The following is a 57,671-nucleotide window of genomic DNA, read 5'->3' as shown; positions in this document are numbered from 1 at the left end:
CGCGACCCCCGGCTTGACCAGCGGGAGGGCCACCTTCAGAAACGCCTGCTTGCGGGTGTAGCCGTCCAGCAGCGCCGCCTGCTCCAGCTCGGGGGTGAGATCGGCGAAGTACGACCGCATGATCCACACGATCAGCGGCAGGGTGACGAGCTGGAGCACCCAGACCATGCCGACGTACGTGTCGAAGAGCCCGAGCTTCTGGTACAGCACGAACAGCGGGATGATCACGGTGAGTTCGGGCGCGAACCGGAACGACAGCAGCGTGAACATCAGGTTCTCGGAGCCCTTGAACCGCCAGCGCGCCGAGGCGTACGCGGCCGGCAGCCCCACCAGGAGCGACAGCACGACCGCGCCGACCGACACCACCAGGCTGTTCACGAAGAACCGCACGAACGGGATGCCCTCGCTGTCGCCGAGGACCGTGCGGTAGCCGTCGAGGGTGGGGGAGAAGGAGAAGTAGGTGGAGAAGAGCTGGTTCGTCGGCTTGAGGGACAGGATCACCATCCAGGCGATCGGGAACAGCGCGAAGACGAAGTAGAGAACGAGGGCGGCGTCCGCGAGCCACCCCAACAGCCTTTTCCGCACGGTCATTTCACCTCGGCCGCCTTCCGCTGGATCTTCCCCAGGCGCTTCACCAGCACCATCGCGGCGAGATACACGACGGCCCAGAGCACGATCGTGTAGCTGATGCCGAACGAGTACCGCTGGAAGCGGATCGCCTCCAGATAGGCGCGGATCTGTAGGACGACGGTCGAGTCGCCCGGCCCGCCCTCCGTCAGGGCGTAGATGATGTCGAACACCTTCAGCGAGTCCATGAACCGGAAGATCACCGCGACCAGGACGTACGGCCACAGCATCGGCAGCGTCAGCCGCCGGAAGGTGTACCACCAGCCCGCCCCGTCCACGGCCGCCGCCTCGAAGGGGGAGGTGGGCAGCGACCGCAGACCGGCCAGGGCGAGGATCGCCACGAACGGGGTGTAGACCCAGACGTCCACCGCGATCGACGACAGCAGCGCGCCGGTCGGGGTGTCCGTCCACTGCACCCCGCCCAGCCCGAAGGGTCTCAGCAGATAGTTGATCACCCCCACCGACGGCTGGAGCATCAGCTTCCAGATGATCGCGGCGATCACCGGCGCGATCATCAGCGGCAGGATGAGGATCTTCTCCAGCACCCGTCCGACGATCGTCGACCGGTGCAGCAGCAGGGCCACGGCGACCCCGAGGACCGTCTCGACGGCGGCCGCCCCCACGGCGTACAGCACCGTCACCCACGCCGAGTTCCAGAACGCCTCCTGGGTGAAGACGGTCTCGTAGTTCTCGAACCGCACCATGTCCGGCTGCGGTTTGCTCGCCGAGAAGTCGAACAGCGTGTAGTACAGGCCGAGCCCGAACGGGTAGAGGATCCCGCAGGTCAGCAGCAGGGCGGGCACGATCAGGACGTACGGGCGCAGGGTGAGCCGCCATCCCATCGCGCTAGCCCACCTTGTCGGCGAGGTCGCCCGCGAGCCCGTCGAGGACGCCCTCGGCGCCCTGGCCGCCGTAGATCTCCTGGAGGGCGGCGGCCCAGCTGGTGGTCGCGTCGAAGAACTGGGCCTGCGGGGTGAACTGGATCTTCGTCTGGTCGACGACCGTCTCGAAGGTCTCGATGAAGCCGGGCAGGTGCCGCATCTTGTCCTTGTAGGCGGCGTCGTCGGCGATCGACTTGCGCACCGGGTCGATGTGGTTGTGCGTGATCGCGCTCCGGCGCAGGTGCTCCTTGCCGGTCGCCCACTGGAGGAACAGCCAACTGGCGCTCTTCTTCTTGCTCTTGGCGTTCATGCCGAGCGACCAGATCCACATGTTGGTGGCGAGTGACCCGTCCGGCCCCTTGGGTCCGGGGTGGAAGGCGATCTTCCCGGAGGCGGGACTCGCCCCCTCGACGGCCTGGAAGTACGCGGCCGTATCGGCGTCGAACAGCATCCCGGCCTTCTTCGCGCCGAGGTCGCTGGAGCACTGGTACCAGGTGTACGACGTCCAGGACGGCGGCCCGCCCTGCTTGACCATGCCGGCCCAGTCCTCGGTGAAGGCGACGGCCTCCGGGGTGTTCATGGCGGGTGTGAGCTTCCCGCCCTCGACCGTGAAGTCACGCAGACCGTTGCGCGCGTACATCGTCATGAAGCCGGGGTGGATGGTCGCCCAGCTGCGGGATCCCCGTACGGCGATCCCGTACATGCCGTCGAAACCGGCGCCCGGCGCCTTCCGCTTGATGGTGCCGGCGACTTCGCGCAGCTCGTCGAAGGTCTCGGCGGGTTTGAGCCCGAGCCGCTTGAACACGTCCGTGTTGTAGGCGACGACGTTGGTCTCCCAGCCCCACGGCAGCGCGTACTGCCCGCCCTGCCCGAGCGGTGCGCCGGCCTTCAGTGACCACTGGTCGGCCTGGAGCAGGTTCGGAAAGAAGTCGGCCTGGTCCCATTCGGCGCCGGTGGCCGAGGAGTTGCGCATCCAGGGGCCGAGGTCCTCCAGCCAGCCCGGCGGCCCGTACTGCCAGACCATGTACGCGCCCAGCATGAAGACGTCGTACGAGGCGCGTCCGCTGGACAGGTCGACGGTGAGCTTGTCGAAGTAGTTGTCCTCGGGGAAGACGTCGTACTCGACCTCGATGCCGGTCTGCTCGGTGAAGGACTTGAGATCGGCGACCAGGGCGTCCGTGTACGGGTGCTTGTTGAGCAGCGCCTTGACGGTGGTGCCCTGCTCGCGCTTCCAGTCGAAGGAGCCGGTGACGTCGTCGGCCGCCGAGCCGTCGCTCTTGCTGTCGTCGCCGCCGAATCCGGCACCGCAGGCGGACAGGAGCGGAGTGGCGGCCAGGGCGGCGCCCAGCGCAAGGAAGCGTCGGCGGTCGTGCGCGTGCGTGTCCATCCGTGACCTCCACGTGGGGTTGGGTCATCCGGGTGTTGCTCGGTTAACACGGCGAGTCGACTCGTTAACAGAGGGTGGAACGGCGGAAGTTGGGCGTCAATCCCTCGCGCAGAGGAAAATCTCAGGGCAGAGTGTGAAGTTAACGGATCCAGATGTGCGGGAGGTCCGGATGGCAGCGGATGAGCACGAGGCCTGGCTCGGCGTCGACCTGGGTACCCAGAGCGTCCGGGCCCTGCTGGTCACCGGGGACGGCACCGTCCTCGGCAGCGGCTCGGCCCCGCTCGGCGGGCGGCGCGACGGGGTGCGGCACGAGCAGGAGCCGGGCCAGTGGTGGGAGGCGCTGTGCGCGGCGTCCCGGAACGCGCTCGCCTCCTCGCGGGGCGTGCGCGTCGGCGGCCTCGCGGTGTGCGGGACGTCCGGGACCGTGCTGCTGACGGACGGGGCGGGACGGCCGATGAGCCCCGCACTCATGTACGACGACGGGCGCGCGACCGCGGAGGGGGCGCGGGCGCGGATGGCGGGACTGGGCGTGCAGGACACCTGGGCGCTGCCCAAGGCGCTGTGGCTGACCGCGACGTACGGCCACGGACGGATCACCCACCAACCGGACCTGGTCGTCTCCCTCCTCACCGGCGAACTGCCCCCGGCCGACTCCAGCCACGCCCTCAAGACCGGCTACGACCTGGAGCGGGACGCCTGGCCTGCCATGCTGCCCCGGCTGGGCCTGCCCGACACCGCGATCCCGGACGTCGTACGCCCCGGCACGCTGCTGGGCGAGGTCCGCGCGTCCGCCGCCGACGCCACCGGCATCCCCGCCGGCACCCCCGTCATCGCCGGGATGACCGACGGCTGCGCCGCCCAGATCGCCTCCGCCGCCCTGCGCCCCGGCTCCTGGAACTCGGTGCTCGGCACCACCCTGGTCCTCAAGGGCGCCTCCCCGACGCCGGTCCGGGACCCGACTGGCGTGGTCTACAACCACCGTGCGCCGGACGGGAGCTGGCTGCCCGGCGGCGCGTCCAGTGTCGGCGCCGGCGTGCTCACGGCGGCGTTCTCGGGCGCCGATCCGTCGGCCATGGACGCGCTGGCCGCCGCGTACGAGCCGTCCGGCGCGATCACCTACCCCCTGGTCTCACCCGGCGAGCGCTTCCCCTTCCTCGCGCCGGACGCCGCCGCGCTCGTGCTGGGCGAGCCGGAGTCGGACGCCGATCTGTGGGCCTCGCTGCTCCAGGGCGTCGCCTTCGCGGAACGCCTGTGCCTGGACTATCTGCACCACCTCGGCGCCCCCCTGGACGGCCCCCTCACCTTCACGGGCGGCGGCGCCCGCAGCCCGTACTGGAACCAGCTGCGCGCCGACATCCTGGGCCGCCCGGCCCGGGTGCCCCGGCAGACCGAACCCGCTCTGGGAATGGCCGCGTTGGCGGCGTTCGGCACGGGCGCGACGCGGGGCCTCGCGGAGACCGCGGAGGCCATGGTCAGCGTCCGCACGACCGTCGACCCCCGCCCCGAGCGCACCGCCCGCTTCGCCGAGCCCTACGCCCGCCTGGTCGACGAGCTGGCCGGCCGGGGCTGGCTCCCGCCCCCGGTCGCGGCGCACGCACACGCCCGTCTCGACGGGGATACTGCGGGGTCATGAGCACGAGCACCGGTACGACCCTGCTGCTGGCCCGGCACGGGCAGACGGTCTGGCACGCCGAGAACCGCTACGCCGGGATCAGCGACGTGGCCCTCACCGACACCGGCCGCGCCCAGGCCGAGGCCCTCGGACGCTGGGCCGCCGCCCACCCGCTGGACGCGATCTGGACCTCGCCGCTCTCGCGTGCCGTCGCAACCGCCGACCCCGCCTGCCGGGCGCTCGGACTCACCCCGCGGCGCGAACCCGACCTGCGTGAATGCGACTTCGGGGTGCTGGAGGGCCGTACGCTCGCGGAGTTCGCGGCCGAAAACCCGGCCGCCGCCGAGGCGTTCCGCGCGGATCCGGTGGCCCACCCGTTCCCCGGGGCGGAGGACCCCGCCGGGGCCGCCGAACGCGGTGCGGCCGCCCTGCGCCGGATCGCCGCCGCCCACCCCGGTGAGCGTGTCCTCGTCGTCGCCCACAACACCCTCTTCCGTCTGGTGCTGTGCACGCTGCTGTCGATCCCGGCCCGGGAGTACCGCAGAGTGTTCCCCCGGTTGCGCAACGCGGCGATCAGCGAACTCCTCGTGAAATCAGACGGATCCACCGCACTTCTCTCCCTCAATGTGCCCTGCGGGCCCGACCTGCCGTAGCACCATGGGCGCATGACGGAGATCGACACCTCGGTACCGCACTCGGCCAGGATCTGGAACTACTGGCTGGGCGGCAAGGACAACTACCCCGTGGACGAGGCGGCGGGCGACGCGTACACCGCCGTCTTCCCCGGCATCGTCACCATCGCGCGCAGCAGCCGCGCCTTCCTGGGCCGCAGCATCCGGTACCTGGTGGCGGAGGCGGGCCTGCGCCAGTTCCTCGACGTCGGTACCGGCCTGCCGACCGTCGACAACACCCACGAGGTCGCCCAGCGCCTCGCGCCCGAGTCGAAGATCGTCTACGTCGACAACGACCCGCTGGTCCTGGCCCACGCCCGCGCCCTGCTCACCTCGGCCCCGGAGGGGGTGACGGCGTACGAGGACCTGAGCCTGTACGAGCCGGAGAAGATCCTGGAGGCAGCCTCCCGCACCCTCGACCTCTCCCGCCCCACGGCCTTGATCCTCAGCGGTCTCCTCGGCCATGTCGCCGACTACGACCAGGCCCGCGACCTGGTCCGCCGCCTGCTGGCCGGACTGCCCTCCGGCAGCTACCTCTGCGTCAACGACGGCTCCCGCGGCACCGACCCGGACTACGAGAACGCCCAGGACGGCTACAACGAGACCGGCGCCGTCCCCTACTTCCTGCGCCCGGTCGACCGGATCGAGGCGTTCTTCGAGGGCCTGGAGCTGGTGGAGCCGGGCGTGGTCTCCGTCCCGCTGTGGCGCCCCGAGCCGTCCGGCGAGGAGCCCCGGCCGATCGGCCAGCACGGTGGCGTGGGGCGCAAGCCCTGACGCCGTCCCGGCAAGGGAGAGCCCCCGCGAGTCACGTCCTCACGGGGGCTTCCTTCTTTCCGCCTGCCGTACGTGAAGGTTGAGAAGACGATCACGAGGCAGGACGACTGATACGGCCGTCCGTCAGGGCGCGAGCAGCAGGACGTCCGCACGGGACTTGGCCGCCGTGTGACGCCGGGCCACGTCCTGCCAGTTGACGACCTGCCACATGGCCTCGATGAAGTCGACCTTCTGGTTGCGGTACTGGAGGTAGAAGGCGTGCTCCCACGCGTCGAAGACCAGGATCGGGGTGGCGCCCTGGCCGACGTTGCCCTGGTGGTCGTAGACCTGCTCGACGATCAGCCGGCCGCTCAGCGGCTCGTACGCCAGCACACCCCAGCCCGAACCCTGGGTGGTGGCCGACGCCTTGGACAGCTGCGCCTTGAAGTTGGCGAAGGAGCCGAAGGACTCGGCGATGGCGTCCGCGAGCTCGCCCACGCCGTCCTTCTCCAGCGGCTCGCCGCCGCCCTCACCCGTCATGTTGTGCCAGTAGATGGAGTGCAGGATGTGGCCGGAGAGGTGGAACGCGAGGTTCTTCTCCAGGCCGTTGATCGATCCCCACGACTCCTTGTCCCGGGCCTCCGCGAGCTGCTCCAGGGTGTCGTTCGCGCCCTTGACGTACGCCGCGTGGTGCTTGTCGTGGTGCAGCTCGATGATCTCGGGGCTGATCACCGGCGCGAGTGCGGAGTAGTCGTACGGCAGTTCCGGGAGTGTGTAGACGGGCATGAAGGTCCCCTCAGAGCTCTTGTTGCAAGTAGCTTGCAACAACAAGCTAACAGCAAAAGGCCCCCGTGCGGATCACACGGGGGCCTTCGTGCCGTCGGGGCGCGCGAGTGCTGCCGCGGAGGCGTCAGCTCCTGGCGCGCGTCCGCTGCCAGGCGTAGCCGACCAGCGCCAGGAACACCGTCATCCCGCCCGTCGAGTACAGCTGCACCCGGGTGTCCGGCTCCCGGGCCATCAGCACGAAGATCGCCGCCATCCCGGCCAGCGCCACCCAGGTCAGCACCGGGAACGCCCACATCCGCACGACCAGCTTCTCGGGCGCCTCGCGCTCCAGGCGGCTGCGCAGGCGCAGCTGGGAGACGGCGATGAAGATCCAGACGACGAGGATGACCGCGCCGATCATGTTGAGCAGCCAGGGGAAGACGTCGTCCGGCCGCCAGTAGCTGAGGACGACGCACACGAAGCCGAACACCGACGAGGCGAGTACGCCGACGCGCGGGACGCCGCCCGACACCCGGCCCAGCGCCTTCGGGCCCTGTCCGCGCTGGACCAGGGAGTAGGCGATGCGCGAGGAGCCGTAGATGTTTGCGTTCATGGCGCTCAGGAGGGCGACCAGGACCACCACGTTCATCAGCTGGCCGGCGCCGGGGATGCCCAGCTGGTCGAGGGTGGCGACGTAGGGGCCGACCTCGACGATCTCCTTGGAGTCCCAGGGGACGAGCGTGACGACGACCGCCATCGAGCCGATGTAGAAGAGGGCGATGCGCCACATGGCCGTGCGGACCGCGCTCGCCACGCCGCTGACCGGGTTCTCCGACTCGGCGGCCGCGATCGTGACCGTCTCCATGCCGCCGTAGGCGAAGACGGATGCCAGAAGGCCGATGATCAGGCCGTCGGTGCCGTTGGGGAGGAAACCGCCCTCACCGGTGAGATGCGCGGTGCCCGGCGCGTCCGTGCCCGGCAGCACGCCCGCGATGGCGAGACCGCCCAGGACCAGGAACAGCGCGATGGCGCCGACCTTCAGCGCGGCGAACCAGAACTCGAACTCGCCGAAGTTCTTCACCGCGGCCAGGTTCGCGCCGCAGAAGACGACCATGAAGAGGGCCACCCAGGCCCACTCCGGCGTCCCCGGCAGCCAGCCCGTCACGATCTTCGCGGCGCCGATGCCCTCCAGGCCGACGGCCGTGCACAGCAGCACCCAGAACGACCAGCCGGCCGTGAAGCCCGCCCAGGGGCCGATGGCACGCTCGGCATGCGCGGAGAAGGAACCGGAGGACGGATACGCGGCCGACATCTCGCCGAGCATCCGCATCACCAGCATCACGAGGAGGCCGGAGACGACGTAGGCGATGACGATCGAGGGACCGGCGGCGGCGATACCGGCTCCGGACCCGACGAACAGGCCCGCTCCGATCACACCACCGAGGGCGATCATCGACAGATGGCGCTGCTTGAGGCCGTGGTTCAGGCCGGGGGAGACGTCGTCCGCCCGAGCGGGCGTCTCCGTGGTGCTGTTCTGCATGGGCGCGGCTCGTCCAATGCGTGAGAGGGCAAAAAACGCCCACAGTCTCGTCGGGCTCCCCGCTCACCCGAAGAGCATGTCCACTATCCGGACACCTTCCGTACCCTCCGTGACCGCCGGATGGCACGTGAGTGAGACCTCCCCGTCCCCGTGACGGGCGTCACCCGACGTCAGGTGTAACCCGCGGTCTTTGTACGGAGCACACCAAGCGCGCGATCCCGCCTTTGTCGACCACTGACGGTGAGCGCGCCGCACACGCTGGGATAGCGTCACACCGTCCCGTACCGCCCTCACTCCAGCGGAGTCCCCATGAGCACCGCAGCCGTCGCCCCCGCTCGCACCGGACAGGTCCTCGCCGACCTGCTCCCCGCTTCCCGCGTCCGCGACATCGCGCTCGTCGTCGGCGGTGCCGCGTTCACCGGCCTCGCGGCCCAGATCGCCGTGCCCGTGCCGGGCTCCCCGGTGCCGGTGACCGGCCAGACGCTCGCCGTGCTCCTGGTGGGCACGGCCCTCGGTGCCGGGCGCGGCTTCCTCTCGCTCGCGCTGTACGCGCTGGCGGGTATCGCGGGCGTGCCGTGGTTCGCGGACGGCACCTCCGGCGCCGCGGCCCCCTCCTTCGGCTACATCCTCGGCATGATCCTCGCCTCGACGGTCGTCGGCGCCCTGGCCCGCCGCGGTGCCGACCGCACCGTGCTGCGCACGGCGGGCGCGATGCTGCTCGGCGAGGCGATCATCTACGCCGTCGGCGTCCCCTACCTGGCCCTCGCCACCGGCATGTCCGCGTCCGCCGCCATCGCGGCCGGCCTCACCCCGTTCCTGATCGGCGACGCCCTGAAGGCGGCGCTGGCGATGGGCGCGCTGCCCACCGCGTGGAAGCTGCTCGACCGCTGACGGTTCGGTAACCGTGGAAGAGGCTCGCCGGGTCGCGCTGCGACCTCGCCCCGGCGAGCCTCTTCGCTGTCTCCTCAGCCGGGTGTCGCTCAGCCCTCCTGCGCTCGGCGCGGCCGCAGCTGCGACCACCACAGCCCGGCCCCGCCCAGCGCGATCAGCGCCGCGCCGGCCGCGCCCAGCGGCAGGACGTCACGGCCGAGTCCGGTCTTGGGCAGCTCGTCCGCGCCCGGTGCGACCGGCTTGTTGTCCGTACCGAGCAGCAGCGGGGTGGCCGGGGCGTCGGGCGACGGGTTCGTCGTACCGAACGGCACCGGGCCCTGCTGCCAGTACGTCTTCTTGCCGTCGTCCGTCTGGACGGGGAGGCAGATCTGGCCGGTCTTGCTCAGGTCGTACGTCGCGTCGACGGCGTACGACTTCGACTCACCGGCCGGGAGATTGTCGACGGGACAGGCGAAACCGCTGTTCGAACCCTCCGGCAGATCACCTTCCGGAATGGCCGCGCAGCCTTCGACATTCTTGACGGTCAGGCCGTCGAAACCGACGACCAAAAGCCTGATCTTTCCGCTGTCCTCGGTCCCTTCGTTCTTCACCGTGGCGGTGATGTCCGTTTCCTGCGAACTGTTGTTCACGGAGATTTTCTCGGGCAGCGCAGTGGTCAGCTTCACCCCTGCCGGCGCCTCGTCGATGACCTTTCCCCCCTTGCTGCTGCCAGGGCCCTGGTCATCGGCCCAGGCAGTGCTGGAAAGGATCAGCACTGCCGAGAAAGATGCCGCTACCAGCGATCCCGCGATGTTCGTCGTCCGACGAGAACTCATGTTCGTCCCCCTTGCCTGCGCCTGAATTCGCAGTACTTGAAGAGCTACCACAAGATTTCTCCGCACTATGCTGGTACGGCACGAAGTGTGACCATTGTGTTTCAATGGCGGATGTCCGATGCGGCATCGAGGGGGGTGCAGTGGATTGCCGGGGAATATGGGGAATACGAGGAGCGGCGGGGTTCCAGGTTTACTGGTGACGGGGCGCTACCGATTGGTCGAGAGTATCGGCCAGGGGGGAATGGGGCGGGTGTGGCGAGCGGTCGACGAAATACTCGACCGGCTGGTCGCCGTCAAGGAAATGCGCATAGACGGCCTAGACCCCGAGGACACACGCACACGCCGTGAACGCACCCTGCGCGAGGCGCGGGCGACGGCGCGGATCGACCACCCCAACGTCGTACGGGTCTACGACGTGGTCGACGAAGGTGAACGCCTGTGGATCGTCATGGAGTTGGTGGCCGGCCGCTCCCTGGAACGGATCATGGCGGAGGAGGGCCCGCTGGGGCCGTGCGAGACGGCCCGGATCGGGGTGGGCCTGGTGGCGGCACTGCGGCAGGTCCACGACCGCGGGGTGCTCCACCGGGACATCAAGCCGGGCAACGTGCTGGTGGAGGCGGAAGTGGCGCGCGGGCGCGGGCGCGTGGTCCTCACGGACTTCGGTATCGCCGCGATCCAGGACGCCAAAGCCCTCACCATGGTGGGCATGCTGGTCGGCTCACCCGACTACATGGCCCCCGAGCGGATCTCCGGCCGCCCGCAGGGCCCGCCGTCCGACATCTGGTCCCTGGGCGCGACCCTGAGCGCCGCCCTCGCCGGCCGCTCCCCGTTCTCCCGTGACACGACCCTGGCGACCCTGCACGCGGTCCTCTACGAGGAGCCCGAACTCCCGCCCACGGCAGGCCCGTTGCGGGAGATCCTCGCCGCCCTCCTGGACAAGGACCCGACCCTGCGCCCCGGCCTCGACGAACTGGAGACGGCACTTCAGACGGTCGCGTACCCGGTGCCCACGCCGACGATGCCGGTGGTGGGGGGAGGCGTGCCGGAGGCGGTGCCGCCGCCGGAACCCGAACCGGAATCGGCCCCGGAGGCCATCCCGGACCCGGACCCCGTGAGCGGCCCGGCGCCGGAACCCGACCCGCCGCCCGAGCCGGAACCCGATCCGCCAGGCCCGTCATCGCCCCCCCCGGTCCTGGTGGACGTCGCCCGTGTCCCCGCTCCGCCCGACCCCCGCCGGCCGGAGGAGATACGGGACGCGATCCCGCCACAGCACTCGCCGGCGGCCGATGACCCAGGTACCGAGGAGCCGCGAGCAGAGGACCCGCGAGCAGAGGACCCGCGAGCCGAGGAGCCGCCAACAGCTGCTCCGCGCCCCGGCGTCGAGCCCCACACCCTCGACACCCGCCGCCCCACCTCCCCGACTCCCGCCCCCACCCCTGACCCCTCTCGCCCCCTCAACCTCAACGCCTCCACAGAAGCCACCACCCCGACGTCCCGCCCGGAGGTGCACTCCGCCACCCCGGCCGGCAACTCCACCGGCCCGACGCCCCACCGCCCCGGCGTCTCCCTGTCCCGCGCGCAAGCGGTGACCGAGCGCCGGCCGGCCCCCGCCCCCGCCCCGGGCTCGGGACACGCACCGGGCGCCGGGTCCCGGGAGAGCGGCGGCATGCCGCCCGGCGAACTCCTCGGTCCGGCGGTTCCGGCGCACCCCCGGCCCCGGCGCGGACATCGTCGTACGGCGATCGTCGCCGCCGTCGGGGTCGCGGCAGCCGGGGCGGTCGTGGCGGTGGTGCTGGCGAGCGACTTCGGGGGGCCGAAGGACGAGGGCCGGGCGGGTTCGTCGCCGTCGGCCTCGTCGGCCGTGTCCTCTCCGGGTGCGTCCCCGTCGTCCACGGTCGAGGGCACGTCGAGGCCGCAGAGCCTGCCGCCGGACGCGCGCCGGGAGGCGGGCGGGTTCGCGTGGGCGCCGCCCGAGGGCTGGCGGCGGGACGTCCAGACCGGGTCGGAGGTGCACTACACCTCGCCGGACGCCGCACAGGAACTCGCCGCCAAGTCGTCCCTGGCCCGCGACGACCTGATGGACTCCTGGCAGAAGTCCGAGCAGAACGCCCAGCAGGGCAAGGACTACGTCAAGATCCGCCTGGAGCGCACCACCTTCCGCGGCCACCCGGCAGTGGTGTGGGAGTACACCTTCACCCTGAACGGCGACCCCTGGCACGCCCAGCTGCTCGGCTTCACCGTGGACGGCAGGACGTACCAGATCAACACGTGGTACCGCCCGGCCGTCGAGGCGCAGGCCCTGAAGACCTACGAGAAGGTGAGGGACGGCTTCACGGTGCTGTGACCGGAGAGAAGCCGGGCGACCCCAAGACGAAGGGGTGGTGGGTGCGCACCGCACCCACCACCCCTTGCCGGCTGACCGTTGACGGCAGCCTACGAGTCGACGGCGGCCTCAGCCGGTCTTGACCTCGTCGCGGGCCGGGTCCGAGGCGGCGGCCTCGACGCTCACCGCACGCCCGCGGCCGACCTTCTGCTTCACGAACGCCGTCACCAGGACCAGAGCGGCCACGAGGAGCGACAGCAGCACGGTCTTGCGTCCGTCGTGCTCGGTGTCGGTCAGCATGTAGCCGAGGACGAAGACGATCAGCGCGGCTGTCGCCCAGGTCAGATACGGGTACAGCCACATCTTCACGACCAGCTTCTCCGGCGCCTCGGCCTGGATGATCTTGCGCATGCGCAGCTGCGAGAAGCAGATCACCAGCCAGACGAACAGCGCGACCGCACCGGAGGAGTTGACGAGGAAGAGGAAGACGGAGTCCGGGAACTTGTAGTTGAAGAACACGGCCACGAAGCCGAACGCGACGGACACGAGGATCGCGGTGCGCGGCACGCCGTTGCCGGTCGTGCGGGCGAAGCCCTTGGGCGCGTCCCCACGCTGGCCGAGCGAGAAGGCCATGCGGGAGGCGGTGTAGAGGCCGGAGTTGAGACAGGACAGCACCGAGGTCAGCACGATGAAGTTCATGATCTGACCGGCGTGCGGGATGCCGAGCGAGTCGAGCGCGGCGACGTAGGAACCGTCCTCGGCGATCGACTTGCTGTCCCAGGGGAGCAGGGTGACCACGACGAAGATCGAGCCGAGGTAGAAGACGGCGACGCGCCAGATGATGCTGTTGGTCGCCTTGGTGACGGCGCGCTGCGGGTTCTCGGACTCACCGGCGGCGAGGGTGGCGATCTCGCTTCCCATGAAGGAGAAGACGACCAGCAGCACACCGGTGAGGATCGCGCCCGCTCCGTGCGGAAGGAACCCGCCGTGGTCGGTCAGATTCGCCAGTCCGGCCTGGTCGCTGTCGACGCCCGGCAGCACCCCGAACACGGCCAGCCCGCCGACCACGATGAACGCGGCGATGGCGACGACCTTGATCCCGGCGAACCAGAACTCGAACTCGCCGTACGACCCGACGGACACCAGGTTGGTGGCGGTCAGCACGACCATCACGATCAGGGCCCAGCCCCACTGCGGGACGGCCGGCATCCAGCCCTCCAGGATCACCGCACCGGCGGTCGCCTCGACCGCCAGCACCACCACCCAGAAGAACCAGTACAGCCAGCCGATGGAGAACCCTGCCCAGCTGCCGAGGGCTCGGTCGGCGTGGGCGGAGAACGAACCGGAGGTCGGGTTGGCCGCCGACATCTCACCCAGCATCCGCATCACCAGCACCACGAGCGTGCCGACGAGGGCGTAGGAGAGGAGGATGCCGGGTCCTGCGGTGGCGATACCGGAACTGGACCCGACGAAGAGCCCGGCACCGATGACGCCACCGATGGCGATCATGGACAGATGGCGGTTCTTGAGGCCGGCCTGTAGGCCGTGGCCGCCGGCGGCCGGTTGGGCCGTCTTCTGGGTCGGCTGCGAAGTCATGGAACGGATTTCCTTTGCGCCGTGGGAGCGGTCCTCGTACGAGCGGATTCGTGGGGGGTGTACGAGTCGGACCAGTGAATCGGAGGAGAACGGATTCGGGAACCTTTGATTCGGGATTGTTACTTGAGGTTTTCTTGAGCTTCTATAGTGAACGTCACAATTGACGTGATCGACACCCGACGCTGCTGCCCCGAAACCGCCGTGTCACACTCGTTCCATGCGCGTGTATCTCGGCTCGGACCATGCGGGCTTCGAACTCAAGAACCACCTCGTCGAGTGGCTCAAGGCGGCCGGTCACGACCCGGTCGACTGCGGTCCCCACATCTACGACGCCCAGGACGACTACCCGCCCTTCTGCCTCCGCGCGGCGGAGCGGACGGCCGCGGACGCCGACTCCCTCGGCATCGTGATCGGCGGTTCGGGCAACGGTGAGCAGATCGCCGCGAACAAGGTCAAGGGCGTCCGCGCGGCGCTCGCCTGGAGCGAGGAGACGGCGTCGCTGGGCCGCCAGCACAACGACGCCAACGTCGTCGCGGTGGGTGCGCGCATGCACACCACGGAAGAGGCGACCAAGTTCGTCGAGACCTTCCTTGGCACCCCGTTCTCGGGTGACGAGCGCCATATCCGCCGCATCGACATGCTGGCGTCCTACGAGACGACGGGCGACCTCCCGCCGATCCCGCCGCACCACCCGCAGCAGTAGCGAAGGTCATAGAGCTCAGAAGGACGGGACGGGTAGGGGCGGCGGGGGCGAAATCCCCTGCTCGCCCACACCCGCCCGCGCACGAAGAAGGAGCCACCGTGCCCGAGGGCCACACCATTCACCGGCTGGCCCAGGACTACGCCACCGCCTTCCTCGGCACCACACCCCAGGTCACCAGCCCCCAGGGCAAGTTCTCGGACGCCGCGGCACTCCTCGACGGCTCGGAGCTCACCCACACCGAGGCTCACGGCAAGCACCTCTTCCTCGCCTTCCGGGCCAGCGACTGGGTCCATATCCACCTCGGTCTCTTCGGCAAGGTCAACTTCGGCCCCACGCCCGCACCCCCGCCGACGGACACCGTCCGCCTGCGCCTCGCCGACGCCACCTCGTACGTGGACCTCCGCGGCCCCACCACCTGCGCCCTGATCACCCACGCCGAGAAGCAGGCGATACACGACCGCCTGGGCCCCGACCCCCTCCGCGACGACGCCGACCCCGGTGCCGCGTACCAGAGGGTCCGCCGCAGCCGTACGACCATCGCCGCCCTGCTCATGGACCAGAAGGTCATCGCGGGCGTCGGAAACGTCTACCGCGCCGAGGTCCTCTTCCGGCACCGCATCGACCCGTACCGCGCCGGCCGGGACATCACCCCCGCCGAGTGGGACGCCATCTGGACGGATCTCGTGGAGCTGATGCACGAGGGCGTCCGCAACAACCGCATCGACACCGTCCGCCCCGAGCACACCCCTGAGGCGATGGGCCGCCCGCCCCGCGTCGACGACCACGGCGGCGAGGTCTACGTCTACCGAAGGGCCCCCCTGCCCTGCCACATCTGCGGCAGCGAGATCCGCACCGCCGGCCTCGCCGCCCGCAACCTCTTCTGGTGCCCGAACTGCCAGCAGCCGTGAGCCAGTCGAGCGGCTCCTGTCAGAAGCCGTGCGGCAACCAGGGCGCCACGGTGGACGCGAAACCCACCGACGCCTCCGCCAGCGCCCCCTGCCGCAGCTCCCGCACCCGCCCGGCCCCGCCCAGCGCCGCGAAGGTCACACCGCCGAGGTAGGCCGCGCCCAACTCCCGTACGGACAGGGCGAGATCGGCCGGGTCCGTCGTTTGCTCGCACGACGCGCCCTTGGCGTCCCCGGTCAGCCGCCAACGCCCGGTGTTCCAGGGGCAGAAGTCGTCCGTCACCTCGAACACCACATCCACCGGCGCCTGATACGTACGCGCCTCCAGCGCGGCGCCGACGTCCACCAGCCGTACGTGCAGGGAGTCCTTCACCCGGATCCCGCACCGCCGGATGTCCGAGACCTGGTGCTGCCACGCCTCGTCCACCGGCCGTGACCACACCTTCACCTTGGACGTCAGGTCGATACCGAACAGGAACCGCCACAGCGCCGCCTCCGCCGCCGGGTCCAGGGACTGGACGTCCCGCAGCAGCACGGCACCGCTGGGGCCGTTGCCGTCCCACTCCGGCTTGACACTGAAACGCGCGTATCCGACGACCTCGCCGTCCCGCTCCGCCAGCACGCACTGGAGCGGCGACGCGCCCTCCCGGTCGCTCTCCGGGTCGAGCAGTCCGATCCGCTCCCAGCCGGGCAGCCGGGCGATCATCCCCGGCCGTCCCGGCACCCGGCGCGCGTACACGGCCTCGCAGGCGTCGAGGACGTCGGCCGGCACGGCGTAGCGCAGCCGTACGTCATCGGTGCCGGGCGGCGCGGACAGCGTCACCCGCGCGGTGTCGATCTCGGCGCTCACCTGGTAGCTGCCGACGCCGTAGCCGAACCGGCCGTAGATCGCCGGCTCCGAAGCGGTCAGCACCGCCAGCGGCCGGCCCCACGCGCGCACGTCGTCCAGCTGCCGGCGCATCATCGACGTCAGGACACCGCGCCGGCGGTGTGTGGCGGCGACGCTGACCATCGTGACGCCGGCGGCGGACACGGCCGCTCCGCCGGGCACGGTGAGCCGGAAGCTGAACGTACCGGCCGTCCCCACGCAAGCCGCCCCGTCCCATACCCCGACGGACCGGTCGGCCTCGGTGAGGGCCTTCCACAACTCCCGCTCCTCGGCCGCCTCCGCGACGCCGCCGAAGGCACGGATGAGTGTCTCGTACCAGATGTCCCACTCGTCCTGGCGCAGCGTCCGCAGCTCCAGGCGGTCGGCTTCGCTCACCCTGTCTTTCACCATGAACCATGCCTACCAGCGCGATGCGGGAGGAGCGAGGGAATTTCGCATGGGCGGCGGCGGGACGCCTTTCCGTGAAGTTCACTGTGAAGTCGAACCTCGGACGGGGGACAAGTGGGACCTCCCGTGCCAAGCAGCTGGTCCGATGGATAGGGTCCCGAACTAATGGCAGCAGGACGAGAGCGGCCCACGGCGGCCGAGACGTTCATGGCCCGGTTGAGGATGCACTGGCACCGGGTCCGCGTCGGCCTGCGCAGAAGCGCCGTGGACTACTTCCGCGGCGACGGCTCGGACTGGGTCGCGCTGGCCGGCCTGCTGCTCACCGTGCCGCTGATCTGCGCGCTGACGATGGCCAACCCGGTCTGGTTCTCGCCCGCCGCGCTGGTGCTGCCCATCGTCGCGGGCGGACTGCTGCTGCGTCCGGCCAGCCTGCTGGGCCTGTACGCGGCGGCGGCGACGGCGCTGATCGTGGAGTCGGTCCAGCTGGGCCCGTACACGGAAGGTCCCTCCCGGGTCACCCCCGGCGTGGTCCTGGTCGTGGCGGCCTGCGGATTCTTCGGCCTGCTCATCGCACAGTTCCGCAGCCGCGTCGGCGTGCCCTGGCGGCGCGGCGGCACCATGCTCTTCGACCTGCGCGAACGCATCCGCGTCCAGAGCAAGCTGCCCCAGCTGCCGCACGGTTGGCATCGCGAGATGGCGCTGCGCCCGGCCGGCGGTCAGTCCTTCTCCGGCGACTTCGTGGTGGCGGCCCGCACCAACGGCGGCCGCACCCTGGAGGTCGTCCTGACGGACGTGTCCGGCAAAGGCATGGACGCGGGCTCACGGGCCTTGCTGCTGTCGGGCGCCTTCGGCGGCCTCCTGGGCAGCCTGCCCCCACACGCGTTCCTCCCGGCGGCCAACGGCTACCTCCTCCGCCAGGACTGGGACGAGGGCTTCGCGACCTCGATCCACCTGGTCCTGGACCTGGACTCGGGGGACTACGAGCTGTTCTCCGCGGGTCACCCACCGGGCCTCCAACTCAGCGCGGGCAGCGGCCGCTGGGAGGAGAAGGCCGCCGAGGGCCCCCTCCTCGGCGTGTACGACGGTGCCCAGTTCGACTCCGTCAAGGGCTCACTGCGTCCCGGCGACGTCCTGATGCTGTTCACCGACGGCCTCGTCGAGACATCCGACCGGGACATCGTCGAGGGCATAGACCGCCTCACGGGCGAGGCCGACCGCTATGTGGCCGCCGGCTTCCACGGCGCCGCCTGGCACCTCATCGAAGCGGTCGCGAAGGACGTCAACGACGACAGGGCGCTGCTGCTGATCTGCCGCGAGGGACTCATGGCCCCGGCGGCCCGCTGAGCCGGTCCTGCCGTACCGTCCGGGGTTCGAGGACGAGGCCCTTCCAGCTCCGACGGGGCGAGACACTGGACCGGTGACGAACACACCGCCGCACAGCCACCTCTCCCTCCCCGAAGTAGAGGCCGTCGCCCGCGCGGCCCACGCCCACCAGACCGACAAGGCCGGGCGCCCCTACACCGAACACCTCCTGGCCGTGGCCGAAGGCGTACGTACCCGCGGCGGCACCCCCGACCAGATCGCGGCAGCGTGGCTCCACGACGCCGTCGAGGACGACGCCCTGTCCGAACAGTGGCTGGCGGACGCGGCCCTGAGCCGCCGTACGAAAGACATCGTGCGCGCCCTCACCAAGCGCCCCGGCGAACCCCCCGAGGCCTACGCCGCCCGCATCCTCGCCACCGACGGCGCCCTCCTGGTGAAGCAGTCGGACCTCGCCCACAACTCCGACCCGGAACGCCTCGCGGTCCTCGACGAACCGACCCGGAAACGACTGACCGAGAAGTACGCACGGATGCGCGCACTTCTCGGTCTCGAACCGTCCCGATGACTCACCCGATGAGTCAGGCGTTGACCTTCTCGCGGGCGGCGGCGCCCTCGCGCTTCTGCCGCTCCCGCGCCACCTCGGCGGCGTCCTGCTTGAACGCCCACTCCATCTTCGGCTCCATCGCGAACCGGAAGAGCCGCTGCACGGGCGCGGTGCACAGCAGCGTGACCACGACGGCCGCGGCGACGCTCACGAAGATCTCGCCGAGCGGCCGGTGCAGCCAGGCCGCCTCGAACCAGCCCTGGTAGTCGCCGGCCTTCACCAGGAAGCCGTGCAGCAGGTAGCCGTACAGCGTGCCCGCGCCGAGCGCCGTGAACCACATGTGCCGGCGCGGCACCCAGGCGAAGAAGCAGGCCGTCAGCACCAGCGAGCAGCCGAACATCGCCAGCACCATCACCGGCCCGCTCCACCATGGCGCGCCCAGCTCCTGCGCGGCGTCACGGTGGTAGAACCACGCGGTGTTCATCCGCGGCACCGCCCACCAGGCGAAGGCCAGCGCGACCAGGCCGACCGGCGCGGACAGGAGCCGTACCGTGCGGGTGCGCACCATGTGGAAGTGCTCGGGCTTCATGATCAGGCCGAGTACGAAGTACGGCAGGAACTGGAGGACCCGCTGGAGGTCCAGGTCGTCGCCGATCTCCGGGGTGACCGTCGCCGCCATGGCGAGGCCGAGCGCGATCGGCAGCGGCCAGCGCACCATCTTCCAGATGGGGGTGGTCATCCGCCAGATGAACAGCGCGCACAGGAACCAGGTCAGGTACCACGGGTCCAGGAGGCTGATGTCCTGGCCGGGGTCCTCGTCGATCCACCGCTTGAAGAGCGGATAGGCCGTCTCGAAGACGACGTACGGCACCGCGACACCGGTGATCAGGCGCTTCATCCGGCTGGGGCTCGCGTCGAAACTGCGCGAGAAGAAGCCGGAGATGATGATGAACGCCGGCATGTGGAAGGTGTACACGACGGTGTACACGGCCTCCAGGATGCGGCTGTCGCCCTTGAGCGGCTCCCAGGCGTGGCCTATGGCGACGAGCACGATCGCCAGGTACTTGGCGTTGTCGAAGAACGCGTCGCGCTGCTTGGCACCGCCGGACGCGGCTCTGGCGTCGCCCTGAGCCTTCTTGTTCAGCGGTGAGCGCGGACTGGGCACTCCGTCCGCCGACTGCTGTGTCGGGGGGAGCGGCGCTCTGTTGTTGCCGTGCGGTCGCAGCGAGTCCGTCACAGACCCTCCCGTCGGATGGCGGGGGAGTAGGTCCAGGACCTTGCTGCGTATGCGGGGGACGAGGCAGCGTGGAACATCTGAGGCACCCTAGCGTCGCCTGTGGGATTTCGTAAAACCCCCGAGGTCATTAGTGGTTATTGCACGGGACGCCGTGCGTACAACGAACATGCACCTGGCGGACACCCGTTGGTCACCCTCATTGTCCGGATTCATCCTGACTAAGTACCGCATATGGCAAGGAGGTGACGCCGATGAAATGATCACCGTGCCGTGAATTCGAAATACTGGCGAACATGTTGTGTGGCAACGGCAACGATCTCTTCGAATTCTCCGTACGAGCATCTCCTCGAAATGCCGTACGGGCGCGACCCGGGAGGTCGGTGCGCGCCAGGGGGCCGCACAGATCCGGCACAGGTGTGGCGAACGAAACGTCACGCGCCGCATAGCGGGGCCCGGTTGGTGGCACGATGGTTCTGGCGGGGGTGCGCGGGGTCGCGTCCCCGGGCCGGGAGAGCGGACCGACCGAGGGTGTGATCTGTTGTGGCCATTTCGCTGTCAGTGGTACTGCTGTTGGCGATCATCTTGGTGGTGTTGATCCGTGGCGGATCCCTGAAGGCCGGCCCCGCCGTCGTCGCCGTGCTGTTCGGCTTCTTCCTGGCCTCGACAGGCATGGCCGACGACATCCAGAGGTTCCTCAACTCGATAGCCGAGACCATCAACTCGATCCAGTTCTAGGTCCGCGGGCGGCCCGGAAGAGTACGGATACCCTCGTTCGCGCTCGCCGAACGTCATGGAACGGCGATGCGGACGGGGGAGTACGGGATGCCGTCGCCCCATTCGCGGCACCACCGCGCCTTGGAACTCGACGGCACCCCGTCCGAGTTGCCCCCTTTTACCCAGCTCCGCCTGGAAGGCACCCCAAGCCCCGCCCCGCACCTGACGAGTTGCTGCACCGCCTGCTGCGCGCCGACGAGCCCCCGAGCCGGAGGCCACCCCCGCCTCTTCCTCGCTCCGTCGCACTGACCGCCCGGATCGCCACCGACGTACCCCCTCGGCGCTGCGCGGCCGCCACACCCTGACCTGATCAACGCCGGCGCACCTCGTGACGACCGTACGGCTCCCCGAGGCCTCCCATGGTCGGGACGGTCCCCGGTGCCCCGCACCGCATCCGCTGCGCCCGCACAGCCGAACCACGCCCCCTGGGCTCCGCCGCTCGGCTACCCCCGGAAACGATCAGGGCCAGGTCGAGGGGAAACCCTCTGACCTGGCCCTGAGTCGTACAGAGCGGGCGACGGGAATCGAACCCGCGTAGCTAGTTTGGAAGACTAGGGCTCTACCATTGAGCTACGCCCGCACAGGACGCGCCGCAGGTCAGCTGACCGCGGCACAGGATGCATCGTAGCGGGTCGGCCCCCCTCCCCGCACACCCCGTAAATGCGGCGGCCCCGCTGCCTGCGGGCATGTACTCTACGTGTCGCACCAGCACGGGGTGTGGCGCAGCTTGGTAGCGCGTCCGCTTTGGGAGCGGAAGGCCGTGGGTTCAAATCCCGCCACCCCGACCAGGACCGGTGAGCACCGGCCACATGCGTGGCGACCTCGTGTGATCGCTTCCCGTGATCCCTTTGGGGGCGTGTCGCCGCTGCCGTTACTATGCAAGCTGCACGCCCGTGTGTCTCTCTGTACGAAACGTACGAAGTCACGAAATCCCTCCGGGCGGCGAATCCGCCGGACCAGTCTGGCTCCGGCAGAATCCAAGAAGTCAGCCACAAGGAGACCGAACCGTGAAGAGCGCCGTGGAGACCCTGAACCCGACCCGGGTTCGGCTCACTGTCGAGGTGCCCTTCGAGGAGCTCAAGGACAGCCTCGACGCGGCGTACAAGAAGATCAACCAGCAGGTCACGGTGAAGGGCTTCCGCAAGGGCAAGATCCCGGCCCGCGTCATCGACCAGCGGTTCGGCCGTGGCGCCGTGCTGGAGGAGGCCGTCAACGACGCGCTGCCGAAGTTCTACACCGAGGCGGTCAACGAGGCCGAGCTCAACGTCCTGGGCCAGCCCGAGGTCGACATCACCGAGCTGAAGGACGGCGAGACGCTGAACTTCACCGCCGAGGTCGACATCCGCCCGGCCATCGAGATCCCGGACTACGCCGGCATCGAGGTCGAGGTCGACGCCGTCGAGGTCAGCGACGAGGACGTCGAGAAGGCCGTCTCCGACCTGCGTGAGCGCTTCGCGTCCACCTCCCCGGTCGAGCGTGCCGCCGAGGACGGCGACGTCGTCACCATCGACCTGGAGGCCAAGGTCGAGGGCGAGGTCCTGGAGGACGGCGTCGCGAGCGGCGTCTCCTACACCATCGGCTCCGGCGAGCTGCTGGACGGCATCGACGACGCCGTGAAGGGCCTGGAGGCCGGTGGCGAGGCCACCTTCACCTCCGAGCTCAAGGGCGGCTCGGCGGCCGGCAAGGAGGCCGAGGTCACCGTCAAGGTCACCCAGGTCGCCGCGCGCGAACTGCCCGAGCTGGACGACGAGTTCGCGCAGCTCGCCTCCGAGTTCGACACCCTCGACGAGCTCAAGGCCGACAGCCGCAAGCGCCTCGAGAACATGAAGCAGTACGACCAGGCCACGCAGGCCCAGGAGCGCGTCCTGGAGAAGCTGCTGGAGCTGGTCGAGGTGCCCGTCCCCGAGAAGCTGCTCGAGGACGAGATCAACACCCGTAAGCACAACCTCGAGCACCACCAGCTCGGCCAGATGGGCCTCGACCTCGAGAAGTACCTCGAGATCCAGGGCAAGACGGTCGAGGAGTTCGACGCCGAGACCAAGGAAGCCGCGGTCAAGGGCATCAAGACGCAGTTCGTCCTCGACGAGCTCGTCAAGCAGGAGAAGCTGAACGTCAACCAGGAGGAGCTCACCGAGCACCTCATGCGTCGCGCCGCCTCCTCCGGCATGTCCCCCGACCAGTTCGCCCAGGCGGTCGTCGAGGGCGGCCAGGTTCCGCTCCTGGTCGGCGAGGTCGCCCGCGGCAAGGCCCTGGCCGTCGTGGTCGAGAAGGCCGTGGTCAAGGACACCAACGGCGAGGTCGTCGACCTGGACGACGAGGACGAGACCGAGCAGGCCACGGAGACGGTGGAGGCCGCCGAGGGCACCGCCGACGAGGCCGCCGAGGAGAAGACCGAGGGCTGAGCCCACGGCACCGCACAGCCCGTCGGAAGGGCCCTGGGGACACACAATCCCCGGGGCCCTTCTTCCGTACGGCAGGGCAGCGCCGGTAAGGGGCGCGGGGCGGTATTCGAAACGCGGCTCCGCCGCGTGGGCGCGACCAGCCACGCTCAGACCCGCAGCCGCCATCGATCCGGCGGAGTAACGGTGAGGAGGCATCCGCCCACCGCCGGAGGCTCTACGCCCCCGGCGAACACCCACGGAACCGGGATGGCACCGCCCAGCCTGCGCGTTAGGGTCCATGAATACGGGGCCAGGGAACCCGGCGGAACCGCCGGAGGCCCCCCGCAGGGAAACGTGAGACGGCCCGGCGCCGTCGTAAGACGAGCAGGTGGATACGTGACGAATCTGATGCCCTCCGCCGCCGGCGAGCCCTCCATCGGCGGTGGCCTCGGCGACCATGTCTACAACCGGCTGCTCAACGAGCGGATCATCTTCCTCGGCCAGCCGGTCGACGACGACATCGCAAACCGGATCACCGCACAGCTGCTGCTCCTTGCCGCTGACCCGGACAAGGACATTTACCTCTACATCAACAGCCCGGGCGGCTCGATCACGGCCGGCATGGCGATCTACGACACCATGCAGTACATCAAGAACGACGTGGTCACCATCGCCATGGGCATGGCGGCCTCGATGGGGCAGTTCCTGCTGAGCGCCGGCACCCCGGGCAAGCGCTTCGCGCTGCCCAATGCCGAGATCCTGATCCACCAGCCCTCCGCGGGCCTCGCGGGCTCCGCCTCGGACATCAAGATCCACGCCGAGCGGCTGCTGCACACCAAGAAGCGCATGGCCGAGCTGACCGCCTTCCACACCGGTCAGAACGTCGAGCAGATCACCCGTGACTCGGACCGCGACCGCTGGTTCGACCCGGTCGAGGCCAAGGAGTACGGCCTGATCGACGACATCATGCCCACGGCCGCCGGTATGCCGGGCGGCGGCGGCACCGGGGCCTGAGCCCCGTAGCGCCCCTCAGCCGACCGCCACAGCCCCTAGGAGACAGACAGTGAACGACTTCCCCGGCAGCGGCCTGTACGAGCGTACGCGCGCCGAGTACACGGGCCCGGCCGCCGAGTCCCGGTACGTCATCCCGCGCTTCGTCGAGCGCACCTCGCAGGGCATCCGCGAGTACGACCCGTACGCGAAGCTCTTCGAGGAGCGGGTGATCTTCCTCGGCGTGCAGATCGACGACGCCTCCGCCAACGACGTCATGGCGCAGCTGCTGTGCCTGGAGTCGATGGACCCCGACCGGGACATCTCGGTCTACATCAACAGCCCGGGCGGCTCCTTCACGGCGCTCACGGCCATCTACGACACGATGCAGTTCGTGAAGCCGGACGTCCAGACGGTCTGCATGGGCCAGGCGGCCTCCGCCGCGGCCGTGCTGCTGGCCGCGGGCACGCCCGGCAAGCGCATGGCACTGCCGAACGCCCGTGTGCTGATCCACCAGCCGTACAGCGAGACCGGCCGCGGTCAGGTCTCCGACCTGGAGATCGCCGCGAACGAGATCCTGCGGATGCGCTCGCAGCTGGAGGACATGCTGGCCAAGCACTCCACCACGCCGCTCGAGAAGATCCGCGAGGACATCGAGCGCGACAAGATCCTCACGGCCGAGGACGCGCTGTCGTACGGGCTGATCGACCAGATCATCTCCACCCGGAAGATGAACAACGCCGACGTTCGCTGACGCGGACGCGGTAGTGTCTGCTGCCCCTTGGCACGGTTTGGGACGGTGCACGTCAAAGTGAACCGCGCCAAGGGGGGCCCGAACGGGGGGCCAGGCAAGGTACCGTCGACATAAGGCAGCACCAGGAGCCGCTGGATTCGAAACGTCCAGTCGTCTCCCAGGCGAAGGGGAAGCACACCGTGGCACGCATCGGTGACGGCGGCGATCTGCTCAAGTGCTCGTTCTGCGGCAAGAGCCAGAAGCAGGTCAAGAAGCTCATCGCAGGCCCTGGTGTGTACATCTGCGACGAGTGCATCGATCTCTGCAACGAGATCATCGAGGAAGAGCTCGCGGAGACCAGTGAGGTCCGCTGGGAGGAACTGCCCAAGCCGCGCGAGATCTACGAGTTCCTCGAGGGCTATGTGGTCGGCCAGGAACCAGCCAAGAAGGCGCTCTCTGTCGCCGTCTACAACCACTACAAGCGCGTGCAGGCCGGCGAGAACGGCGGCGGCCAAAGCCGCGAGGACGCCATCGAGTTGGCGAAGTCCAACATCCTGCTGCTGGGCCCCACGGGCTCCGGCAAGACGCTGCTCGCCCAGACCCTGGCCCGCATGCTGAACGTCCCGTTCGCCATCGCCGACGCGACGGCGCTGACGGAGGCGGGCTATGTCGGCGAGGACGTCGAGAACATCCTGCTGAAGCTGATCCAGGCGGCCGACTACGACGTCAAGAAGGCCGAGACCGGGATCATCTACATCGACGAGATCGACAAGGTCGCCCGGAAGAGCGAAAACCCCTCGATCACCCGCGATGTGTCCGGCGAGGGCGTCCAGCAGGCCCTGCTGAAGATCCTGGAGGGCACGACGGCCTCGGTCCCGCCGCAGGGCGGCCGTAAGCACCCGCACCAGGAGTTCATCCAGATCGACACGACGAACGTCCTGTTCATCGTGGGCGGCGCGTTCGCGGGCCTGGAGAAGATCATCGAGTCCCGGGCCGGCGCCAAGGGCATCGGCTTCGGCGCGACGATCCGCTCCAAGCGCGAGCTGGAGGCCAAGGACCAGTTCGAGGACGTCATGCCGGAGGACCTGGTCAAGTTCGGGATGATCCCCGAGTTCATCGGGCGCCTCCCCGTCATCACGAGCGTGCACAACCTCGACCGGGAAGCCCTCCTCCAGATCCTGGTCGAGCCCCGCAACGCCCTGGTCAAGCAGTACCAGCGCCTCTTCGAACTCGACGGCGTGGAGCTGGACTTCGAGCGCGAGGCCCTGGAGGCCATCGCCGACCAGGCCATCCTCCGCCAGACCGGCGCGCGCGGCCTGCGCGCCATCATGGAGGAGGTCCTGATGTCGGTGATGTACGAGGTGCCGTCCCGCAAGGACGTGGCGCGAGTCGTCATCACGGCGGACGTCGTCCACTCGAACGTGAACCCGACGCTGATCCCGCGGGATGCCCGCGGGCGCGGGTCGGGCGAGCAGAAGACGGCGTAACCGCACCGACGGACATACGAAGGGGCCCCGGTCAACCGACCGGGGCCCCTTCGCCGTTGCAGCACAGCGCGTCAGGCCTTGACGCGGATCTCCGCCCGGACCTTCGAGGTGATGTCCACGGCGACATCCTTGGAGATGCCCTGGGTGGCGTCACCCGGCGACACCATCGCCATGGTGCTGTAGTCCGCCCACGCGCAGAACCAGTCCGTCTTCTCCTTCTTGGTGGCCGGGTCGGTGCCCTTGGCGGCCTGGCACTTCATCACCGCGCCGTCGAGGTCGACCTCCTCGGGCTCACCGACCAGCTCCGTCCTGCCCACCTCGGAGGAGCTGGACGAGGAGTTCTTCTCGGCGCCCTTCTTGAAGTCGGTGAAGAACTGCTCCAGAGCCGCCTCGGGGTCGGCGATCTCGCCGTAAGCCCCGAAGTACGTGATGCCCTTGGCCGTCGCGAGCTCGGACAGGTCGGGCGCGGTGGCGCTGGGGTCGCTCGGGTCGTAGTCGCTCAGGTCGGCCGTGGAGTAGACGCCGACCACGCTCTCGCCGTTCTTGACACCGCTCTTCGCGAGGTCCGCGGCGGTGTCGTCGGATTCGCCGATGCTCTCCCCGGCCTTCGTGGCCCGCGTGTACTCGGTGAGCAGCTTCTCCGGCGTCGCCAGCTTGTGCGCCCCGTCGTCCTCCAGGCTGCCCGCGCCGCCGCCCCTGCTGCCGCCCAGCGCGAAGTACGCCCCCACGCCGATCGCCACCACGACCGCCACGGCGCCGATGATCAGGCCGGTCTTCTTGCCGCCGCCTCCCGGCGCCGGCGGCTGCGGCATCCCGTACGGGGCCTGGCCGTAGGGCGGCTGCTGGCCGTAGCCGGGCTGCTGGCCGTAGGGCTGCTGCGGCGGGACGCCCTGCGGGGGCTGCTGCGGATAGCCGTACCCGGGCTGGGGCTGGGCCGGCGGAGTCTGCTGGGGGTAGCCATAGCCGGGCTGGGGTGCCTGCGGCTGCTGGCCGTAGGGACCGGGCTGCTGAGGCTGCCCGCCGTACGGACCGGGCTGCTGGGGCTGCCCGCCGTACGGGCCCGGCTGGTTGTAGCTCATTTCTGGGTTCCCCTCCAGATGCTTATGTGTTCCTGACATCCTGGCGCAGACACAGGCACCGCACGGCATCGGGGTGCCCACCGTTACAGAACAAAGGCGTTTCGGGACACGCCCGGGACACCCCTAAACTGAGCGCGTGACCGAGAACGCTCAGCAGCAGCCACCAGCGCCCGACACCGAACTGCCGACCCAGTACGCGCCGGCCGATGTAGAGGGGCCGCTGTACGAGCGCTGGGTGGAGCGGGGTTACTTCGAGGCGGACGCGAAGAGCGACAAGCCGCCGTACACCGTCGTCATCCCGCCGCCGAACGTCACCGGCAGCCTGCACCTCGGGCACGCCTTCGAGCACACCCTCATCGACGCGCTGACGCGCCGTAAGCGCATGCAGGGCTTCGAGACGCTGTGGCAGCCCGGCATGGACCACGCGGGCATCGCCACTCAGAACGTCGTCGAGCGCGAGCTCGGCAAGGAGGGCAAGTCCCGGCACGACCTGGGCCGTGAGGCGTTCGTCGAGCGGGTCTGGCAGTGGAAGGGCGAGTCCGGCGGGCAGATCTCCGGACAGATGCGGCGCCTCGGTGACGGTGTCGCCTGGTCGCGCGAGCGCTTCACCATGGACGAGGGCCTCTCGCAGGCCGTCCAGACCATTTTCAAGCGGCTCTACGACGACGAGCTGATCTACCGCGCCGAGCGCATCATCAACTGGTGCCCCCGCTGTCTGACGGCCATCTCGGACATCGAGGTCGAGTACCAGGACGACGACGGCGAGCTCGTCTCCATGAAGTACGGCGACGGGGACGACGCCATCGTCGTCGCCACGACCCGCGCCGAGACGATGCTCGGTGACACGGCGGTCGCCGTTCACCCCGGCGACGAGCGCTACAAGCACCTCGTCGGCAAGCTCATCAAGCTGCCGTTGACCGAGCGTTCCATCCCGGTCGTCGCCGACGAGCACGTCGACCCCGAGTTCGGCACGGGTGCCGTCAAGGTCACCCCGGCGCACGACCCGAACGACTTCGAGATCGGCCAGCGGCACGACCTGCCGGCCATCACGATCATGGACGAGCACGCCGTCATCACCGCCCACGGCCCCTTCCAGGGCCTGGACCGGCTGGAGGCCCGCTCCGCCATCGTCGCCGCGCTGCGCGCCGAGGGCCGGATCGTCGCCGAGAAGCGGCCGTACGTCCACTCGGTCGGCCACTGCTCGCGCTGCAAGACCACCATCGAGCCCCGGCTCTCCATGCAGTGGTGGGTCAAGGTCGGCCCGCTCGCCAAGGCCGCCGGTGACGCGGTCCGCGACGGCCGGGTCAAGATCCATCCGCAGGAGATGGAGAAGCGGTACTTCGACTGGGTCGACAACCTCCACGACTGGTGCATCTCGCGGCAGTTGTGGTGGGGCCACCGCATCCCGGTCTGGTACGGGCCGAACGGCGAGGTCGTCTGCGTCGGCCCCGACGACGAGGTCCCGACCGGCGAGGGCTGGCACCAGGACACCGACGTCCTCGACACCTGGTTCTCCTCCGGCCTGTGGCCCTTCTCCACGCTCGGCTGGCCCGAGCAGACCGAGTCGCTCGCGAAGTTCTACCCGAACTCCGTCCTGGTCACCGGCTACGACATCCTCTTCTTCTGGGTCGCCCGGATGATGATGTTCGGCCTGTACGCGATGGACGGCACCCCGCCGTTCCACACCATCGCCCTGCACGGCATGGTCCGTGACCAGTTCGGCAAGAAGATGTCGAAGTCCTTCGGGAATGCCGTCAATCCCCTTGACTGGATGGACAAGTACGGCAGCGATGCCCTCCGGTTCACGCTCGCGCGTGGCGCCAACCCCGGTGTCGACGTCCCGATCGGCGAGGACTGGGTCCAGGGCTCCCGGAACTTCGCCAACAAGATCTGGAACGCCACGCGCTTCGCGCTGATGAACGGCGCGACGGTCGACGGCCCCCTGCCGGACCCGTCGGCGATGTCCTCGACGGACCGCTGGATCCTCTCCCGCCTCAACTCCGTCGTCGCCGAAGTCGACGCGCTCTACGAGGACTTCCAGTTCGCGAAGCTCTCCGACGCGCTCTTCCACTTCGCGTGGGACGAGGTCTTCGACTGGTACGTCGAGCTGTCCAAGACGACGTTCCAGGCGGGCGGCGAGCCGGCCGAGGTCTCCAAGCGCGTCCTCGGCGAGGTCCTCGACGTCACGCTGAAGCTGCTGCACCCGGTGGTCCCGTTCGTCACCGAGACCCTGTGGACCACGCTGACCGGCGGCGAGTCGATCGTGATCGCCGAGTGGCCGGCCGACAGCGGCTTCCGTGACCAGGGCGCCGAGCGGGAGATCGAGTCGCTCCAGTCGGTCATCACCGAGGTCCGCCGCTTCCGCGCCGACCAGGGCCTCCAGCCGGGCCAGCGCGTCCCGGCCCGCCTGAGTCTGGACGGCACGGCGCTGGCGCCCCACGAGGCCGCCATCCGGCAGTTGCTCCGCCTCCAGCCGGAGGGCGACTCCTTCACGGCGACGGCCACCCTCCCGGTCGCCGGTGCCGAGGTCGCCCTCGACCTCTCCGGCACGATCGACGTCGCGGCCGAGCGCAAGCGCCTGGCCAAGGACCTCGCCGCCGCCGAGAAGGAGAAGGCCCAGGCCACGGCCAAGCTCGGCAACGAGGCGTTCCTGGCGAAGGCCCCGGACAACGTCGTGGAGAAGATCCGCGGCCGCCTGGCGAAGGCGGAGGAGGACATCGCGCGGATCGCCGCGCAGCTGGACCGCCTGCCGCAGGCGTAGGCGTCAGTACGGCTGTGAGGGCCCCCGGCGCTGTCAGGCGCCGGGGGCCCTCACGTACGTCAGGGGCGCGGGGCAATATCGATGTGCGGCTCCACCGCGTGGGCGCGACCAGCCACAACGCACCCGCGGCCGCCCGCGGACACACGCCACCCCACTCCCTGGGCGCTCTGTCAGTCCCGCTCCGTAGACTGACCCCGTGAGCGACCAGAACGAGCCCGACCCCCTCGACCCCTTCGAAGAGATCGTCGCGGCGGAGACCGACAGCGACCCCGATCTCGCGGTCATCGAGGCCGGCAGCCGAACCCTGCGCACCCAGGGCGGCCCGCCGGAGGCACACGTGCCCGCGCGCCCCGACGACCCCGAGGTCGACCAGGCCCTGCGCGAGGTCGAGTCGGAGCTGGCCACCCGCTGGGGCGAGACCAAGCTGGAGCCCTCGGTCAGCCGTATCGCCGCGCTCATGGATGTGCTCGGAGACCCGCAGCGGTCGTACCCCTCGATCCACATCACCGGCACCAACGGCAAGACGTCGACCGCCCGCATGATCGAGGCCCTGCTCGGCGCCTTCGAGCTGCGCACCGGCCGCTACACCTCGCCGCACGTGCAGTCGATCACCGAGCGGATCAGCCTGGACGGCGCCCCGATCTCCGCCGAGCGCTTCATCGAGACGTACCGGGACATCAAGCCGTACATCGAGATGGTCGACTCCTCGCAGGAGTTCCGGCTGTCCTTCTTCGAGGTGCTCACGGGCATGGCGTACGCGGCCTTCGCCGACGCGCCCGTCGACGTCGCCGTCGTGGAAGTGGGCATGGGCGGTTCCTGGGACGCCACCAACGTCATCGACGGCGATGTGGCCGTCGTGACGCCCATAGACCTCGACCACACCGACCGGCTCGGCAACACGCCCGGTGAGATCGCCACCGAGAAGGCCGGCATCATCAAGCAGGACGCCACCGTGATCATGGCCCAGCAGCCGGTGGACGCCGCGCAGGTGCTGCTGAAGAAGGCCGTGGAGGTCGACGCCACGGTCGCCCGCGAGGGCCTGGAGTTCGGGGTTGTCGCACGTCAGGTCGCCGTGGGCGGGCAGTTGGTGACCCTGCGCGGACTCGGCGGTGAGTACCCCGAGGTGTATCTGCCGCTGCACGGCGCGCACCAGGCGCACAACGCCGCCGTGGCCCTCGCCGCCGTGGAGGCGTTCTTCGGCGTCGGTGCCGCGCGCGCCGACGCGCTCGACATCGACGCCGTCCGCAAGGCGTTCGCGGCCGTGGCCTCGCCGGGCCGGATGGAGGTCGTACGGCGTTCTCCGACCGTCGTGCTGGACGCCGCCCACAACCCGGCGGGCGCGCGGGCGGCGGCCGAGGGGATCGGGGAGGCCTTCGACTTCAGCCGGCTCATCGGGGTCGTCGGCGCGAGCGGCGACAAGAACGTGCGGGGGCTCCTGGAGGCCTTCGAGCCGATCTTCGCCGAGGTCGTCGTCACCCAGAACTCCTCGCATCGCGCCATGGACGCCGACGAACTGGCCGCCATCGCCGTCGAGGTCTTCGGCGACGAGCGCGTGCAGGTCGAACCGCGGCTGCCGGACGCTCTGGAGGCCGCGATCACGCTGGCCGAGGAGGAGGGCGAGTTCGCGGGCGGCGGCGTGCTGGTCACCGGGTCCGTCATCACGGTCGGCGAAGCCCGGCTGCTGCTGGGAAGGGGCTGAGTCCGAAAGATGCGTACGCTCTGTTCCTCGACCCTGATCGGCGAGTTCTTCGTCATCGGCTTCGCCGGTCTGGTCGCCATGAAGGATCCCGATCTGGCCATGTCCACGGTGTGGACGGTCAGCGGGATCGCGATGTTCCTGTGCCTGCTGCTGTGCGGCCTGGTGACCCGCCCCGGCGGGGTCGCGCTCGGCTGGGCGCTACAGGTCGCGCTCATCGCATCCGGCTTCATTGTTCCCACGATGTTCTTCCTGGGAGTGGTCTTCGCGGCACTCTGGTGGGCTTCGGTGCACTACGGCAGGAAGGTCGACGAGGCGAAGGCGAGATTCGCGGCGCAGGCCGAATCCTCCACCCCTGACGCTGCGTAACAGGCGCCTGGACACGCCCTGTAACCTCGTCCCACCGCACACCGGCAGTAAGAAGGAGCCCTCCCGTGACCCAGCGCACTCTCGTCCTGCTCAAGCCCGACGCAGTCCGCCGCGGCCTGACCGGCGAGATCATCAGCCGTATCGAGCGCAAGGCCGGCTGGCAGATCACCGCGCTGGAGCTGCGCACCCTGGACCAGGAGACCCTGGAGCAGCACTACGGCGAGCACAAGGGCAAGCCCTTCTACGAGCCGCTGGTGGAGTTCATGGCGTCCGGCCCGGTCGTCGCCATGATCGTCGAGGGCGAGCGGGTCATCGAGGGCCTGCGCGCGCTGGCCGGTCCGACCGACCCGATCGCCGCCGCGCCCGGCTCGATCCGCGGTGACTACGGCGTCATCGTCCGCGAGAACCTGATCCACGCCTCCGACTCCGAGGAGTCCGCCGAGCGCGAGGTGAAGATCTTCTTTCCGGGCCGTGCGTAAAGCCCGTAGGAGTTGAACGGAGAGGGTGTGGGGGCTGAATCTCCACACCCGAGTGCATACCAAATGCATATGCGTGCCGATCGAGGGAACGAGTGCCCCCGATGGCCCGTCTCCACAAGCGAGGCGACTCGCCATCTGCTGACAATGGCGAAGACCCTCCCGCAGTGTTCGTGCAGGCGCGTCTACGATGGAAGCCTTCACGTCACAGCACCCACTTCGCCGACCTGACAAGCCATCAAAAGCTCCCAGGAAGGCCAGACGAATCCTGATGGGGAACTCAATGTCGTTCATCGGCCGTGACATGGCTGTCGACCTCGGGACCGCCAACACGCTGGTGTACGTCAGGGGTCGCGGGATCGTACTCAACGAGCCGTCCGTCGTCGCGATCAACACCAATACCGGTGGCATCCTCGCGGTCGGCGCCGAGGCCAAGAAGATGATCGGGCGCACGCCCGGCAACATCGTTGCCGTGCGTCCGCTGAAGGACGGCGTGATCGCCGACTTCGAGATCACCGAGCGGATGCTCCGCTACTTCATCCTGAAGATCCACAAGCGGCGGTATCTTGCTCGTCCGCGGGTCGTCGTCTGTGTGCCGTCCGGCATCACCGGCGTCGAGCGCCGCGCCGTCATCGAGGCGTCGTCCCAGGCCGGCGCCCGCCAGGTGCACATCATCGAGGAGCCCATGGCCGCGGCCATCGGCTCCGGCCTGCCGGTCCACGAGGCCACGGGCAACATGGTGGTCGACATCGGCGGCGGCACCACGGAGGTCGCGGTCATCTCCCTCGGCGGCATCGTCACCGCCCAGTCCATCCGCGTCGCGGGCGACGAGTTGGACAACGCGATCATCCAGCACATCAAGAAGGAGTACTCGCTCCTGCTGGGTGAGCGGACGGCCGAGCAGATCAAGATCACGATCGGTTCGGCGTACGACCTCGACGCCGACGAGCACACCGAGATCCGCGGCCGGGACCTCGTGTCCGGGCTGCCGAAGACCGTCGTCATCTCCGCGGCCGAGGTCCGCAAGGCCATCGAGGAACCGGTCAACGCGATCGTGGACGCCGTGAAGACGACCCTCGACAAGTGCCCGCCGGAGCTGTCCGGCGACATCATGGACCGGGGAATCGTGCTGACCGGCGGCGGCGCCCTGCTGCGTGGCCTCGACGAGCGGCTGCGCCGCGAGACCGGCATGCCGATCCACATCGCCGAGGACCCGCTGGACAGCGTGGCGCTCGGCTCCGGCAAGTGTGTCGAGGAGTTCGAGGCGTTGCAGCAGGTGCTCGACGCCCAGCCGCGCAGATGAGGTAACTCTTCGGTTCCGCCGTACGGGATGATCTCCTCTCGTACGGCGGATCGTTGATATAGAGGCATAAGCTCCCCGAAGAGCCTCGAAACCTCTCATACAAGCTCCACCGACAAATCCCGCATACAGCGCCCTCGGCTTTCCCGGGGGTTTCCCGAATTCCTACTGAGGAAGGGCACGGCCGCCGCACGTGAGGGACACACGAGAGAGCCGGCTGCTCCTGGTGCTGCTGATCGCCATCGCGTTCGCGTTGATCACGGTGGACATCCGCGGTGGTGAGGACTCCCCGGTCGACGGTGCCCGCCAGGCCGCTGCCACGGTCTTCGGCCCCATCGAGGACGGTGTGTCGGCCGCGGTGAACCCGGTCGGCAACGCGGTCGCCGCGATCCGTGACTCCGGAGAGCGCCATGACCGGCTCGCCCGACTGGAGCAGGAGAACGCCGCCCTCAAGGCGAAACTCGGCAGCGACGACCGCGACCGCAGCCGGCTGAACCAGCTGGACAAGATGCTGAAGATCGCGGGCAAGGGCCAGTACGGCATCAAGGGCGCCCAGGTCATCGCCATAGGAGCGGCCCAGGGCTTCTCCTGGACCATCACCATCGACGCCGGTGTCAACGACGGTATCCAGCGCGACATGACGGTCCTGAACGGCGACGGGCTGGTCGGCCGGGTCACCACCGTCGGCCCCAACACCGCGACCGTGCTGCTCGCCAACGACCCCGACTTCACCGTCGGCACGCGCATGGAGTCCACCGACGAACTGGGCTTCGCCTCGGGCCAGGGCGACCGCCCGCTGCGCGTCGAACTCCTCAACGGCAAGGCCGAGGTGAAGAAGGGCGACCGGCTCGTCACCTTCGGCTCGCAGGCCGACAAGCCGTTCGTGCCCGGCGTCCCGGTCGGGTACGTCTCCCGCGTCGACCCCTCCGGGGGCGACCTGACCCGCACCCTGTACGTCACGCCGTACGTCGGCTTCTCCAAGCTCGACATCGTCGGCGTCGTCGTCCAGGCCCCCACCAAGGACCCGCGCGACACGGTCCTGCCCGCCAAGCCCCGGCCGACCCCCACGCCGACCGTGACGGTCACCGTCACGCCGGGCGCGGAGCCTCCGGGCGACGGCCAGGACCAGCCGCAGGCGGACGGCGAGAACCAGCCCCAGGCCGACGGCCAGTACGCACAGCCCCGGGTGGACGGCGAGGATCCGCCACCGGACGACGCACAGAACCAGTACGAGTTCGAGCAAGAGCAGTAGGAGCTGAAGCCCCATGCGCGTCAACCGAATCCTGCTCTCCTCCGCTCTGGTCGTCGTCGCCCTGGTGCTCCAGGTCAGCGTGCTGTCCCGGCTCCACCTCCCGGGCGCCGTCCCCGACCTGCTGCTGCTCACCGTGCTGGGCCTCGCCATGGTCTACGGCCATGTCGGCGGCGCCCTCGTCGGCTTCGGCGCGGGACTGCTCGCCGACCTCGCCCCGCCCGCCGACCACGCCGCCGGCCGCTATGCGCTGGTGCTGTGCGTCATCGGCTACCTCGCCGGGCTCATCAAGCCGGACAACGGGCGGCTGAAGTCCGCCACCGGGCCGATGGTCGTCGTGGTCGTCGCCGCGGTCGGCGCGACCTTGCTGTACGCGAGCGTCGGCGCCCTCGTCGGGGACACCGCCGCACGCCATGTCGGCCTCGGCAGCCTGCTCTTCACGGCCGCTCTGTACGACCTGCTGCTCGCCCCGTTCGTCGTGCCCGGGATCATGGCACTGGCCCGGCGGGCGGAGAACGACCCGCTGGCCGACACCAACTCCCAGGCCAAGAAGGCCGACATCTCCTCCGGCTGGCTCTCCGGCGGCACCGGCCTGCGCATCGGCGGCCAGCGCGGCGGACTGGGCGGCCTGAAGATGAAGGCGCGCACGGCCCGCACGGCGCGCGCCGGGCGCATCAAGGGGGTCAAGCGCCTGTGAGGACAGGGGAGTTCACCCGGACGAGTGAGGCCGGGAGGAACCGGGCCGTGCGTGCCGGTCGTTCCTCACTCGAACACACACCGCCGTATCCGCTCTGGTACTCGTACCGGTCCTGGCACTGAGAGGGGGAGGCAGCGCAGTGACCAACATCCCGGAGACCGGTCGGACGCCACGCGTCCAGATCCGGCTCGTCGTCATCCAGATCCTCGTCCTCTCCCTCCTCGGCACCCTCGGCGGGCGCCTGTGGTACCTCCAGATCCGCGAGGGCGACGCCTACGCCAAGGAGGCGTCCGGCAACCACGTCCAGCAGGTCGTCCAGCCCGCCGTGCGCGGCTCGATCCTGGACGCCCGCGGAGTGCCCCTCGCCGACAACGAGACACGGCTGGTCGTCTCCGCCTCCCGCACCGACCTGCTGAAGATGCCGGACGACGGTGAGGCGGTCCTGACCAAGCTGGCCGGCGTGCTGGGCATGAAGCCCAAGGACGTCAAGGAGAAGGTCCGGCTGTGCGACGCGAAGACGCCCCAGCCCTGCTGGAACGGCTCGCCGTACCAGCCGATCCCCATCACCGACGAGGCCACCGCCAAGCAGGCCCTTCAGATCCGCGAGCGCGCCGAGGACTTCCCCGGCATCACCGCCGAGCCCCAGGCCGTACGCCGCTACCCGGCTCCGGGCGAGTCCAACACCGCCCAGGTGCTCGGCTACCTCTCCCCGGTCACCGACGAGGAGCTCCAGAAGGCCCAGGACACCGACTCGCCCTACCTGCGCTCCGACCAGGTGGGCCGCTCCGGCCTTGAGCGCCAGTACGACAAGGAGCTGCGCGGCAAGGCGGGCGTCACCCGCTACGAGGTCGACAACCTCGGCCGTGTCATCGGGGAGGCCCAGGCCGACGACGCCCAGCCCGGCTCCAACCTCGTCACCAGCATCGACGCCCGCGTACAGCGGGTCGCCGAGTACGAGCTGAACGACGCCATGAAGAAGGCTCGCCAGGAGTGGGACCGCAACACCAACGAGCGGTACAAGGCCGACTCGGGCGCCGTCGTCGTGATGGAGGCCAAGACCGGCCGCATCGTCGCCATGGCGTCCAACCCGACCTACGACCCCAACGCCTGGGTCGGCGGCATCTCCGCCAAGGACTACACGAGGCTGACGGGCAAGGACTCCAACTACCCGCTGCTCAACCGGGCGATCCAGGGCCAGTCGGCGCCCGGCTCGATCTTCAAGGTCGTCCCCACGGCCGCCGCGGTCAACGCCGGCTACTCCTTCGACGGCCCCTACCAGTGCTCCAGCTCGTACTCGATCGGCGGCCAGGTCTTCAAGAACTTCGAGTCCCAGGGGTACGGCCCGATCAGCCTCGGCCGTGCGCTGGAGGTCTCCTGCGACACCGTCTTCTACCGGCTCAGCCACGAGGAGTGGAAGCGGGACGGCGGCACCAAGCCGAAGAAGAACGCCAACGACTGGTTCTACAAGACGGCCCACCAGTTCGGCCTCGGCGCGGAGACCGGCATCGACCTGCCCAACGAGGTCACCGGCCGGATCCCCGACCGCCAGTGGAAGCAGGACTACTGGAAGGCCAACAAGGACGCCTGGTGCAAGTACGGCGAGAAGGACGGCTCCTACGCCGAGAAGATCGCCTACGAGAACTGCCTCGAAGGCAACCGCATGCGCGCCGGTGACTCCGTCAACTACTCCATCGGACAGGGCGACACCCTCGTCACCCCCATCCAGATGGCCACCATCTACTCCGCCATCTCCAACGGCGGCACGCTCTACGACCCGACGGTCGGCAAGGCCATCGTCAGCGCCGACGGCCGGGCCGTGCAGGAGATCGAGCCCAAGTCGCACGGCAAGCTGCCGATAAAGCAGAAGACGCTGGCCGAGATGGACGACGCCCTCGCCGGCGTCGCCACCCGCGGCACCGCCGCCTGGCGGTTCGCGGACGTCGGCTGGCCGCAGGACAAGATCCCGATGCACGCCAAGACCGGTACCGCGGAGGTCTACGGCAAGCAGACCACCTCGTGGTTCGCCACGTACACCAAGGACTACTCGGTCGTCATGACGATCTCCCAGGGTGGTACGGGTTCCGGCGCCTCGGGTCCGGCCGTGCGCAACATCTACGACGCGCTGTACGGCGTCGCCGACGACGGCACGATCAACAAGAAGAACGCGCTGCTGCCCACGCCCCAGAAGAGCCTGCCGAAGGTCCGCACGGACGGCACCATCACCTCGCCGAAGGTCTCCAAGGACCCGGCGAAGGAACAGCGGGCCAACCAGGGCGGCGAGAAGACGCCGGAGGACCAGCAGCTCGCCGGCACGGTGGCCACACCGACCGCCGAGAACCGTGACACGCGGCGCAGGCGACGCGGCGGCCGTAGGCGGGGAAGCCGGAGGATGCTCACATGACCGGCGCCAACAGTTTCCAGGTCTCCGGGTACGGGCCCGAGCGGGCGGGCTGGACCCGGCTGCTCGCCCGCGACTCGCTCGCCCGCCGGCTCGACTGGCCGATGCTGCTGTCGGCGATCGCGCTGTCGCTGTTCGGCGCGCTCCTGGTCTACTCGGCCACCCGTAACCGCACCGAGCTCAACCAGGGCGACCAGTACTACTTCCTGATCCGGCACGTCCTGAACACCGGCATCGGACTGGCGCTGATGATAGGGACCGTGTGGCTGGGCCACCGCAACCTGCGCACGGCCGTGCCGATCCTGTACGGCCTCTCGGTCTTCCTGATCCTGCTGGTGCTCACCCCGCTGGGCTCCACCATCAACGGCGCCCATTCCTGGATCAAGCTGCCCGGCGGTTTCTCGCTCCAGCCCTCGGAGTTCGTGAAGGTCACGATCATCCTGGGCATGGCGATGCTGCTGGCGGCGAGAGTGGACGCGGGTGACAAGCAGTACCCCGACCATCGCACCGTGGTGCAGGCGCTGGGCCTGGCCGCCGTGCCGATGCTGATCGTGCTGCTCATGCCCGACCTCGGCTCGGTCATGGTCATGGTGATGATCGTGCTGGGTGTGCTGCTGGCGTCCGGTGCCTCCAACCGCTGGGTCTTCGGGCTGATCGGCGCCGGCACGACGGGCGCGATCGCGGTCTGGCAGCTGGGCGTCCTGGACGACTACCAGATCGCCCGCTTCGCGGCCTTCGCCAACCCCGAGCTCGACCCGGCGGGCGTCGGCTACAACACCAACCAGGCGCGCATCGCGATCGGCTCCGGAGGGCTCACGGGTGCGGGACTGTTCCACGGCTCCCAGACCACCGGCCAGTTCGTGCCGGAGCAGCAGACCGACTTCGTCTTCACGGTCGCGGGGGAGGAGCTGGGATTCCTCGGCGGCGGGCTGATCATCGTCCTGCTCGGCGTGATCCTGTGGCGTGCGTGCCGGATCGCCCGTGAGACGACCGAGCTGTACGGGACGATCGTCGCGGCGGGCATCGTGGCGTGGTTCGCCTTCCAGACCTTCGAGAACGTCGGGATGACGCTGGGGATCATGCCGGTGACGGGTCTGCCGCTGCCGTTCGTGTCGTACGGCGGATCGTCGATGTTCGCGGTGTGGGTGGCGGTGGGATTGCTTCAGTCGATCCGGGTGCAACGTCCGATGTCGGCGTGAGGGCTGGGCGGGACCGATTCCCGCCCGTAATCGTCCGTTTGCCTCCGGTTCATGGCCGGTAAGCCCTGTCATCCCGTCGTGACTCCGACTAGATTCGGGTCATGGCGGACACGAAGCGTGAAATCGAGCGGAAGTACGAATCCGACGAGAGCGGCCTGCCCGATCTGACCGGCGTCGCCGGGGTCGCTTCCGTGGTCGACAAAGGTGTCGCGCATCTGGACGCCACCTACTACGACACGCAGGACGAACGCCTCGCCGCGTCCTCCGTCACGCTGCGCCGCAGAACGGGCGGCTCCGACGCGGGCTGGCATCTGAAGTTCCCCGTCGCCCAAGGGGTTCGGGACGAGATCCAGGCCCCGCTCTCCGACGAACTGCCCGGTACGCTCGCCGGGCTCGTCCGTTCCCGGGTCCGGGACGCCGAACTGGCGCCGGTCGTCCGGCTGCGTTCCGACCGCGATGTACGCGAACTCATGGACGCCGACGGCCGGCTGCTGGCCGAGGTCAGCGTGGACGCCGTCCAGGCACAGCGGCTCGCCGGCGGCGACGGCAGCGCCCAATGGACCGAGATCGAGGTGGAGTTGGCCGACGGCGTCGACCCGGAGTTCCTCGACAAGGTGGAGAAGCGGCTGCGCAAGGCGGGCGTACGGCCGTCGAAGTCGCCGTCGAAGCTCGCGCGGGCGCTGGAGGAGACCGCTCCGAAGAAGCTCGCTCCCGGGCCCGGCGGGGACCCCGTCACCGCCGGCGACCATGTGCTCGCCTATGTGCGGGCCCAGCGGGACGCGATCGTCGAGCTCGACCCCGCCGTACGCCAGGACGCCGAGGACTCCGTCCACAGCATGCGCGTCGCGACCCGCCGGATGCGCAGCACCTTCAAATCCTTCGGCAAGGTCCTGGACCGGGGGATTACCGACCCCATCGGCGACGAGCTGAAGTGGCTCGCCGGTGAGCTGGGCGTGGACCGGGACCGCGAGGTCCTCAACGAACGCCTCGGCGCCGCCCTCGACGAGGTGCCCCACACCCTGGTCCACGGCCCGGTCGCCGAACGGCTCAGCCACTGGGCCGGTGACCGGCCCGGCGGAGCGAGCGGCCGGCTGATCGGGGTCCTCGACTCCCGCCGCTACCTGGCCCTGCTCAACGCCCTGGACGCGCTGCTCGCCGAGCCGCCGCTGCGCGACGCGGCGGGGGACAAGCCCGGCAAGGTGCTCCCCAAGACCGTGAAGAAGGACTTCGGGAAGGTCGCCGCGCTGGTCGAGCAGGCGCTGGAGCTGGACCCCGGCACCGACCGGGACGTCGCCATCCACGAGGCCCGCAAGAAGACCAAGCGCACCCGCTACGCGGCGGAGGCGTCCGTCCCGGCGCTCGGCAAGCCGGCCAAGGACCTGGTCAAGACCATGAAGTCGCTACAGAACCTGCTCGGCGAACACCAGGACAGCGTCATGGCCCGCGGCACCCTGCGTGAGCTGTCCGCGGTCGCCCACGCGGCCGGGGAGAGCGCCTTCACCTACGGGCTGCTGTACGGGCGTGAGGAGCAGCGCGCGGCGGCCGTGGAGGCCCAGCTGCCGGACACGTGGGACGGCGTGCGGAACGCGACGGACGTCCTCTGAGCCTTCCGGACGTACGGGGGGTGTCCGCGGTCGCGTTAGGCTAGATGGTCACCCCTGTCAGTTCAGTCCAGCTCACGAAGGTTCGCGAGATGCCTGCCGAAGCCGCTGCGGTCACCGAGTCCGTGTTCCCGCAGCTCGAAGCGCTGCTCCCGCATGTGCAGAAGCCGATCCAGTACGTCGGCGGAGAACTCAATTCCACGGTCAAGCCGTGGGAGTCCTGTGACGTCCGCTGGGCGCTCATGTACCCGGACGCCTACGAGGTCGGGCTGCCGAACCAGGGCGTCATGATCCTCTACGAGGTGCTGAACGAGCAGCAGGGCGTCCTCGCCGAACGCACGTACAGCGTGTGGCCGGACCTGGAGGCGCTGATGCGGGAGCACGGCGTCCCGCAGTTCACGGTGGACAGCCACCGGCCGGTTCGCGCTTTTGACGTGTTCGGGCTCAGCTTCTCCACGGAGCTGGGTTACACGAACATGCTCACCGCCCTGGACCTGGCCGGGATCCCCCTGGAGTCCAAGGACCGCACGATCGACGACCCGATCGTCCTGGCCGGTGGCCACGCGGCCTTCAACCCCGAGCCGATCGCGGACTTCATCGACGCGGCGATCATCGGCGACGGCGAGCAGGCCGTGCTGGACATGACGGCGATCATCCGCGCGTGGAAGGCGGAGGGCTGCCCGGGCGGGCGCGAAGAGGTCCTCTTCCGCCTCGCGAGGACGGGCTCGGTGTACATCCCGGCGTTCTACGACGTCGAGTACCTCCCCGACGGCCGAATCGCCCGCGTCGTACCGAACAAGTCGGGTGTCCCGTGGCGTGTGTCCAAGCACACGGTGATGGACCTCGACGAGTGGCCCTACCCCAAGCAGCCGCTGGTCCCGCTCGCCGAGACGGTCCACGAGCGCATGTCGGTGGAGATCTTCCGCGGCTGCACCCGAGGCTGCCGCTTCTGCCAGGCGGGCATGATCACGCGCCCGGTCCGCGAACGCTCCATCACCGGCATCGGCGAGATGGTCGACAAGGGCCTGAAGGCGACGGGCTTCGAGGAGGTCGGCCTTCTCTCCCTCTCCTCCGCGGACCACAGCGAGATCGGCGACATCGCGAAGGGCCTGGCGGACCGCTACGAGGAGGACAAGATCGGTCTGTCCCTCCCCTCCACTCGCGTGGACGCCTTCAACGTCGACCTGGCGAACGAGCTGACCAGGAACGGCCGCCGCTCCGGCCTGACCTTCGCCCCCGAGGGCGGCAGCGAGCGCATGCGCAAGGTCATCAACAAGATGGTCTCGGAAGAGGACCTGATCCGGACCGTCGCTACGGCATACGGCAACGGCTGGCGCCAGGTGAAGCTGTACTTCATGTGCGGCCTGCCGACGGAGACGGACGAGGACGTCCTCCAGATCGCCGACATGGCGATGAACGTGATCGCCAAGGGCCGCGAGGTGTCCCGCTCCAACGACATCCGCTGCACGGTCTCCATCGGCGGCTTCGTCCCCAAGCCCCACACCCCCTTCCAGTGGGCCCCGCAACTGTCGGCCGAGGAGACGGACGCCCGCCTGGAGAAGCTCCGCGACAAGATCCGCGGCGACAAGAAGTACGGCCGCTCCATCGGCTTCCGCTACCACGACGGCAAGCCCGGCATCGTCGAGGGCCTGCTGTCCCGCGGCGACCGCCGCATCGGCGCCGTCATCCGCGCGGTCTACGACGACGGCGGCCGCTTCGACGGCTGGCGCGAGCACTTCTCGTACGACCGCTGGATGAACTGCGCGGACAAGGCGCTGGAGCCGTTCGGCGTGGACGTCGACTGGTACACCACCCGCGAGCGCACCTACGAGGAGGTCCTCCCCTGGGACCACCTCGACTCCGGCCTCGACAAGGACTGGCTCTGGGAGGACTGGCAGGACGCCCTCGACGAGACGGAGGTCGAGGACTGCCGGTGGACGCCTTGCTTTGACTGTGGGGTGTGTCCGCAGATGGATACGTCCATCCAGATCGGGCCGACCGGAAAGAAGCTGCTTCCGCTGACGGTCAAGAACGCGGCGCCGGCGGCGGGCGGTCACTCGCACTGACGTGAGTGAGGCATTGCGGCGCATGGCGGATGCCCTGGAGGGCGGTAGCGAGGAAGAGATGGCTGCTGTCTTCAGGGGCACTCTGTGTGGAGAGTGGGCGGCGGGCGACCGTGCGGGAGACGCCGAGAACGCCTCTCCCGCCTCCTGGTGGATCGGAGGCTGTCCATTCCGAGGTGGAGTGGGTCTGAGGGATTGCGAGAAGGGGAGCGCCTCATACTCGGCGATTGTCGCCTGAGTGGCTGCTCTCGGTTCGCGACGTGCCTCGCCGCTTCCTAGCGTGGCGATATCCGCTACCGAGGAGGCGCCATGTCAGCAAGCGAGCCGCCTGGGGGTGATCCTCGGTGGGGAAGGCAGGGCCCAGCCTCTCCTCCTCCCAGGCAGTGGACATCGCCTCCTGGGCCACCGCAACAGAAGCAGCGAAGCCGTGGCTGCCTCTGGGGATGTGCCAGCGCCGTGGCCGCTGTGCTTGTCATCGTCATCGTTGTGCTGGCGATTGCGCTCGCGGACAGTGAAGAGGGCACCACCTCTGCGCCCAGTACGACCGCAAGTGCGAAGACCCACCGGGCGCAGACACAGGAAGCCACAGGGGAGCGGGCCGACCTCATCAGCTTCCAGCTTGACGACCGTTCGCAGGACGGCATCACGGACGTCTGGCTTGTTTGGACGATCAGGAACAGCAGCAGTGAGAAGTCCGACTACTCGTGGGAGTGGGAGGCGGTCGACGCCGGCGGCACTCGCGTGACGAACGGTTCACTGCTGGATACCGATGTGCAGCCCGGCCAGACTGCCCGAGGTGAGTACCCCACGACGCTCAAGAGCGTGAAGGGGATCAAGCTCAACATCACCAGCTTCAACCGCACGGCCAGCTACTGAGCCGATAGGCCGGTCGTTGCTGTCACACGGTGCGCAAGCAAGAGCCACGGCACCCAGTTGTTGTTGGAGGCCGCCCGCAGATGGACACGGCCATACAAATCGGGCCGACCGGGAAGAAGCTGCTGCCTCTGACGGTCAAGAACGCTGCGCCGGCGCCTAGCGGTCACTCTCACTGAGGTGGGTGAGGTACTCGATCGGGTGATGGAGGCCTTGGCGGGGCGAGCGAGGACGAGGTGTCCGCGGTGCTGGCTTCGGCCGGGGCTTCGGGTCTTCGACGATCAGAGCCGCGACGGGCGCCTGTTACGCGCCTGCCGGACCCCGAAGAGCCGTCGGACGTCCACTCAGAGGTCGAGTGGGCCTGAGCTCAGACCCTGCTGGGGCCTCTGTACGGCGATGTTGAGCCCCCCTCTCGACAGAGGGGGGCTCAACGCGGTCCTACGCCGGCAAGCGTCCTGAACGATTGGCTCAGCTTGCCTTTGGCGAATCGGATGCTCCAGGTACCGCCTGCACCGCCCACCGCAGCAGTCGCTTGTGCGCCGTCTTGAAGGAGCTGAGCTCTGCGGGCAGGTCACGCCAGGGCGAGCAGGTGCGGTACTTCCACGCGATGGCCTCGACCGTGCGGCGGTGATCCGCCCACCGCCGTCCACGAACCGGATCGGCCGGCGTCAACGGCTCGATCCCGTCCCGCATCACTGATCACCAACCGGACAGACACATCCGATCGACTACTCAGCCCATCAAAGAGACACGCCTTAGCCGCAGGTGCCCGCGATGGCCCATGCGTTGTCGATCTCGTCGGTCGAACCGAGATGGGTCTCGCCCGGCGGGACGCACCTCTTGATGTCGGTCGGCCACCAGTCGATGTCGACCTGGATCTTGACCCAGGTGCTGCCGCAGTGTCCGTAGTACGAGTCTGTCTGCGTCTCGTAGTAGCCGCAAGCCTTGACCCCTATCTCTGCGGCGGCCTTCCCCTCGGGCGCGGCGTGGGCACTTCCGGAGAGCGCCGTGCCCGCGAGGAGTACAGCGCTGAACGCCGCCGCGGCGAGGCGGAGCTTGCTTGCGGTTTTCTGCATGGAAGGGTTCCTCTTCTTCTGCAAGGACATGTTGTGCCCTCTCCCTCTCCCCGGACCTTTCGCGGGGCCACACAGGAGGCTCGCAATGGTCCATGACCGCTCCGCGCGGCGAGTGTGACGGGACCATGACCGTTCCTCACCAGTCGCCGTCATGTTGCTCCATAGCGACTGACCTCAGACGTCACATTTCCGTGGACACCTCGGGCTGCACCTGGAACCAACTGCCGCCGGGCTTCGGGCTGTCGGGCGTGACCGCCTTCCGCCGGTTCACCGAACGGAGCCGGGCCCGGGCGTGGGCCAAGCTCCACGGCCTGGTCCTGGACGGACTCGGTTTCCCGCGGCGGGCTGGACTGGTCGCGGTGCGCGATCGACTCCGTCAGCGTCCGGGCCCTCAAAGGGGGCAGGGGTACGGCTACCGGTACCTGCGGCGCTGGCTGTCCTCCCGTGGCATCCGGCACCGCCTCGCCCGCAAGGGCTTCGAGTCGTCCCGACGCCTGGTCCGGCACCGCCGGCCAGTGGAACGAACCGTGTCCTGGCTGTCCGGTTGCCGACGACTCCACCGCCGCTACGAACGCAAGCCGGAACACTTTCTGGCCTTCACCGCCATCGCCGCGACCCTCGTATGCCACTGCCGACTCGCCAACTGAAATGACGTCCAAGTCCGCTTCGGACCATTCGACATCATCAGGTCGGCCAGGCCGGGAAGAAGTTGTTGCAGTTGTCGATGAAGGCGGCCACGTCAGGGCCTAGCTGTCCTCAGGTGAAACACGATCTCCGGCGGCCTCAAAACGGTAGGCTTCTGCCCTTGGGGTGATCCTTTCACTTTGGCCCCAGTCGTGCATTCAACGGCGGTGCCCGGCCTCGGAGTTCTATGCTGAAGCATCATGGAACCGGTGAGCATTGGGGCTCGACTCGCATCGAGCGTCGTTGTCCCGTTGGTGAAGAAGCTGTTCGTGGTGGACGGGCCCGGTGCAGGTCTTGTAGACCGCCCCGTGCGTGTCTCCCAACTAGTTTCATTTCGCGGCGAGAAACGGACTCTCTCAGACTCTGATCTCCATAAGGTCGCAGAGGAGTTGGTGGATCGCGCAGCGCAGTCGACCGGAGTGTCGGAGCGCCTTGCCAGTTACGAGCAACGTGCGGTGGTGAACGCGGTCACACACTCGCTCAGCTCCCTGGGCCATATCGAGATGGACGATGTCCAAGCCGTCCGGCTCGGCTATCTGGAACTGTCTCGACTTCTGCGGTCGAAAAATCAGGCAGCCACACTTGGTCTCTCAAGTGATGCAGTCTTACTGCATGCAAGCGTCGTAGATACGGCCTGCTTGCACATCCTGCACTTCTTCACCACGAGATCTACGTTCGTGCCGCGCACATTAGTTGAGCAAAGTCGCAGGATCGAAGAACTGTCTTCGAAGATCGATGCACTTATACTGCGGAGACCTTCCCCAGCGGACGGCGGTTTTGAGAAAAGGTATGCGCGCTACATATCCCAAAAACACGGCAAGCTAACCATTTTCGGCCTTGATCTGTCTGAATCTTCGGCTTCGTGGCCTCTCGATGCGGCCTATTTGAGCTTAGAAGCGACCGAGACCGTGGTTGGCGAGGTCTCGCTGGTGCTCCCCGCCGAAAAAGTCCTTGCCGGGCGTGACCGCGTGCTGTTGCGAGGAGTGGCAGGTTCAGGAAAAACCACTCTCGTTCAGTGGTTGGCGGTCAGTGCCCTTCGTAACGACCTCGATGAGCGGCTCCTTTATCTGCATGGCTTGGTGCCGTTCGTACTGCCTCTACGGTCCCTGACCCGGAACGGGGCAAGGCTGCCCGCCCCGGACGAGTTCCTTGCCGCCGTAGGATGCCCGATCGCCCATGCCCAGCCCACAGGCTGGTACGACCGTGTTCTCACTGCTGGGCGTGGGTTGATGCTGGTCGACGGAATCGACGAGATGCCCGAGGGGGAACGCGAGGAAGCCCGCAACTGGTTGAAGGATCTCGTCGATTCCTACCCCAGGAATCACTGGCTTGTGACTTCACGTCCCTCGGCTGTGCGAGAACACTGGCTAGCAGAAGAGGGATTCTCGGAACTGGATCTGTCGCCCATGAGTCGCGACGATATCGCTGCGTTCATCGAGCGCTGGCACAAAGCTGCCGGAAGCGCAGATGCGTACGGCAAGGAATTACTCTATGCAATACGGGCTAAGCAGGAACTTGCCCGACTTGCCACCAATCCGCTCATGTGCGCACTGATTTGCGCGCTGCATCGTGACCGTAGAGGCTACCTTCCCGATGGGCGTAAGGAGCTCTATGACGCGGCTCTGTCCATGCTGCTGTCCAGACGAGATCGGGAGCGCGGTGTCTACAAAGTGGGCGACATGCGTATCGGCGAAACCCACCAGGTTCAGCTGATCCAGAAGTTGGCCTATTGGTTGATCCGCAACGGTCGTTCGGAGATGGATAAACGTGATGTGCTGGACTTGCTGTCTCAAGCGCTGACAGCGATGCCACGTGTCGCGGAGCAGGGCACGGTGAAGCAGGTCTACCAACATCTTCTCGTTCGAAGTGGCTTGCTTATAGAGCCCATTGAAGGCACTATGCAGTTCATTCACAGAACATTTCAAGACTACCTCGGAGCGAGAGCGGCCGTAGAGAGTCTCGATTTCGACTTCCTAGGGGGTAACGCCCACCTGGACCAGTGGGAGGATGTCGTCCGAATGGCCGTGGCGCACGCACGCCCGGCAGAACGTACCCGATTGCTCACCAGTCTCGTTGAACGCGGCGACTCTTGCGTTGATATTCGCCACCGACTCCATCTGCTGGCTGCGGCGTGCTTGGATGACGCCACAGAGCTTGATCCTCTCGTGCGAAGCGAAGTTCAGCGGCGTGCCGAGGAGCTTATCCCTCCCCGTAGCATCGCCCAGGCTCGCGGGCTCGCAGATGTCGGTCCGGTCGTACTCGAACTGCTGCAAGGTCCGGAAGGCATCACTTCAGACGAAGCCTACTTCACTGTCCTGGCCGCTGTTCGGGTCGGGACCGACGCAGCTATTTCCGTATTGGCTCGGTTCCGGGCCGTAGATGACTTACGGGTGCGTGCTGAACTAGCCCTAGCCTGGGGTCGATTCGACACTGACCGCTACGCTGAAGAAGTCATCGCCCATTTACAGGAGGATGACTTCTATTTTGTAGTTTCAAGCAGTCGTGAACTCAAGGCCCTACGGAGATTCGGTGGAAGATCGCAGCTGAAGATAGTATCGACCATCAGTCCTGAGGAGATCAAGCGCTATTGTGTGGCTGATCGCCTCGTAGAGCTGTGCATCGCGGCAGATCTACGATGTTCGTGGGAGTGGCTCGGCGACTTTCCCCGTCTTACGCAGTTGACATTGGAAACTTCCCTGCCCGACATCGATGTGACTTCGATGCAGCAAGTCTTTTCCCTCCGTACTCTTCAATTACCCGCCGGAACGAGGGTGGTTGGAGCAGAACGATTGTCTCCAGGCCTGGAGATCATTATCGGTCCTGGTTGAACCGCTCTCACGAGTCGAAGAAAACGGTGCTGACGGCCTGCCATGCTGCCCTTCGACGGCCAGCGCCCCGGCGCGTGTCTTACGCGCTGGCGAGTTTCTCGTACTCGGCGGGTGTGAGCAGACCCTTCAGGTCGGCGGCGTTGGCGACCGTGACTTCGGCGATCCAGCCGTCGCCATAGGGGTCGTCGTTGATCTGATCGGGTCCCCTGGGGTCGCCCAGGCTTTCGTTCACTGCCGTGATCGTGCCGGTCACCGGCATATAGAGCTCGCTCACGGACTTCACGGATTCCACGGTGCCGAAGTTGTCGCCCGCATCCCAGCGGCTACCTACCGCAGGCAGCTCTACGTGGACGAGGTCCCCGAGCTGCTTCTGCGCGTAGTCCGTGATGCCCACGCGGATCCGGTTGTTGCCCAGGGACTGCACCCACTCGTGGTCTTGGGAGTACTTCAGGTCACCCGGAACATTGGTCATCAAAGCCTCCAGGACGTGTCTGAACGGGCTCCGTGGGTTGCTCAGTGCGTCTCAATCTTACTTTGTGTAGTCGTCTTGACGCAGAAAGTGATGAGAAGTTTGGTGGTGGCACCTTGCCCGCAGATGGATCGGATGATGGAGGCCTTGGGCGAGGCGAGCGAGGACGAGGAGTGATCGGCCTGGTTGTCTGGTGCGGTGTGCCTCGTTTTGACAGCGGTATGCGGCTGAAGAAGAGTGAGAATGACCTGCGGGAACTGGGGGGGGCGCACCCGGATCGGAGGTCAGCGATGCCTGTTGCCGACCGTAGCCACGCTTTGGATCATGTGGTCGTGCTGATGTTCGAGAACCGGTCGTTCGACAACCTGCTCGGACGGTTGTACGAACCGGGCGAGGCCGCCGCCTCCTTCGAAGGAGTCCTCGGGAAGGATCTGTCGAACCCGATCCCGGACTGGGCCGAGGAGCGCAACGGCCGGCAGACCGTCTCGTACGGGGTCGCGGAAACGATGGACACGCCGAACCCGGACCCGGGCGAGGAGTACCAGCACGTCAACACCCAGCTCTTCGGCGTGATCAACCCCGTCGGCAATCGGGGCGTGCTGGCCGAGAACATGGCCGCCCCGTTCAACGCACCACCGCCTGGGTGGGCGCCGACGATGGACGGGTTCGTCACCGACTACGTCAGCGCGTTCGCCGCCGAGATGGGCCGCCAGCCGAAGTACCACGAATACGCGCAGATCATGGCCGGCTACACACCGGAGCAGCTCCCTGTCGTGTCCACGCTGGCGCGAGGTTTCGGCACCTTCGACCACTGGTTCGCCGAGGTGCCCTCGCAGACCTTCACCAACCGCTCGTTCTTCCACGCCGCGAGCGCCTCGGGCTTCGTCGTCAACGCCCCGTACCCCACCTTCCCGATGCAGAACACTGCCGAGACGGTCTTCGAGCGGCTGGACGCCGCCGGCCTGACGTGGCGGGTCTACGTGGACGCGCCGAGTCCGCTCCCGTTCACCGGCCTGATCCACGCACCACGGCTGCGCGAGCGGTTCGCCACCCACTTCGTCACCACGGACCGCTTCCTGGAGGACGCCGCCGCCGGCACCCTGCCCACGTACGCGTTCATCGAGCCCAACCTGTGGCACGGACACAACGACATGCACCCGCCGGAATCCGCCCTGCTCCAGGGCGTCCCCTTCGACATGCCCTCCTCCCTCTTGGGCGGCGAGGCGCTGCTGGCCTCGATCTACGACGCCGTCCGTGCGTCGAACTCGCCGGAGGGTTCGAACGCGCTGAACACGCTGCTGATGGTCGTCTTCGACGAGCACGGCGGCACCTACGACCACGTTCCCCCGCCCGCCGCCGTTCCTCCGGACCCTGGTGCACCGCCCGGGCAGATGGGCTTCGCCTTCGACCGGCTCGGCGTCCGCCTGCCCGCCATCGCCGTCTCCGCCTGGATGCCCGCCCGCACCGTCATCAACGGCGTGCACCATCACACCTCGGTCATCCGCACCCTCCGCGAACGCTGGAACCTCGGCCCGCCCCTGACCTCACGCGACGCCGACGCACCCGACCTCGCCCCCCTCCTGAGCCTGGAGCGGCCACGCGACCCGCAGGACTGGCCCGACGTCACCGCCCGGCCCGTCCCCGCCTTCGACCAGGACCTGGTCCCCCCGGACGCACCGCTCAACCCGCTCGCCACCGCCCTCTTTCACGGCTACCTCGCCCTCGTCGGGCAACTGGGCGCCACCGTGCCCGTGATCGACGAGAACGCGCCACTGAAGGGCCGGGAGGCCATGGCGATCGTCCACGAGAGCGCACACACGCTCTTCCCCGGCCTTCGACCGCCGTCCGACTGATCATCGCTCGTGCGGAGACTTCGGGCCGTTCGGCGGGTCAGGCCGCGGCCGGCAGTGGCCCTGTCTAACACGACGGACCAGCAAGCCTCCTCGGCTTCGGTTGCCATCGGTCCAGGCACGCCGCTCATCCCGACCGAGTCCGAGTTACGAAGGCTGCGCAAGGGGCAGCAGCAGACGCGGCCCATGACGTCATCGCTGCCATGGCCGCCACCTTCCTGACACCGCGGTCACCGATGCACGACGCCCATGCGGCGCCGACCATGCTCCACGGCCAGGACCACCGCGATCTCTCGGCACCGCGACTGAAAACTGCCGAGGGGAGACCGGGGTATGGCTCGGCTTGTGGCTGGCTCTAGGAACGCGCCTTGTGATCGTGTTGAACGAACGCGACATCATTCTGGCCGGCCGCCGCCACCGCCTCGTCCGCGGCTCGCACCAGCTCCGCCACTGGCAGAGACCCAGCCGGTCGCCGCTCGCGCGCGAACGTGGTGGCGAGTCGTTGCAGCAGCTCGTTCACGGGGGTCGGGACGCCGTGCAGCCGACCCAGCAAGGCGATCTCGCCATTGAGGTAGTCGGCCTCGATCGTGCCCGTGCCACGGACGAGGGACTGCCAGGAGGAACCACCGCTGCCCGCGGCCCAAGTCACTTTGTCGCCCCGCGCCTCCTGCTGTTCTCGTGCGCTCGCGTATGTACGGTTTCGGTGCCTCCGTTACCGGGGCCGGTGCGATCCTGGTGCCGCAGACGATCGCGATGTTCCTGATCGGGCTTGTTTCGCACCGCCTCGCCGATCGCTTCGGCAGCAAGACGATCCTCGTGGTCGGCACCGTCATCAGTGTCGCGGGGTTCGCGATCCTTACCTTCGCGCACACCCAGGTGTGGGAGATCCTCGTGGCCATGGCCATCGTCGGCATTGGCTTCGGAATGGCATTCGCCACCATGTCCAACGTGATCGTCACGGCCGTGCCGCCACACCAAACCGGTGTAGCGAACGGCATGAACGCCAACATTCGTACGATCGTGGCTCCATAGGCACCGCACTGCTGACGAGCATCGTGGCTGCGCATACGCTGCCGAGCGGTCTGCCGACCGAGCACAGGTACACCCTCGGCTTTGCCGCGCTCGGAATCGCGAGCATCGGCGCCGCGCTGGCGGCACTTCTCGTGCCTCGCCACAGCCGGCACGAATCGGCGACACCGCACGAGACGCCGCCACAGCCGGGTGCACTGGGTTCGGCCGAGCCTGCGTCCTCGCCCGGCACGCGCTAACCATCCACGGCCCGGGGCCGCCTACGTCCCGGGCAGTGTCACGCCACGCACCCTGTGGTCGACCGGCCTCCCCGCACCCGTTCTGGACGCGGAGTACCGGGAGCTGGGGTGCGGGTGCGTTCGTCGGCGCTCTGGTTCGGCAGTCGGCGGCTTTCAGACGCCTGACCCGCACCCCTGGGGTCCCGAATCAGCTAAGCGGCTCGGCCACGGCAGTGGAGTGCCTGAGTGGCCATATTGGGGGGCGTGTTGGTCACTGTGTACGGCTTGACCGCTTGCGGCTGATCACAATGAGCCCTGTTCCCGCGATGAGCATTACGCCGGTGGCGCCGACGCCGACGAGACCGGCGGTGGTGAGTCCTGTTTCTGCGAGAGCCGGCTTTGTGGGATGTGCGCGGGCGGCGTCGCGAATGAGGTCGGTGATGGCGTCGGGGTGGGAAAGCATGACGCTGTGGGAGGAGTCGATCTCGACAGTGTGGGAGCCGGCGCGCTTGGCTTGAAAGCGTTCCAGGTCGGGCGCGATGGCCTTGTCGTTCGTGGCTACAGCTGCCCAGGACGGGATGGTCCTCCACGCGGCGGAAGTGACCTTGTCGGTGAAGGCTGTCGCGGAGATGGGACGTTGGGCTGCGGCCGCCACCGAGGTGGCCTCTTGCGGCAGGTCGGCTGCGGCGACGGCACGGAACTTCTCCGGGGAGAGGTACAGATCTGTGCCTGTGGAGCCGTCCGCGTTCTTGAAGGGCACCTGTACCAGCGCGGGATTGAGCTCACTACCGGGGAATTTGGCGGCGAGCTGGCCGAGGACTTCGCCCTTGTCGGGCATGAAGGCGGAGACATACACGAGCGCCTTGACATGGGGATTGCCGACCGCTGCCTCGGTGATCACTGCGCCGCCGTACGACTGGCCGACCAGGACGATGGGCCCGTGAACGCTCCGTAGGAAGCTTGCGATGTAGGCGGAGTCGGCTGGCAGGCCGCGCAACGGGTTGGCGGGAGCGATGACACGGTAGCCGTCGCTCTGTAGGCGTCCGATGACTGCGTTCCAGCTGGAGGCGTCGACGAAGGCGCCGTGCACCAGGACGATGGTCGGTTTGCCCTTGGTGGCACCGGTGTCGCCGCCGGCCGCAGGCGCTTCGTTGGCGACGGCTGGTGCCGATGCTGACAATGCCGCCGCGGCCGCCAGCGCGACGGCGACTGCGGGTATTCGGCCCTTGTGATGCCCTGGCAGGGGTGACGACGTCATAGCTGCTCACCTTCGGAGGCGGGACGGGTTGTTCGTCACCCTGTGCGGTGTGCGCTGGATGTGCCATTCACGGCGGAGCATTTGCGTGAATGGCCTCACCCATTCAGGTGGCCTCCGCAGTGCATGGTTGACATGCGGCGGCTGGTCGAATGCGGTCGCCGCTTGGCGAAGGTCGGCATGCCTTGCTGCCTGACTCGGAGCTTGACCCGGGCCTTCGCGTTACTGAACTTGAACTCGTGAAGGCGGCGGGTCGCCCGGCCCGTTGGGCGCTGGTCGTCGGGATCAAGAGTGCGGCAGTCACCCGGACACGCCCAGCCATGAGCCGATCACTAGGCGCAGGTCAGGGTGCGCGGTGCTCTCGTACAGTCCCACTTTTGCCCGGCACGCCCGGCTGTCCTTCGCCCGCGTCGCCGAGTACCAGAAGCGGGCGGTCATCCAGGGAGAGTCCATGAGCTGGGTCGGACGAGGTTCAGTCGCAGTGGCACTGACAGTTACGGCGTTCACCGTAGTCGGGTGTGCCTCAGAAGATGATGGTGCGAACGGCGAGAGCCTTTGTACGAGCGACTTCGTCTATGAAGGCCGCAGACCACGGAGAACGCCTACGCTGTGAGTGGCATCTCTCCAGACCTGGCCATGGCGATCGGGTCATCTCCTGAACAGGCAGTCGTCTTCAGGGCCCTCCGCTCTGACAAGCAGATTCCCCCTGAGGTGCAGAAGCTGATCGACGGCTCGTGAGATTTGCCTGAAGTCGAGGGTCTCGCCTACGGCGCCCTTGGCGAAGCGCTTGTGAGGTAGGAGGACGAGCACCGGTCCGAGGTGGTCGATGATGCGGTCCGCCGCCGACTTCGACGCCCCGAAGATCGGCGCGAGCTGGCGCATCGTCAAATCCGTTCGCCAATATGCCGCGACCAGCAGTAGCCAGTCCTCCAGCGGAAGGCTCCACGGCCGACCCTCGCGGACTGCGTCCGCACTCTCACGACGCAGCGCCGGCACAAGCTTGCCAATCTGCTTCGAGCTCAGCCCGGGGAACGGTGCTATCCAGGATGGCTCCGACGCCGTGATCAACACGAGCCACGGCGAGATCCGTCTCCCCCTGATCTCACTCCGGGGCCCGCCGGCTTCCTGCGGGACACATCTCAGTCGCCCGCAGGGATGCGTGAGAGCCTCACGCCCCTGGCTACTGAAACCGAGGTAGGAGAGTTGTTGCACCAGCGCGGCTGGCGGACGGCATTCAGGGTCGCTGAGAGAGTTAACGCATGGGCCGCGCTGGTGAGCGCCATCGAGCGCGGTTACGGCGGCGACATCCACGGATACACCAACGACCTCTACTGCCGAAATTGGCTGCACGAGGCGTGGCTCCTGTTGGACGAACACATCGTCCAGCTCTGGACCCCGCAGATCAAAGTTCTGGACGACCGGTACAAGGCCGCGACCGTCGATGACGACGGCCAAGCACTCAACCGGTTCCACAGGCTGCCCGGTCCCGACCTGTGGTGGTGGCGACGACACCCCCGCATCCTCACCGGAGACCTCGGACGTTCGCTTCACTCGGCCGGTGCCGTCGGCGCCGACCCGGACACCGCATGACCCTCAGCCTCGATGGATTACGGGACAACTCTTAGGTGGCCTCTGAGGCGGATCGGTCGGGGTCTGATGGGCGGGCCATTGTGAGGGGTAGGAGATCTGCGGGGATCTCGGAAGAAGTGTTGCGGGCGGTGGTGAGCAGAGTGTCGAGTCGGTGGGCGATCTCTGGGACGCTTGTTGCCAGGCCGGTCTCGTGCAGCAGTCTGATCGCCTGCCAGTTCGGGGCGGTGGGGTGCCGGCCGAGTTCGTCCAGGAGCCCTTGTGCCGTGGTCCTGGCGATCTGTCGGGTCGGGTCGGTCAGCAGTCGGCGGACCGCCGGGTCGTTTGCCGGGTCCTTGAACAGGTGGGCCAGGTTGCGGGCGACCCGGAATCGGACCCAGTCGTCCCAGGTAGCCAGAAGCCGTCCGAGAATGCGTCCTCGCCATGGCTCGGCTACGGGGGCGATCAGTATCAGTCGCAGCAGGTAGCGTTCGTTCCAAGTTGCCTCGACGTATTCAAGCAGCGGGATCCGCGCGGACGCGGGCACCTTGACGAAGTCGGAGATCAGGCGGTTGCGTGCTGCCTGGCGGATCGCCACGTCGGGAGCGTCCAGGAATTCGCGGAAGACGCGCTGGCCCCAAGGGGCAGTCCACATCAAGTCGGCGTGCCGGAGGAATCCCTGGAGGGCGGCGCTGCGTACTCCGACCTCGCTGCTGTCCGCCATCCGCCGCGCCAGTCTGCGTACCACCTCGGTGAGTTGCGGATCGGCGCGGACGCAGCGGTCGAGCCCTTCCTCGATGCTCGGATGCCGCAGCGCGTGGTAGCCGCCCGTCAGGGTGCCGTGCCACAGGACGTAGTCGCGCAGCGAGTCGAGGGCGAGGTCGAAGGACGTGATGCCCACATGGCCGAAGTCGCCATCTCGCACCGCGGTGTCGAAGAGACGGCGGACCGTGTCCTGATCGATGTGTTCCGAGGACAGGGTCGCGACGAGATAGAGGAAGCCCTGTTCCACGAGAGTCAGAAGCCGGACCTGGCGGCCGAACTCCGAGGAGATGTCCCGATATCCGGGCAGTCGGGTGAGTGCTTCTTCCACGTCCAGGATGTCGCGGGTATTGCGGATGAACAGTTCGACGTTGTGCGGTACGGGCAGGGCGTTGGTGATGCGTGTGATGACGTACGGCGGTACGGGAGTCCATCGTGGGCGGTAGCAGGCGACATACCGCTCCGCGATCTCGTCCAGCTGAGCGGTGGTGTAGGCGGTCTCCACGGTCAGTCGCTGGCTCAGCGTGATCGTGTACTCGGCGAACGAGTCGATGATCACCTTGTCGAAGACGGCGGAGCGTGACGTGACGAGGACCCGGCATCTCCTGGCGGCCACAAGGTCCAGGAACCGCCGTAGGTTCGTGACGAACTCCGGCATGTCCACAGGCACCGTCGCCCCGAATGGGTCCTCCAGATAGATGGCCTGGTCGTTCGGGAAGAGCTTGGCAAGCCTGTCCTCGAACCTGCCCGGCGATGTGCTGAGCGTCAGGCTGAGCTGCTGGGAGTTCACCCAGCTGGGAGTGAATCCGGACCGCGAGTAGAGCTTCCACAGCAGTTCGACGGCGGTGAACGTCTTTCCGACGTGGGGATCTCCGACGATGAACACGACGTGGTGCCGCTCGAGGGTGGCGACGATGTCGTCGTACTGCTGGGGAGGCACGAACACAGAGGTGAGCTGTGTGTACGGGCTGGCCTCCGCGTGGCGATCCAGGCCGAGTTCGTCGAGGAAGTCGTCCAGCGTCCGGTCTTCGGACGTGTCCGATGCGGCGATGGCTGTGATCTCTTGTGCAAGCGCCAGTAGTTCGCCGTCGAGAGGGGAGCCGACGAATTCGAACGCGGCGCGCAGGATCGACACCAGCGGGGGTTCCGTCCCGGGTGCGTGGCGGTGGCGGGCGCAACGGTCTACGACCACGGCACAGAAGTCGATCGTGGAGCCGTCCACGGGGATGCAGTCCAGAAGGTCGGCGTCGAACGCGGCGTCTTGGAGGAGCGCTTGGCGCAGACCAGGTCTGTCGATTCCCGGGACGCGGCGCAGCAGACGCTGGGCCTGCTGGCGTATTCGGCCCGGTAGGGCTCGATGGTGCGGGTCGGTCATCTCAGCGCAGGAATTCCTGAGGGTCGGTCTTCTGCTGTCGGGCGAGGTCGACCAGCCGGCGCTGCTCCGGGTCGTTCCCGGCTTCCGCGATGACGCGGTCGTACCAGCGTGCGGCGGCATCCGACTCGCCGACTCTCCGGTACTGCTCGCCGATCAAGTACTTGATGGTCTGGGCATGTTCGCCGCTGACGCAGTTCTCCTCGATTGCCCTCTCGAAGTGCTCGATCACCTGTCGGCGCAGGTAGTCCTGGCCTTCGGTGCTCTCCACCTCCGGTTCGTCACCCCAGGCCCAAGCGGCCCGTAGATACAGGCTTCCGATCTCGTCGGCGACACTGCCTCGCCACTTGGCGATCCACGCGGCGTACTCGAAGCGGCGGGAGGCCGAGGAACGCTCGTCACGCACCAAGGGCGTGATGCGCTCGGCGATGAGCCGGGACACCTTCATGTCCACTCGGCCGTTGAAGGCGCCACTGTGGCCGGTGAATCCGCAGTTGTCGCAGGTGTGGATGAATCCCCTGTCCGGCTGGGATCCGCCGGCGATCTCCTGGAAGTCGGTGGTGACGCCGCCCATGTTGTTGGTGCTG

At 68.2% G+C, this 57,671-nt stretch carries 46 protein-coding genes, 2 tRNA genes and 4 pseudogenes (2 of these 52 running past the window's edge); 33 read left to right on the top strand and 19 right to left on the bottom strand.

Translation table 11 applies throughout. From position 1 onward, the window contains the following. The 3 genes in view from ACIQWG_RS11380 to ACIQWG_RS11370 are tightly spaced (at most 4 nt apart) and all read right to left on the bottom strand, a layout consistent with a single transcriptional unit that may run on beyond the window. Positions 1-591 carry the 5' portion of a carbohydrate ABC transporter permease gene (locus tag ACIQWG_RS11380; RefSeq protein WP_404093260.1) on the bottom strand. It extends 240 nt beyond the left edge of the window, so only the first 591 of its 831 coding nucleotides appear in the window; the start codon lies at positions 589-591; its stop codon lies off the left edge, out of view. Further along, positions 588-1,469, bottom strand: coding sequence for a carbohydrate ABC transporter permease (locus ACIQWG_RS11375; protein WP_404093257.1), 882 nt, complete (start codon positions 1,467-1,469; stop codon positions 588-590). Before ACIQWG_RS11375 ends, ACIQWG_RS11380 begins: the two co-directional genes overlap by 4 nt. A gap of 4 nt (positions 1,470-1,473) precedes the next feature. Further along, a complete protein-coding gene (locus ACIQWG_RS11370; protein ID WP_404093255.1) occupies positions 1,474-2,895 on the bottom strand; it encodes an ABC transporter substrate-binding protein in 1,422 nt (473 codons plus the stop codon). A gap of 169 nt (positions 2,896-3,064) precedes the next feature. Between ACIQWG_RS11370 and ACIQWG_RS11365 the strand changes: the two genes are divergently transcribed. The 3 genes from ACIQWG_RS11365 to ACIQWG_RS11355 are packed head-to-tail and all read left to right on the top strand — an operon-like array spanning position 3,065 to position 5,952. Further along, entirely contained in the window at positions 3,065-4,528 is a 1,464-nt protein-coding gene (locus ACIQWG_RS11365; RefSeq protein WP_404093252.1) for an FGGY-family carbohydrate kinase, read from the top strand. Beyond that, on the top strand, positions 4,525-5,160 hold the full coding sequence (locus ACIQWG_RS11360; protein ID WP_404093249.1) for a histidine phosphatase family protein: 636 nt from the start codon (positions 4,525-4,527) through the stop codon (positions 5,158-5,160). Before ACIQWG_RS11365 ends, ACIQWG_RS11360 begins: the two co-directional genes overlap by 4 nt. A 12-nt stretch (positions 5,161-5,172) precedes the next feature. Further along, positions 5,173-5,952, top strand: coding sequence for an SAM-dependent methyltransferase (locus tag ACIQWG_RS11355; protein ID WP_404093246.1), 780 nt, complete (start codon positions 5,173-5,175; stop codon positions 5,950-5,952). Between the two features lie 123 nt (positions 5,953-6,075). On the opposite strand, the gene ACIQWG_RS11350 is transcribed toward ACIQWG_RS11355, so the two are convergent. Both ACIQWG_RS11350 and ACIQWG_RS11345 read right to left on the bottom strand, forming a co-directional pair. Then, positions 6,076-6,717 (bottom strand): superoxide dismutase, encoded by a 642-nt coding sequence (locus tag ACIQWG_RS11350; protein WP_404093244.1) that lies wholly within the window; start codon positions 6,715-6,717, stop codon positions 6,076-6,078. A 124-nt stretch (positions 6,718-6,841) separates the two neighbouring features. After that, positions 6,842-8,236, bottom strand: a complete 1,395-nt coding sequence (locus ACIQWG_RS11345) for an amino acid permease (protein ID WP_404093242.1) — start codon at positions 8,234-8,236, stop codon at positions 6,842-6,844. Positions 8,237-8,545: 309 nt separating this feature from the next. Here ACIQWG_RS11345 and ACIQWG_RS11340 point away from each other — a divergent pair, with 309 nt between their 5' ends. Then, entirely contained in the window at positions 8,546-9,127 is a 582-nt protein-coding gene (locus tag ACIQWG_RS11340; protein WP_404093239.1) for a biotin transporter BioY, read from the top strand. Between the two features lie 89 nt (positions 9,128-9,216). Here ACIQWG_RS11340 and ACIQWG_RS11335 read toward each other — a convergent pair whose 3' ends face one another. Further along, a complete protein-coding gene (locus ACIQWG_RS11335; protein ID WP_404093237.1) occupies positions 9,217-9,942 on the bottom strand; it encodes a hypothetical protein in 726 nt (241 codons plus the stop codon). Between the two features lie 241 nt (positions 9,943-10,183). On the opposite strand from ACIQWG_RS11335, the gene ACIQWG_RS11330 reads away from it, so the two are divergent. Further along, positions 10,184-12,286 carry a protein kinase gene (locus ACIQWG_RS11330; RefSeq protein WP_404093577.1) on the top strand — a complete coding sequence of 701 codons (2,103 nt, stop codon included), beginning with the start codon at positions 10,184-10,186 and terminating at the stop codon, positions 12,284-12,286. A 108-nt stretch (positions 12,287-12,394) separates the two neighbouring features. On the opposite strand, the gene ACIQWG_RS11325 is transcribed toward ACIQWG_RS11330, so the two are convergent. After that, positions 12,395-13,861 (bottom strand): amino acid permease, encoded by a 1,467-nt coding sequence (locus ACIQWG_RS11325; RefSeq protein WP_404093235.1) that lies wholly within the window; start codon positions 13,859-13,861, stop codon positions 12,395-12,397. 217 nt (positions 13,862-14,078) lie between these two features. On the opposite strand from ACIQWG_RS11325, the gene ACIQWG_RS11320 reads away from it, so the two are divergent. Both ACIQWG_RS11320 and ACIQWG_RS11315 read left to right on the top strand, forming a co-directional pair. Further along, the gene (locus ACIQWG_RS11320) at positions 14,079-14,564 is read left to right on the top strand and encodes a ribose-5-phosphate isomerase (RefSeq protein ID WP_404093232.1); all 486 of its coding nucleotides are present in this window, start codon (positions 14,079-14,081) and stop codon (positions 14,562-14,564) included. Positions 14,565-14,662: 98 nt separating this feature from the next. Further along, complete coding sequence (locus tag ACIQWG_RS11315; protein WP_404093230.1) at positions 14,663-15,472, top strand: Fpg/Nei family DNA glycosylase; 810 nt, start codon at positions 14,663-14,665, stop codon at positions 15,470-15,472. Positions 15,473-15,491: 19 nt separating this feature from the next. Here ACIQWG_RS11315 and ACIQWG_RS11310 read toward each other — a convergent pair whose 3' ends face one another. Next, positions 15,492-16,748, bottom strand: a complete 1,257-nt coding sequence (locus ACIQWG_RS11310; RefSeq protein ID WP_404093227.1) for a GNAT family N-acetyltransferase — start codon at positions 16,746-16,748, stop codon at positions 15,492-15,494. A 162-nt stretch (positions 16,749-16,910) separates the two neighbouring features. Between ACIQWG_RS11310 and ACIQWG_RS11305 the strand changes: the two genes are divergently transcribed. After that, positions 16,911-18,089, top strand: coding sequence for a PP2C family protein-serine/threonine phosphatase (locus ACIQWG_RS11305; protein WP_404093225.1), 1,179 nt, complete (start codon positions 16,911-16,913; stop codon positions 18,087-18,089). 73 nt (positions 18,090-18,162) lie between these two features. Further along, entirely contained in the window at positions 18,163-18,633 is a 471-nt protein-coding gene (locus tag ACIQWG_RS11300) for an HD domain-containing protein (protein WP_404093223.1), read from the top strand. Between the two features lie 13 nt (positions 18,634-18,646). Here the strand turns inward: ACIQWG_RS11300 and ACIQWG_RS11295 are convergent, their stop codons facing one another. Further along, entirely contained in the window at positions 18,647-19,849 is a 1,203-nt protein-coding gene (locus ACIQWG_RS11295; RefSeq protein WP_404093221.1) for an acyltransferase family protein, read from the bottom strand. Positions 19,850-20,389: 540 nt separating this feature from the next. On the opposite strand from ACIQWG_RS11295, the gene ACIQWG_RS11290 reads away from it, so the two are divergent. Then, positions 20,390-20,584 carry a hypothetical protein gene (locus ACIQWG_RS11290; protein WP_030044846.1) on the top strand — a complete coding sequence of 65 codons (195 nt, stop codon included), beginning with the start codon at positions 20,390-20,392 and terminating at the stop codon, positions 20,582-20,584. Between the two features lie 548 nt (positions 20,585-21,132). Here the strand turns inward: ACIQWG_RS11290 and ACIQWG_RS11285 are convergent. Further along, positions 21,133-21,203 (bottom strand) — tRNA-Gly (locus tag ACIQWG_RS11285). Between the two features lie 131 nt (positions 21,204-21,334). Between ACIQWG_RS11285 and ACIQWG_RS11280 the strand changes: the two genes are divergently transcribed. From ACIQWG_RS11280 to clpX, 5 genes are all read left to right on the top strand, one after another. Next, positions 21,335-21,411 (top strand) — tRNA-Pro (locus ACIQWG_RS11280). Between the two features lie 219 nt (positions 21,412-21,630). Continuing rightward, the gene (gene tig / locus ACIQWG_RS11275) at positions 21,631-23,025 is read left to right on the top strand and encodes a trigger factor (protein WP_404093218.1); all 1,395 of its coding nucleotides are present in this window, start codon (positions 21,631-21,633) and stop codon (positions 23,023-23,025) included. A gap of 387 nt (positions 23,026-23,412) precedes the next feature. Then, entirely contained in the window at positions 23,413-24,018 is a 606-nt protein-coding gene (locus ACIQWG_RS11270) for an ATP-dependent Clp protease proteolytic subunit (RefSeq protein ID WP_404093575.1), read from the top strand. A 49-nt stretch (positions 24,019-24,067) separates the two neighbouring features. After that, entirely contained in the window at positions 24,068-24,748 is a 681-nt protein-coding gene (locus ACIQWG_RS11265; protein WP_404093217.1) for an ATP-dependent Clp protease proteolytic subunit, read from the top strand. Between the two features lie 179 nt (positions 24,749-24,927). Then, the gene (clpX, locus tag ACIQWG_RS11260; RefSeq protein ID WP_404093214.1) at positions 24,928-26,214 is read left to right on the top strand and encodes an ATP-dependent Clp protease ATP-binding subunit ClpX; all 1,287 of its coding nucleotides are present in this window, start codon (positions 24,928-24,930) and stop codon (positions 26,212-26,214) included. 71 nt (positions 26,215-26,285) lie between these two features. On the opposite strand, the gene ACIQWG_RS11255 is transcribed toward clpX, so the two are convergent. Next, positions 26,286-27,293: a hypothetical protein gene (locus tag ACIQWG_RS11255; protein ID WP_404093212.1), complete on the bottom strand. Its 1,008-nt coding sequence runs from the start codon at positions 27,291-27,293 to the stop codon at positions 26,286-26,288. Positions 27,294-27,429: 136 nt separating this feature from the next. Between ACIQWG_RS11255 and ACIQWG_RS11250 the strand changes: the two genes are divergently transcribed. The 12 genes from ACIQWG_RS11250 (at position 27,430) to ACIQWG_RS11195 (ending at position 43,978) form a co-directional block, all read left to right on the top strand. Continuing rightward, entirely contained in the window at positions 27,430-30,054 is a 2,625-nt protein-coding gene (locus tag ACIQWG_RS11250) for a valine--tRNA ligase (RefSeq protein ID WP_404093210.1), read from the top strand. 196 nt (positions 30,055-30,250) lie between these two features. Continuing rightward, entirely contained in the window at positions 30,251-31,753 is a 1,503-nt protein-coding gene (locus ACIQWG_RS11245) for a bifunctional folylpolyglutamate synthase/dihydrofolate synthase (RefSeq protein ID WP_404093207.1), read from the top strand. A gap of 9 nt (positions 31,754-31,762) precedes the next feature. Then, on the top strand, positions 31,763-32,119 hold the full coding sequence (locus ACIQWG_RS11240; protein WP_404093205.1) for a DUF4233 domain-containing protein: 357 nt from the start codon (positions 31,763-31,765) through the stop codon (positions 32,117-32,119). A gap of 65 nt (positions 32,120-32,184) precedes the next feature. Continuing rightward, on the top strand, positions 32,185-32,598 hold the full coding sequence (ndk, locus tag ACIQWG_RS11235) for a nucleoside-diphosphate kinase (RefSeq protein ID WP_129802331.1): 414 nt from the start codon (positions 32,185-32,187) through the stop codon (positions 32,596-32,598). Positions 32,599-32,878: 280 nt separating this feature from the next. Continuing rightward, the gene (locus tag ACIQWG_RS11230; protein ID WP_004931372.1) at positions 32,879-33,898 is read left to right on the top strand and encodes a rod shape-determining protein; all 1,020 of its coding nucleotides are present in this window, start codon (positions 32,879-32,881) and stop codon (positions 33,896-33,898) included. Between the two features lie 190 nt (positions 33,899-34,088). After that, positions 34,089-35,147: a rod shape-determining protein MreC gene (gene mreC / locus ACIQWG_RS11225; RefSeq protein WP_404093203.1), complete on the top strand. Its 1,059-nt coding sequence runs from the start codon at positions 34,089-34,091 to the stop codon at positions 35,145-35,147. Between the two features lie 13 nt (positions 35,148-35,160). Beyond that, positions 35,161-35,841, top strand: a complete 681-nt coding sequence (mreD, locus tag ACIQWG_RS11220; protein ID WP_404093201.1) for a rod shape-determining protein MreD — start codon at positions 35,161-35,163, stop codon at positions 35,839-35,841. Between the two features lie 139 nt (positions 35,842-35,980). Next, positions 35,981-38,242 carry a penicillin-binding protein 2 gene (gene mrdA, locus ACIQWG_RS11215; protein WP_404093200.1) on the top strand — a complete coding sequence of 754 codons (2,262 nt, stop codon included), beginning with the start codon at positions 35,981-35,983 and terminating at the stop codon, positions 38,240-38,242. Further along, the gene (rodA, locus tag ACIQWG_RS11210) at positions 38,239-39,438 is read left to right on the top strand and encodes a rod shape-determining protein RodA (RefSeq protein WP_404093197.1); all 1,200 of its coding nucleotides are present in this window, start codon (positions 38,239-38,241) and stop codon (positions 39,436-39,438) included. Before mrdA ends, rodA begins: the two co-directional genes overlap by 4 nt. Positions 39,439-39,539: 101 nt before the next feature. Beyond that, a complete protein-coding gene (locus ACIQWG_RS11205) occupies positions 39,540-41,042 on the top strand; it encodes a CHAD domain-containing protein (protein ID WP_404093194.1) in 1,503 nt (500 codons plus the stop codon). 89 nt (positions 41,043-41,131) lie between these two features. Further along, complete coding sequence (locus tag ACIQWG_RS11200) at positions 41,132-43,105, top strand: TIGR03960 family B12-binding radical SAM protein (RefSeq protein ID WP_404093191.1); 1,974 nt, start codon at positions 41,132-41,134, stop codon at positions 43,103-43,105. Positions 43,106-43,558: 453 nt separating this feature from the next. Next, positions 43,559-43,978: a hypothetical protein gene (locus tag ACIQWG_RS11195; protein ID WP_404093189.1), complete on the top strand. Its 420-nt coding sequence runs from the start codon at positions 43,559-43,561 to the stop codon at positions 43,976-43,978. 478 nt (positions 43,979-44,456) lie between these two features. Here ACIQWG_RS11195 and ACIQWG_RS11190 read toward each other — a convergent pair. Then, positions 44,457-44,693, bottom strand: a pseudogene (locus ACIQWG_RS11190) (transposase); the annotation flags it as partial. Between the two features lie 37 nt (positions 44,694-44,730). Further along, positions 44,731-45,051: a DUF6355 family natural product biosynthesis protein gene (locus ACIQWG_RS11185; protein ID WP_404093186.1), complete on the bottom strand. Its 321-nt coding sequence runs from the start codon at positions 45,049-45,051 to the stop codon at positions 44,731-44,733. Between the two features lie 185 nt (positions 45,052-45,236). On the opposite strand from ACIQWG_RS11185, the pseudogene ACIQWG_RS11180 reads away from it, so the two are divergent. Together ACIQWG_RS11180 and ACIQWG_RS11175 are read left to right on the top strand one after the other, a co-directional pair. Beyond that, positions 45,237-45,698: pseudogene (locus ACIQWG_RS11180) on the top strand (IS5/IS1182 family transposase); the annotation flags it as partial. Between the two features lie 237 nt (positions 45,699-45,935). Beyond that, positions 45,936-48,563 carry an NACHT domain-containing protein gene (locus ACIQWG_RS11175; RefSeq protein ID WP_404093184.1) on the top strand — a complete coding sequence of 876 codons (2,628 nt, stop codon included), beginning with the start codon at positions 45,936-45,938 and terminating at the stop codon, positions 48,561-48,563. 79 nt (positions 48,564-48,642) lie between these two features. Here ACIQWG_RS11175 and gcvH read toward each other — a convergent pair whose 3' ends face one another. Continuing rightward, positions 48,643-49,035, bottom strand: coding sequence for a glycine cleavage system protein GcvH (gene gcvH, locus ACIQWG_RS11170; protein WP_404093181.1), 393 nt, complete (start codon positions 49,033-49,035; stop codon positions 48,643-48,645). Positions 49,036-49,364: 329 nt separating this feature from the next. On the opposite strand from gcvH, the gene ACIQWG_RS11165 reads away from it, so the two are divergent. Next, positions 49,365-50,885, top strand: coding sequence for an alkaline phosphatase family protein (locus ACIQWG_RS11165; RefSeq protein WP_404093178.1), 1,521 nt, complete (start codon positions 49,365-49,367; stop codon positions 50,883-50,885). A 352-nt stretch (positions 50,886-51,237) separates the two neighbouring features. Here ACIQWG_RS11165 and ACIQWG_RS11160 read toward each other — a convergent pair. Then, a pseudogene (locus ACIQWG_RS11160) lies at positions 51,238-51,573 on the bottom strand (ketopantoate reductase family protein); the annotation flags it as partial. Between ACIQWG_RS11160 and ACIQWG_RS11155 the strand changes: the two are divergent. Further along, on the top strand, positions 51,573-51,914 hold the full coding sequence (locus ACIQWG_RS11155; protein ID WP_404093573.1) for an MFS transporter: 342 nt from the start codon (positions 51,573-51,575) through the stop codon (positions 51,912-51,914). The pseudogene ACIQWG_RS11160 and the gene ACIQWG_RS11155 sit on opposite strands and share 1 nt — an antisense overlap. A gap of 486 nt (positions 51,915-52,400) precedes the next feature. On the opposite strand, the gene ACIQWG_RS11150 is transcribed toward ACIQWG_RS11155, so the two are convergent. After that, positions 52,401-53,387 carry an alpha/beta fold hydrolase gene (locus ACIQWG_RS11150; protein ID WP_404093175.1) on the bottom strand — a complete coding sequence of 329 codons (987 nt, stop codon included), beginning with the start codon at positions 53,385-53,387 and terminating at the stop codon, positions 52,401-52,403. Between the two features lie 633 nt (positions 53,388-54,020). On the opposite strand from ACIQWG_RS11150, the gene ACIQWG_RS11145 reads away from it, so the two are divergent. Further along, positions 54,021-54,122: a hypothetical protein gene (locus ACIQWG_RS11145; protein ID WP_404093570.1), complete on the top strand. Its 102-nt coding sequence runs from the start codon at positions 54,021-54,023 to the stop codon at positions 54,120-54,122. A gap of 27 nt (positions 54,123-54,149) precedes the next feature. On the opposite strand, the pseudogene ACIQWG_RS11140 reads toward ACIQWG_RS11145, so the two are convergent. Next, positions 54,150-54,455, bottom strand: a pseudogene (locus tag ACIQWG_RS11140) (transposase family protein); the annotation flags it as partial. 201 nt (positions 54,456-54,656) lie between these two features. On the opposite strand from ACIQWG_RS11140, the gene ACIQWG_RS11135 reads away from it, so the two are divergent. Beyond that, positions 54,657-54,974, top strand: a complete 318-nt coding sequence (locus ACIQWG_RS11135; protein ID WP_404093174.1) for a hypothetical protein — start codon at positions 54,657-54,659, stop codon at positions 54,972-54,974. Positions 54,975-55,005: 31 nt separating this feature from the next. Here ACIQWG_RS11135 and ACIQWG_RS11130 read toward each other — a convergent pair whose 3' ends face one another. After that, positions 55,006-57,087, bottom strand: coding sequence for a hypothetical protein (locus ACIQWG_RS11130; RefSeq protein WP_404093171.1), 2,082 nt, complete (start codon positions 57,085-57,087; stop codon positions 55,006-55,008). Between the two features lies 1 nt (position 57,088). Next, positions 57,089-57,671, bottom strand: the 3' portion of a protein-coding gene (locus tag ACIQWG_RS11125) for a DUF2225 domain-containing protein (RefSeq protein WP_404093168.1). It continues 71 nt past the right edge of the window; the window shows 583 of its 654 coding nt (coding positions 72-654); its start codon lies off the right edge, out of view; its stop codon occupies positions 57,089-57,091.

The organism is Streptomyces sp. NPDC098781, from assembly GCF_044759995.1.
Classification (GTDB): Bacteria; Actinomycetota; Actinomycetes; order Streptomycetales; family Streptomycetaceae; genus Streptomyces.
Note: the sequence above shows the minus strand (reverse complement) of the source record. Positions and strands in the feature narration are given on the sequence as shown.

Bases quoted from the DNA above. Each gene is read 5' to 3' on its own strand.
- ACIQWG_RS11375 (WP_404093257.1), bottom strand. From the start codon at position 1,469: ATGGGATGGCGGCTCACCCTGCGCCCGTACGTCCTGATCGTGCCCGCC.
- ACIQWG_RS11370 (WP_404093255.1), bottom strand. From the start codon at position 2,895: ATGGACACGCACGCGCACGACCGCCGACGCTTCCTTGCGCTGGGCGCC.
- ACIQWG_RS11365 (WP_404093252.1), top strand. From the start codon at position 3,065: ATGGCAGCGGATGAGCACGAGGCCTGGCTCGGCGTCGACCTGGGTACC.
- ACIQWG_RS11360 (WP_404093249.1), top strand. From the start codon at position 4,525: ATGAGCACGAGCACCGGTACGACCCTGCTGCTGGCCCGGCACGGGCAG.
- ACIQWG_RS11355 (WP_404093246.1), top strand. From the start codon at position 5,173: ATGACGGAGATCGACACCTCGGTACCGCACTCGGCCAGGATCTGGAAC.
- ACIQWG_RS11350 (WP_404093244.1), bottom strand. From the start codon at position 6,717: ATGCCCGTCTACACACTCCCGGAACTGCCGTACGACTACTCCGCACTC.
- ACIQWG_RS11345 (WP_404093242.1), bottom strand. From the start codon at position 8,236: ATGCAGAACAGCACCACGGAGACGCCCGCTCGGGCGGACGACGTCTCC.
- ACIQWG_RS11340 (WP_404093239.1), top strand. From the start codon at position 8,546: ATGAGCACCGCAGCCGTCGCCCCCGCTCGCACCGGACAGGTCCTCGCC.
- ACIQWG_RS11335 (WP_404093237.1), bottom strand. From the start codon at position 9,942: ATGAGTTCTCGTCGGACGACGAACATCGCGGGATCGCTGGTAGCGGCA.
- ACIQWG_RS11330 (WP_404093577.1), top strand. From the start codon at position 10,184: ATGGGGCGGGTGTGGCGAGCGGTCGACGAAATACTCGACCGGCTGGTC.
- ACIQWG_RS11325 (WP_404093235.1), bottom strand. From the start codon at position 13,861: ATGACTTCGCAGCCGACCCAGAAGACGGCCCAACCGGCCGCCGGCGGC.
- ACIQWG_RS11320 (WP_404093232.1), top strand. From the start codon at position 14,079: ATGCGCGTGTATCTCGGCTCGGACCATGCGGGCTTCGAACTCAAGAAC.
- ACIQWG_RS11310 (WP_404093227.1), bottom strand. From the start codon at position 16,748: ATGGTGAAAGACAGGGTGAGCGAAGCCGACCGCCTGGAGCTGCGGACG.
- ACIQWG_RS11305 (WP_404093225.1), top strand. From the start codon at position 16,911: ATGGCAGCAGGACGAGAGCGGCCCACGGCGGCCGAGACGTTCATGGCC.
- ACIQWG_RS11270 (WP_404093575.1), top strand. From the start codon at position 23,413: ATGCCCTCCGCCGCCGGCGAGCCCTCCATCGGCGGTGGCCTCGGCGAC.
- ACIQWG_RS11255 (WP_404093212.1), bottom strand. From the start codon at position 27,293: ATGAGCTACAACCAGCCGGGCCCGTACGGCGGGCAGCCCCAGCAGCCC.
- ACIQWG_RS11240 (WP_404093205.1), top strand. From the start codon at position 31,763: ATGCGTACGCTCTGTTCCTCGACCCTGATCGGCGAGTTCTTCGTCATC.
- ACIQWG_RS11230 (WP_004931372.1), top strand. From the start codon at position 32,879: ATGTCGTTCATCGGCCGTGACATGGCTGTCGACCTCGGGACCGCCAAC.
- mreD (WP_404093201.1), top strand. From the start codon at position 35,161: ATGCGCGTCAACCGAATCCTGCTCTCCTCCGCTCTGGTCGTCGTCGCC.
- rodA (WP_404093197.1), top strand. From the start codon at position 38,239: ATGACCGGCGCCAACAGTTTCCAGGTCTCCGGGTACGGGCCCGAGCGG.
- ACIQWG_RS11205 (WP_404093194.1), top strand. From the start codon at position 39,540: ATGGCGGACACGAAGCGTGAAATCGAGCGGAAGTACGAATCCGACGAG.
- ACIQWG_RS11200 (WP_404093191.1), top strand. From the start codon at position 41,132: ATGCCTGCCGAAGCCGCTGCGGTCACCGAGTCCGTGTTCCCGCAGCTC.
- ACIQWG_RS11185 (WP_404093186.1), bottom strand. From the start codon at position 45,051: ATGCAGAAAACCGCAAGCAAGCTCCGCCTCGCCGCGGCGGCGTTCAGC.
- ACIQWG_RS11175 (WP_404093184.1), top strand. From the start codon at position 45,936: ATGGAACCGGTGAGCATTGGGGCTCGACTCGCATCGAGCGTCGTTGTC.
- gcvH (WP_404093181.1), bottom strand. From the start codon at position 49,035: ATGACCAATGTTCCGGGTGACCTGAAGTACTCCCAAGACCACGAGTGG.
- ACIQWG_RS11155 (WP_404093573.1), top strand. From the start codon at position 51,573: ATGTACGGTTTCGGTGCCTCCGTTACCGGGGCCGGTGCGATCCTGGTG.
- ACIQWG_RS11150 (WP_404093175.1), bottom strand. From the start codon at position 53,387: ATGACGTCGTCACCCCTGCCAGGGCATCACAAGGGCCGAATACCCGCA.
- ACIQWG_RS11145 (WP_404093570.1), top strand. From the start codon at position 54,021: ATGGCGATCGGGTCATCTCCTGAACAGGCAGTCGTCTTCAGGGCCCTC.
- ACIQWG_RS11130 (WP_404093171.1), bottom strand. From the start codon at position 57,087: ATGACCGACCCGCACCATCGAGCCCTACCGGGCCGAATACGCCAGCAG.